The sequence below is a fragment of the Dehalogenimonas formicexedens genome (genome assembly GCF_001953175.1).
Taxonomy (GTDB): Bacteria; Chloroflexota; Dehalococcoidia; order Dehalococcoidales; family Dehalococcoidaceae; genus Dehalogenimonas; species Dehalogenimonas formicexedens.
In genome coordinates this window covers 1,479,399-1,537,069 of the sequence record NZ_CP018258.1, presented here as the reverse complement: position 1 = coordinate 1,537,069, position 57,671 = coordinate 1,479,399, and the positions used below count along the sequence as shown (strand labels likewise).

Below are 57,671 nucleotides of genomic sequence, written 5' to 3'. Positions count from 1 at the left end.
CCGACCCGGTCGTTCTTTGGCCGGACTTTGGAGAAATTGAAGCCCGTGCCTCCACCGGCTTTATGGATGAGGGCGGTGTATTTGACAGTTTCGAAGGTGGCTTCCAGCGAGTCTTCAGTGGGCAGCACAAAACATGAGGCCAGTTGCCCGTTTGGCTCTCCGGCATTCAGCAGTGTCAGCGAGTTAGGCAGGAATTCCAGGTTGGCCATGGCCTGGTAGAAATCATCACTGATTTGACCGATTGCGGCAGCTTTATCGTAAGATGCCTCGATCGCGGCGACAGCGTTGGCTACCCTCCGAAACATTTCATCCGGCGTTTCGATAATCTCGCCCGATTCATCGCGCCGGAGATAACGTTTCTCCAGAACCCTTAACGCGTTGGAGGTGAGTTTTGCCCCTGATCGCACTTTGACCACCACCCTACGATTTGCCTCCGGTGTGGGTCTCCGCCAGTTTCTTGGTGCGGATATCCTCGACCTTGATCTCCGGGGAACTTGAGTTCTTGTTGAACATCACCGGCAGGGTGTTCTTGATCAGTTCCTTGACCGCGCCGAAGAACTGCGGGGGATTTTTTATCAGGGACAGGAAAAAGCCCTTATTGTATCGCCACATGAAACGTACCCGCCGGGGCCCGTAGGTCCTAGCATACTCGGCGAATGACTCGGTGACTACCTCGGTGGGCACCTGTGATAGATTACCCTTGGTGGCCATGTTGAACGAAAAATGGGGCCAGTCCGCCAGCGAAAGGGGTTCCTCGATCAATCCCTGTTCGATACAGTAGTAATAGATCGGGGTCCCGGGGTAGGGTACAAAACGCATGTAGAAATAGGGCGTATCGCCCATGGTGTGCAACAGGTCCTTGGTGGCTTTGAAGTCCTCAAGGGTCTCTGTCGGTACCGCTTCCATAATGTAGATGCGGGGCAGGATGTGGTGCCTGACCAGGTTCCAGAAGCTTTTCAGCATATCACCCTGATTGTAGTCCTTCTTTAAGAACTCAAGGAGACGTTTCGAGCCGGTTTCGACTCCAATACCAACCGAGACGCAGCCCGCTTTAGCCATGAGGTCGATATCTTTTTCGGATAAATCGGTACGAGATTCGCAGTCCCATTTGAGTTTGATCTTTTTCTCAAGGACGAGTTCGCAGAAACGATGGAGCCGCTTGCGGTTGAAGGTGAAATTGTCCTCGAAGAAACGGATGAATTTCACTCCGTAGGTTTTTTGCAAATACTGAACCTGTGAGATGATACGCTCCGCCGAAAAATCACCCCGATAGCCTGTATGGAAGGCGGCGTTATAGCAGAAGGTGCAGCGGAAGGGGCAGCCCCGGGAGGTGTTCAGCGAGACCTGCCAGTACTTAGGCACGTCGATCAGGTGCCAGGCTGGGTCAGGCAGTTCGTCGAGGTTTTTGAGCTCAGAGGCCCGCTCGTTGATCTTGATGTGACCGTTGTCGCGATACGCCAGGCCGGCAATTTTGTCCGGCGTCGGGCTACCCTTCTCAAGGAATGCGATAAGTTCCAGAATGGCGGTTTCCCCAGCGCCGATGATGACATAATCTATGAAATCCTCGGCCATGGTCTGCTCCGGGGTGCAGGAGGGATGGACATTGCCCCAGACGATCTTGGCTTTGGGATATAACGTTTTGAATTCTTTTGACTGGATTATGGCCTGGGTAATGTCCGGGCCGGTGAGCACCGAATAACCGATGAGCTCCGGATTGAAATCGGCAAAATCGGCAGGGTTTCTGCTGTCGACGACGTTATCGTAGACCCTGACCTGATGTCCGGCACGCTCCAGAACCGCCGCCAGAAATAGAATCCCGTTGGGAAAAACGGCATAGGTCTTGAAGCGGGGATTGACCTCGGAGCGGGGATTGACCAGTAATACTCTCATCGCTTTTCCTAAAACAATCTTATTGGAGGTTCACCTACCCGCGGCATCTCGCCAGAAAGGTAATTCACTTTCTTCAGGTGTTTCTTGGCCAAGGCGGCTGCGGCTTCGACCTCGGCGCCGCTGGGCGCCCTGAATTTCATGCCGGAAAGCTGGATAAAACCGGTGATGCGCAGCGGGATATCGGGATCGACGGAAGCGATAAATTCGGCTACTTTTTCGATCTCGTCCGCATCTATGACTCCGGGGATGAGCGTTATCTCTGCCTGGAGTTTCTTTCCCATCTGGTAGATTTTCCGGAAGTTGGCTAAAGACTTCCGGTTATCACCGGCGGTGTATTCGTGGTAGCGTTCGGGGCTAACCGCCTTGATACTGAAGATGATCTCGTCGATGCTAGAAATATCGGTCAGAAAAACACCGTTGGTAAACAGGATATTGTAAGTCTTGTGCCGCTGTTTCATTTCCCTGGCCAGTACCGGCATGCCCGGATCAAGGCTGGGTTCGACGCCAATAAATATTGCCCGTTCGATATCAAGAGCATCGGTCATTGCCAGCGCTTCGTCGAGAGAGAGTAATTTCTCCGGCGGTTTTTCCGGCGGGTTGGTGGCGACCCGGGCTTGCCAGTCCGGCAGCAGCGAAAAATCAAGCTTTTCGACTTTGCAGTAGCAGCCAAGGCATTTCAGGTTGCACTCTGTCCAGTGATGAAAGATGATTGATTTGAAGGTGGGTTCATAAACGACGTGATAGACGCGGAGCGACTTATCGCTAGCGTGTGATTCATTATCGATGCGTGTCGATTGCTGGTTCATCGTGATTCGAAATAGAAGCGGAACTGCCGCGTGTCGACCGCGGCAATCATAGAAGAAAATGAAGGTTTTGTCGAGTTGAGGGAGGGCATGCCCTCCCTCAACTCGTTGGGTCAGGATTTTACCACTTGTACTGGCCGGTGCCGTGGATGACATCGCCCTTCCAGGAGGAAAGGTCGCGGGTCCACCAGCCTTCCAGCTCGGCGTCGGTCTTGGGAGTGGCGTAACCGAAATAGCGGTCGGCTTCGCCGAAGAACTTGTTGAACACTCCGGTGTTAGCCGCCGTCATGCGGATGACCGGGTGAATGATACCTTCCGATGGATTGTTGAACGGGCACAGGGTGTGGCAGACACCGCAGCGTGAAGGCGCGCCCATTTCCTGGCATTTGATCCAGTCCATGCGCCAGCCTTTATAGCCGGGGCGGTTGCCCGGGCCGTAGTCCCAGGTGGTCTCGCTTTCCATCGACATGGCGTTGGAGGGGCAGCGTTCGGCGCAGATCTTGCACTGCGGGCAGAATTTGGAGGCGCCGAAGTCGATGGGTGGAGTAGCCGCAAGCGGCAGGTCGGTGATGACATAATTGGTGATGCGGTTCATCAAACCGTTCCTGGGGGACATCATGTAGGTGGAGCGTCCCTGTTCGCCGAGGCCAGAAAAGATGCCCAGGGCGACGTTGGCGGTTACACCAGCTTTGTAGGCTCCATATCCAAGGTTCTTTACGAAGCGCAGTGCCATCCAGTCAGAATAGCGGCCGTCGCCATAGGCGCGGTGTACGGTAGGCCGTCCCAGAGGCATCGGCTGTCCCAGCTTGCCTTCGCCGTATGTTTCCTCATCCCAGCGCAGCTGGTATTTAGCCTGGGTGTAGTTCTGCTGGATTGAGTAGGTCAGCATGTACTTGCATTTGTCGGGGATATGATAAACCTTCTTGGAGTCCAGAGTGCCCTTATCGATTCCGGCTTCCCAGGAGATGGCGCCCTTATCGAAAATGCGCAGCATATGTTCGTTGAGCGCCAGCGCGCCGGCGTTGTTGGAACCAATGAGATGCACCGCAGCTCGAACCATTTGCAGGTTGTTCTCCGGCGTGTCCTGCCAGGCGGTATAACCCTTGCTTTGAGGTGAGGTGATTTCCGGACCGTCCCAGGGTGGGGCTGTCTGCAGGCCGGTAACCATATCGGCCAGAGCCACAGCCCTGAGGTTGCGTCCTGGCAGGTTCTGGACTATACCGTCGTTGTCAAACTTCTTGTCACGTTCTGCGCGCATGGCCACGTTTTCAGCGCTGACGACAGGGAAGGGATTGGCCGTCTTGTCGTAGGCTTTAAATGTGTCCCAATCTATTTCGTTGGTGATGTCTTCATGTTCCCGGGTTTTGACCCACCATGGCATGGTCGGGTGGCTGTCAGCTGACGAAGCCAGTTCATCCAGATCATGGAAATTGGGGGCCACCAGGGCCGCCGCGCCAAGTCCCGCGCCGGTGAGACCGAGACCTTTCATGAATTCGCGGCGGGAAAGAGTGCTGTGGAAAGTTGCCATTTTTTCTCCTTCGTTATTTTGTGCGATTTATTTGGCTGGTGCCTGGAGCTCTCAGATACAAATAGAAACCTTACGATACTAATTTTATAACCGTCAACGTTGAATGTAAATACGCATTTATGCGTATTTTAAGTAATGATAAGGTTATTATATCCAAAATTAATGACCTGCCGGGAGCGGTTGAATGCCTGAAATGGAACAGGAGGCCTGGAAAGGCCTCCTGTTCGAAAACGGATGATGATTTACCCTAGAGTTACCACATGGACTTGCCGGCGCCCAGCGTGGTGTCGGCTTTCCAGTTATCGAGATCGCGACTCCACCACGCTTCAAGCTCATCCGGAGTCTTGGCTTTGGCATAGTCGAAAACGCGGTCCATACTGGCGAAGAAGGGATCGAACAATGCCGTCGTTGCCGCGGTAGACCGGACAATGGGATGGATAACGCCGTCAGACGGGTGGTTGAACGGGCAGGTGGCCTGGCAGTTGCCGCAGGCGCCGGGCGAGCCGAAGTCAATACAGGTCTGCCAGTTCATGAACCAGCCTTTGAAGCCACCGCGGTTGCCGGGTGAGATGGTATCCCATGAGCGATCACCCTCGAGGGAAATGGATTCTGACGGGCAGCGCTCGGCGCAGCGCTTGCAGGTGTTGCAGAAGGCATGAGCGCCGAAATCGATCGGCGGGGTCGCTGCCAGCGGCAGGTCGGTGAAGAAATAGTTGGTATAGCGTACCATGAGCCCGTAACGCGGGGTCATAAGATGGGTCGAACGAGCCTGTTCGCCGAATCCCGAGAATACGCCTAAAGGTACGTTGGCCCGAACGCCCGCTTTATAGGCACCGTAGCCCAGCGTCTTGACCATGCGCATGGCCATGTAGCCGACCTGGGATGAGTTGGAATAGGCATGGCCGATGGCCTGGTTGCCGAGTTGGAGCTTGGTGCCGTAGCCACCGCGGTAGGACGAATCTTCACGCAGCAGATGAAGAGACTGAATGTAGTTCTGCTTGACCGCGAAGGTGAGCATGTATTTCGCTTTTTTGGGTATGTGGTAAACCTTGCTCGAGTCCTGAGTTCCGATCGCGCTATCGTCGAATACGAAACCGCTGGCGTCGAAGATCCGGCTGGTTTTGTCGGATACTTCCAGGGCTCCGGTGAGCACGGCGCCGTAGGTGTGCAGCGCGGCTCTCATCATCTGCAGATTGTTCTCAGGGGTATCGCTCCAGGCTACCCCTTTGGCGTTGGCCGGCAAGGCAGCTCCGGCAGGACCGTCCCAGGGGGCATCGGGACCGATGAAGCTTGAACCGGTACCGAAGGCGTAATCCCTGAGCGAATCGCCGGGGGTTTTATTGGCGAAAGCTGGGATCTGGAGATCATCGTCGCGCACCTTGTTGGCGGCCTGGGCCGAGGGGGTGATCGAGGGCATTGGATTTTTCTTGTTGTCGAAAGGCTTGAAAGTGTCCCAATCAATTTCGACAGCCGGATTTTCGTGTTCCAGGTCTTTTACCCACCACGGATGCGATTGATTGACCGAGGAACTGAGTTCGTCGAGATCATGAAATACCGGGGCCGCGGCGGCAGCGGCGCCTACGCCGACACCCGCCAGCCCGAGGCCTTTCATGAAATCACGCCGGGAAACGCTGGAATGGAACCTTGACATTACTCCTATGCTCCTTTGCAGTAATTATGGGTCACTACCCACGTGTTATATCGTAACGTGTCACATGCGATATGTAAATACGCATTTATGCCTAAATTTCATTAGGAAATAGTTATAGTAAGTATGATACCGGGGAGTAAACAAATTAATATGAAAAGAAAATTAATAAAACGGAAAGCCCTTAAAGCTCTATTAATGAATTCAGGTCAGGCAATCCGAAGGTTTTTTCACACAGGTGACAGTTGTAGCACTGGCTACGGCAGGTCATCAATTGTTTTTCCAGTTTTCGACCCTGAGGAGTCAGCCACAGACTACCGGCCAGGTCCTGGCGTATCTTACTGGGGTTCTGTTCAAAAGGCGAGAGTTTGAAAGCGCCAATCGCCCACGCATTGAACGGCTCCAGGTTATGCTCCAATATTTCACCGAACGAAGCTAAGGCGTTATTTTTTGCGCTCCAACCATATTGCAGGTCTCCGGCGCCATCCAGAGATACGAAACTGGTCATCCGGCCGCTGAATTTGAAAATGTCTACAAGCTCCGCGTAAGTTTCAAATGTCTCGCGGCTTACCCAGCAGCAATTGGTGCCTGATCGCGGGAACAGGCTTTTCCCGGTGGCATCTCTCCAGCGATTACAGGTGTAGGACCCGGGGCCGCTAAGGTAATAATTTACGCATTTATGGTATATCTGCAGATCGTCATGCTCCCGTTTGAAGGGACAACTCGGCAGGCAGTCTTCCCATACCAGCATACAAGTCCGAACATTTTTCTTGGGGTGTTCGGCTCTGAACTGGTCCACCGCCCCTTTTATTCTTTTCAACTCTCCCAGGTTACGATTGAGCGATCGGTCGAGTTGGATGATGTCATAACCAAGATAAAGGTAGTCCGTGACCTGTTGCGCCGTCATGACTTGCTGGTTGACAGTGTTCTTCCATTTCATTTCCGGGAACAATCGTTGCAGGATGCCGGTGCGCATCAGGTGGTTGTTAGCCAGGGTGCAACTCCTGAGCCCTTTTTGATAAAAACCGTCTAACCAGTCAGCGAAAGCCTTGACCACCCGGTCATTGCGGCTGTAAAAAAGTTCCACCGGGATATTCAATTGATTGATTGTCAGAGAAACCGGAATGCCGAATTCGGATTGTATGCGAAAGAGACTCTCGACCTGGGCATCAGACGCTTCCACGCCCATGACATTGCCATAAACCACGTCGTGAGCTTTTTGACGGTCATCCCAAGGTTCCCGGTCGGTATAGTTATAACGGAAAACCTTTCCGAAATAGATATCGAAAATTTCGCTGCGGAAGCGCGAAGAGGAGTTCTTTATTACCTCGTAATAAGTTGAATCGCCCGGCCAGCTATCGAAATGGGCTATCGATAATCTTCTTTCCAAAACCATTTGCTTTCCTCTGGCTTATAAATCGTTCAAAGCGGTTTGGACGCGGTAACGATACCGCTGCCGACAATCGGATCGGTTGCCAATAGACGGGCACCTGTGAAACCCGCGGAACTGATCAAATCGATAAGCTCCGATTCGGAAAAGGCTCCGACCATGATATTGAATACCGCGGCCGGGATCGGACCGGTTTTTTGGCTGTTCAATAAAAACTCCTGAACGATCAACAACCCACCCGGCCGTAGAGCGCGGAAAGCCTTGGCTAATATAGTGGGAGCGTTGCTTCGAGGTCCGTGGATCACGTTTGATAACAGGATGACGTCGCCGCCGTGTGTGAATTCATCGTTTTCCCAATCACCCGGCTGGAGCCTGATCCTGTCATTCAGCTCGTAATGTTTGACCACCTGTCGCGCTACTTCCAGCGGTTGAGGCTGATCCCAGACGACCGCCTTGAGCTGCGGGAAACGCTGGCAAAAGGCAACTGAATAGGTGCCAGGTCCGCCGCCGATGTCTACGAGAAGATGCCGGCCACACAAATCTACGTGTTCAACCATGAATTGGGCGCCGCCATTGACGGCCTTGCCGTGCATTGCCAGGGTGAAATACTCGGGCCCGCTGACATAAGAGGCTCCGCTTTGAAGCTGTTTCATCAGCCGGTGACGCTCCGTGTACTTTTTGCCGCCTCTAAGCATGTCAGGAAGCACCGACCATTCCCACCACATGTACTCGCTAAAATCCAGCGCGCCACCGATATAACGCACACTTTCGGGCAACATGATATCGCGGGCCAGGTCGGTCAGAGAGTAGGTATCGTCACGGCGATCCAATAATCCTAGCGCGCACATTGCGATCAGGACTTTTTCCGTCACTTCCGCATCCGTGGACTGGGCTAAGGAAAGTTGAACGGCAGTCTTCGGTGACCTGAGCGCCTCGAAGAAGCCCGCCTGATGCGCAGCCAAAAGGGAGCGGGAAACTCGGAATTGCCAACCCAATTCAGCGATCAGCTTGGCTGTATCGATTCCGTCGGTTGTCGAGAGGTTCATCGTTTCAATGCTGTTCGAAGGCTTCATAAGGAAATTTGCCCTTCAACCGGTTGAAGTATAACAACCAGAGAGGTTTTCAGCCAATTATCGGTCATCGACCGTTCGATTTTCGAAGTACCATACCATTAACACGAAAGGGCAGGTCTGCACCTGCCCTTTCGGAATTCTCGGGAACGAGCGACTACCAGATATACTTGCCGGCGCCAAGAATCGTGTCACCCTTGTAAGTCGCCAGGTCGCGGGTCCACCAAGCTTCGATCTCATCCATGGTCCGTGGTTTGCCGTAGCCGAATTTCCGGTCCATGCTGGCAAAGAAGCCGTTAAAAATACCAGTGTTTGCCGCGGTTGCCCGGACGATCGGGTGGATAACCGCCTCTGTCGGATGATTAAAGGGGCAGGTCGGCTGGCAGATGCCGCAGTTACCCGGGGCACCGAATCCGGAACAGGTATCCCAGTTCATCCAAAAGGCTTTGATGCCTGGATTGTTTTTGGGGACGACCGTGTCCCACGATGGTTCGTCCCGCATGTCGATCGATTGGCTGGGGCAGACTTCGCCGCACCGCTTGCATTTTTGACAGAATCGGTGGCCGCCGAAGTCGATCGGCTTGGTCGGCGCCAAGGGCATGTCGGTGATGGCTATTTCCGCTTGCCGGCTGCACAGGCCGTATCCGGGGCTCATGCGGTAGTTGGGGCGAGCCTGTTCCGACAGCCCGGCGAAAATTCCGTAGGCTGAATTTTGGAGGAAGAAGCCGGTGCCGGGTTTGACCGCGACATAACCCAGGCCCTTGAGGAAAGACGTCGCCTGAGAAGCAACCAGGCGTCCGTAGTTATAGCCCTGGGCGTCCATACGGCCGATCGGAACCGATGACCCGTAGCCGCTCGGATTGTTCGGGTCAGGTTTGTAGTTGAGCGTCGCCTGGGTCTGCGGCATCTGGGTTTCCCAGACTAACATGTATTTATATTTGTTGGGGAAGCGGTAGACTTTTCCGTCGAGGACCGGATCGCTCCGGTCTTCCCAGGAGATAAGGTCTTTGTTGAATAATTTCTTCATGTTCGGGGTCAGTTCAACGACGCCCACGGCTGGGGTCCCATAGGTGTGCAGGGCGGCTCGAACAACCTGGAGGTTATATTCCGGTGATTCATTATAAGGCGAAACGACATCAGTGGACGCGGGTTTCCACCAGTTATCAGCTCCATCCCAGAGTGGGCCTGTGCCCCCTCGGCCGTAAGCAGATTGCAATGCGAATGCTCTGCGGTCAGCTCCGGGAACCAGACCGGCCAGCCCGTCAGCTTTGTCTTTAGCCAATCTTGCCGTGGTGGCAGCTTTAACTTCATCGGAAACGGGCACCGAAGGGTGAGCGGCGGCATCGTAGTTTTTGTAGGTCTGCCAGTCAACTTCAGTGGTAATATCTTCATAATCGCGCTCTTTTATCCACCAGGGTTTAGACTGTTTGCCGGCTGACGCAAGCTCGTCAAGGTCCCTGAAAACGGGGCTTGCGGCGGCAGCGGCGCCAACCCCAATACCGGCCAGACCGAGGCCTTTCATGAAATCACGCCGGGAAACACTGGAATGGAACTTGGACATGCTTTTTACCCCTTCCTTGTTATGCTATATAACATTCTGGATGGGTATTGTAAGACATCACATGCGATATGTAAATAAGCATTTATGCGTATTTATTGTTAAGAATTAGTTAAGGTTATTAGTGGTAATAATTGACACCTGATGGTACACTGGGGGAATCCTGAGAGGACCGCTCATGATTGAAGATAATCAGTTCCCAAGGGTAGCAGAAACAGATCTCATATTCTTGCTGTTCCGCGCACGCCAGAGCATATACAGAGTCAGTGAACATGAGGCTAGCCGCTGCGGCGTCACCCTGGAGCAGGCAACGGTGATGAGGCTTATCGAGGCGAATGCCGAAATTTCGATTGAGAATATTTGCCGGATAATGATCCGGGAACATCATACAATCACCAGCCTGATAGCACGTATGGTGAAAAATGGTCTGGTGACGGTGACCAAAGGGGCCAGGGGCAAGATCAGCCTGGCTTTAACTCCTAAAGGCGACGAGATTCTCGGGAAGATGAATTCAACCAAAAACAGGGGCGGGGGGGTTTCTATTCTCAGCGATCTGGAGAGGCGCCGTTTGGCTCATTATCTTCAGAAAATCACCAAACACGCTTTGCAGGAAGCCGGGAGACTTGAAGATTACGATATCCCGGGCGGGCCCGGCGACAAGATTCCGGAAGATTAAATTCAATCGTCAAAAAGAGGCGGCAGGCTTTGGGCCTGCCGCCTCTTTTTGTGTTTTACCAGGCAGATTTTCCGGCCCCCAGAGTAGTGTCGAACTCGCAATTCTTTAAGTCTCGATCCCACCAGTCCTGCATTTCCGACTCACTCCTGGGCCTGGAATAGCCAAAGGCGCGGTCAGCCTGGCCGAAGAACCTGTCGAACATGGGCGTAGTCGCGGCAACCGCTCTGACGATAGGGTGGATCACTCCTTCTGCCGGATGGTTGAATGGGCACATTACGAGGCAATTCATGCATGCGCCGGGGGAGCCAAAGTCAATACAGGTCTGCCAGTTGATGTACCAGCCCTTGAAGCCAGGACGGTTCCAGGTGCCGGCAGCGTCCCAGGTTGTATCCGCCTCTTTAGATATCGATTGAGACGGGCAGCCATCACCGCACCTGATGCAGGTTTTACAGAAATTTAGAATACCTGCGTCGATTGGGGGAGTCGGAGCAAGCGGCATGTCGGTAAGGAAATAATTAGTATATCTGATCATCAGGCCGTAGTCCGGGGTACAAACATAGGCCGGACGGCCTTGCTCACCGATACCGCTGAACACGCCCAAGCCAACATTGGTAGACAGATATGAGCCGTTATAAATTGTCTGGTAACCCATGGACTTTACCATGCGCATGGCCGCGTAACCGACCTGGGCATTGCCGGAGTACGCATGTCCAATAGCCTGGTTACCAAGTGCCATCTTTGTCCCGTATCCTCCGGGATATTCATCCGCGGCGCGCAATCCGTAGGTACTCTGTATGTAGTTCTGTTTAACCGTAAAAGTGAGAATGTATTTGCATTTATTAGGGACCTGGAAGGTCGATTTGTCCTGCTGGGCTTTATCGATATTGGAGAAAACAAACATGTCTTTTGGGAATATTCTCAAAGTCTTGTCATTGACTTCCAACGCCCCGGTAAGCACGCCTCCGTAGGCATGGATAGCGGCACGCATCATCCTGGTATTGTTTTCCGCGGAATCCTGCCAGGCAACGCCACCCGCTGCCGCGGGGAGAGATGCCGTAGGGCCATCCCATGGTGCCTGAGGGCCGATGAAACTGGAACCCTGGCTGAATCCGTAATCACGTAGTGAATCCCCGGGCACTTTTTTGGAAAATGCCTCTTTTTGGATCTCCAGGTCTCTAGCATTCACTTTATCTGTAACTGATTGAGGGCGGCTGTAAAAGGGGTTCTTTGTTTTATCGTATTGCTTGAATAAGTTCCAGTCTATTTCGTTTACTGGGTTATAGTGCTCTCTCTCTTTAACCCACCAACTTCTTTGAGCACTGGATGAATTGGACGCCAGTTCGTCCAAATCGTGAAATTGTGGCGCCAATGAAGCGACACCTGTTCCTACTCCCGCCAATCCCAAACCCTTCATGAATTGACGCCTGCTCATTGTTGAATAGAAAAGATTCATCGTTGGTCTCCTTTCAAAATACATAGAAAATTGTAGTAACCAATATAAAAGATATAACTATATATCAGAATTGTCATCGTACTAAAGTATTAAGCATATTGTACTTTGCGCTGATTTTTGGAAAAAATAGAAAGCGGCGGGCCATGGCCCGCCGCTTTCATGTGGCGCGTTTGTGGTCTAAGCAGCCATTTGCATCTGTTCCTGTATCAGATGTCTCACTTCGCTCACTATATTATCGACTGGAATTAGCATAAACGCCTTTTCAGACCTTTTTTTCAATTCCACCCCACCCTTGTCGAGGGTTCGCGGGCTAACTGTAATACGTATCGGCATACCGAGCAGGTCGGCGTCATTGAATTTGACGCCGGGAGACTCGATCCGGTCGTCGAACAAAGCCTTGATCCCCGCGGCGCATAGATCGGCGTAGATTTTCTCCGCCGCTTGTTTGACCTTGTCATTATCCATGGAAAGACCGCAGATGTGGACCGGGTAGGGGGCGATGGGCATCGGCCAGATGATGCCTTTGTCATCGTGGTTCTGCTCGATAGCCGCGGCGAGGAGCCGGCCTACCCCAATGCCGTAGCAGCCCATGACGCAGGGTTTCTGGTTGCCTTCGGGATCGGTGAAGTTGGCGCCAAAGGTTTCGGCCAGGAAGGTGCCCAGCTTGAAGACGTGACCGACCTCGATGCCCCGGGTGGACTCAAGTATCCCGCCGCACCTGGCGCACTTTGATCCGACTCTGGCGGAGGCGATATCGGCTGTTTTGTAGGCGTTAAAATCACGGCCGAGGATGATATTTTTGGCATGCCAGCCGGCGATGTTGGCCCCGCCGACATAGTTGATGGAGGAGACGATCGAATCGTCGGCGATAACTTTGGCATCGTGCCCCACCGGGGAGGCCGAGCCGGCGATGATCCCCTTCTCCGCGACTTCTTCGGCGGTCGCCAAACGAAGTTCCGCCGCCTTGAGCAGGTTCTTCAGCTTGACCTCGTTGACATCGAGATCGCCTCTGATCACGGCGATGATGAACTCCTTGCCGGCTACGTAGAAGACGCACTTGAGCATCTGGGACGGCGCCAGATTGAGGAAACCGGCGATGTCCTCGATGGATTCCTTGCCCGGTGTGGCCACATTTTCGATCGGCAATGGAACCTGCTCAGCGACTTCGCCTTTGTTGAACCTGGCTTTTTCGACATTGGCGGCATACCCGCACCCGGAGCAAAAGATGATTTCATCTTCGCCGGTTTCGGCAGTCACCATAAACTCGTGCGAGGCCTTGCCGCCGATAGCTCCTGAGTCAGCTTCGATGACCATGGCTTTCAAGCCGCAGCGCCGGTAAATGTTCTTGTAGGCCTGGACCATTTTCTGGTACGACACTTCGAGACCGGCATCGTCGGCGTCAAAGGTGTACATATCCTTCATGATGAACTCGCGGACACGTACCAGACCGCCCCGGGGGCGGGGTTCATCGCGGAGCTTGGTCTGGATCTGGTATAGGCGCTGAGGCAGGTCGCGATATGACTGAATGTAGTGGGCAGCCAGGTCGGTGACAACTTCTTCGTGTGTCGGACCGAGCGCCAATACGCGATCTTTCCGGTCGGTCAACCTGAACAGGTTAGCCCCGAAGGCGGCGCCGCGCCCGGATTTTTCCCACAGCTCGACCGGCTGCAAAACCGGCATGGTGATTTCTTGCCCGCCGGCGGCGTCCATCTCATCGCGGATAATATCCATGATCTTTTTAGCGCTGCGCCAGGCCAGTGGCATATAGGAATAGATGCCGGCAGTCAGTTGGTTGATCATGCCGGCTCTGAGCAACAACTGATGGCTTATGGTTTCCGCCTCGCCGGGGATTTCACGCTGGGTCTTGCCGAATAGTTGGGAAAGCCTCATCAAATACCTCGCCTTAAATGCCGATATGAAAGCATAGCTAAAACCTAAAAGTTAAGCAACGGGGGTAAATTCCTTGCCCGCTGACGGCGGAGGATGGTAGAGCCCGTACTGAGCGGAGCGAAGGTGGTATGGGCGTCTTCGATCACTTGCAGCGGCTCAAGCCGTTCGTGGGGAGCCTGTCGAACCAAGACACGTGAGGTCTTATTTTATCGCCCGCCGCACCGCCGCCTCCGCATGCAGTTTAACCGTATCAAACACCGGTACCTTAACATCGGACGGCTTTATCAACATCGGCAGTTCGGTGCAGGCCAGGACGATGCCCTCGGCGCCGCGAGCCACCAGGTTGTCGATAACCAGCTGGCAAGCCCAATTTGAGGCGTCTTGGACGCAGCCTCGGCAAAGCTCATCATAGATGATGGAGTTCACCACCTGCTGTTGATCTTTTTCCGGCACCAGGACCTCGATTCCGAATTTTTCTTCGAGTCTTCTCCGGTAAAAATCTTCGCTCATGGTGAACCGGGTACCCAGGAGGCCCACTGATTTCAGGCCGGCTTTTTTGATCGCTTCCCCAGCGGCATCGGCGATATGAAGGACTTCGAGACCGGAGGTTGCTTCGACCTGATCTACGACTTTATGCATCGTATTGGCGCAGATGACCAGGAAATCGGCTCCCGCACCCTTGAGAGCTTTGCCCCGTTCCCCGAGCATTTCCCCAAGTTCGGGCCAGTCGCCGCTGCTCTGTCGCTTTTCGATTTCCTCGAAGTCGAATGAGTAGATCAATACCTTGGCTGAATGGAGTCCGCCGAGAGCTTTGGCCACGCCCTCGTTGATCAGCTTGTAATATAGCGCCGTTGAATTCCAGCTTATCCCGCCGATTAGCCCGATGGTTTTCATTTCAATACCTTTCAATTTGGTGTGGCAATAACCAAGATACAAGGTACAATAACCAAACAAGCTCCAATAACCAAATTCAAATTACCAAACCCGTTTGGTTATTGGTGATTGAGATTTGGAATTTGTTTGGTGTTTGTTTCTTGGTTATTGGTTATTCCGGCATGGGTTGACACCTGGAACACAAATACGTACCCCGCCCTCTGACGACAATCCTCTCCAGCGCCGCCCCACATCTGGGACAGTTCTCTCCCCGGCGGTGCGCCACTTTGAAAGCGAAGTGGGCGTGTCCCAACTCGCCGCCCGGCCTGACGTAATTGGAGATGGATGCTCCTTTGCTTTCGATGGCGGCTGTCAGCACCTGCTGGATGGCCTTGTGCAATCGCCGGTATTCGGCGGGAGTCAAGCTGTCCGCCGGTCTCAAGGGGTGGATTTTCGCTTCGAAAAGCGCTTCATCGGCGTACATATTGCCGATTCCGGCGATAAGCGACTGGTCGAGCAAGGTTGGCTTGATCGGGCTTTTACGCTTTCTGAGGATCGAGGTGAACGTCTCAACAGTAAACTCGGGTTCGAGCGGTTCCGGTCCGAGTTCTTCGATCGTTGAATCTCGATCGACGACCCGCATCCGGCCGAATTTCCTGGGATCGCGGAAGTAGACCTTGAATCCATCGTCGAGCGTTATTTCGACGCGGTTGTAAGGCGGAGGAAGGGCGGAGGCCTCCTGGGCGATGAGTGCGCCGGTCATTTTGAGGTGGGTCAGGAGCTTTTTTCCGCTCGAGAGTTCCCAGATGATGAACTTACCGCGCCGCCGGACTTTTGCGACCGTTTGCCCCTTGAGCCCGTTCACAAATTCAGCGATCGTATTGCCCTTGACCGTTCCCGGCCAAAATACCTCGACGTTTTCAATGCAACGCCCGAGGACATAAGGCCTGATTTCATTGGTCACCGTCTCAACTTCCGGTAGTTCAGGCATCATGCTCCTCTGTCGTCCTGAGCGGAGCGAAGGACCTCAATTTCACGCTCGGGCATACCACCGTCCGATTATGCAGCAATTCGTTGCCGGCTATCAACCGCCCAACTTACCGGGATAAGCACAATCAATCCCCACAAAAAGCCCCCCAGTACGTCCGTGGGCCAATGCACCCCGAGATATATTCGTGAAAAGGCGATAATGGCTACGATGGTGATGATTACCGCACGTCCTAGAGTCAACAACGATATTTGGTGAACAAGTTTCTGAAAATTGACCACCAGATACCCGCCGAAAACCGTGAAATAAGAGGTATGACCAGAAATGAAGCTGAATTCCTCGCCGTTCGGGCGTGTCCTATCGGCGATATTTTTTATCAGGGAAGTGGTAGATGAAACAGCAAGAAGCGCGATCACGAACCAAACCGCCTCACGACGCAACCCTTTCACCCACAACCAGACGGTTACCGATGCAGCCAACAGGATGGACGGCCAGGTCTCGCCCAGGAAAGAAGCGCCGCTCATAACGGCATTGAGGAAGGGCACGTTTAAATTTTGAAAATAGTTGCTGATGGCGGTATCGAGGCTCGACGGCGGGTTTTTGGCGATGATAAAGAGGATGATGAAACCGAGGCAGATAAGGAGATACAGCGCCAACGGAAAAGCCCTTGTCGACGTGTGTGGCAAGGCTATTCCATCGCTCCCCAGTTGGCTCCGTATTTCATATCTACCTTGAGCGGGACGGCCAGTTCCACCGCCGCCGCCATCAGGCGGGGCGCCATTTCCGACATGAAGATGAGCTCGTGTTGCGGCACTTCGAAAATCAGCTCATCGTGAACCTGGAGCAGCAGGCGGCTCTTGAGTTTCCGCTCTTTCATCTCGCGGATTACGTGCAACATGGCCACCTTGATGATATCCGCCGAAGTCCCCTGGACCGGCATGTTGATCGCCATCCGCTCCGCGGCTTCCCGCACCTGCCGGTTGGAGGCGTTGATCTCCGGTATGTAGCGGCGCCGGCCAAGGATAGTCTCGACATAGCCGCGCGACCTGGCCTGTTCCTTGGTGGCCTCGAGATAGGTCTTTACGCCGGGATAACGTTCGAAATACCTGGTGATGAACTCGGAAGACTGGGTACGGGTCAGCTCCGTTGCCTGTTCCAGCCCGTAATCGCTCATGCCGTAAATAACGCCGAAATTCACCGTCTTGGCAAAACGGCGCATGTCCTTGGTCACGGCTTCCTTCGGTACCTCGTAGAGCCTCATCGCCGTGGCGGTATGGATGTCCTCATCGTGGTTGAACGCGGCTATCAGGTCGGGGTCGCCGGAAAGATGGGCCAGCGCCCGGAGATCGATCTGGGAATAATCTGCGGCCAGCAGCGCATACCCGGGCGGCGCCACGAAGGCTTTGCGGATCTCGCGTCCCAGCTCGCCGCGGACCGGTATGTTTTGCAGATTGGGATCGCTCGAAGAAAGCCTGCCCGTTGCGGTGCGGGCCTGGTTGAAGCTGGTGTGCAGGCGCCCGTCGCGGGGCGAGATCATCGCCGGCAGAACGTCGACATAGGTGGATTTGAGCTTTGTCAGGGTGCGGAATTCCAGGACTTTCCGGACTATGGCGTGCTCGTCTTTAAGTTCGTCGAGCACGGCGGCATCGGTGCAGTAACCGGTCTTCGTTTTTCTGCCTGAAGGCAGGTGAAGTTCCCCGAACAAGACGTCGCCAAGCTGCTTCGGAGACGCTATGTTGAACTCGTGCCCCGCCAGGGAATAAATCTCGTTTTCGATGTTCTTGAGCTGCCCGCCTAGGTCGATCGACATTTTCCCCAGCCGTTCGGTATCTAAAGCGATTCCGGCGCGTTCCATGTCCATAATGACCGGTACCAGCGGCATCTCGACCTCGGAAAAGAGCTTCCACTGGTTCTGGTTCTTCAACTCCGGTTCAAGGTTCCCGGCCAGCCGGAAAGTCATATCGGCGTCGGCGCAGGAATAATCCGACGTCTCCTTCAAACCGCAGCGAGAGATGCAGATCTGGCTTTTGCCTTCCCCGATGAGTTCGGTAATAGGCGTCATTTCAACATGAAGGCGGGTCGAAGCCAGGTTCTTGAGTCCGGGCGCCTTTTCCCCCAACAAGTGAGCGGCCAGCATGGTGTCGAAGTCCAGGCCGTTGACGGCGAAACCGGCTGTCTGCAACGCCTGGAGGTCGAACTTGGCGTTGTGGGCGATCTTGGTGATCTTTTTCTCCGCCAGGACTGGGCCTAAAGCCCTTTTGACCTCGAACAATTCAAGCTGGGTGCCTTCAACCCCCACATGGCCCACCGGCAGGTAAAAGCTTTCGCCGGGGGCTGTCGCGATTGAAAGTCCGACCAGGTCGGCGGTCAGAGTGTCGAGGCTTGTCGTCTCGGTATCCAGGGCAAATTTGCCGGTCCCGGCAAGCTTTTGTACCAGATGGTTCAATTTCTCTATGGTGTCGACAAGCGTGTATTGGCATTCGATGGACGGTGGTGTCGGGATCGCTTCCGGCGACTCCGGTTGCGCCGTACCCTTGCCCGCGCTGTCGGCCTTCGGCAAGCGGTTGATCAAGCTGGTGAATTCCAGTTCACGCAGCAGCGGAATGGCCTTTTCCCGGTTAAGGCGGCAGATCTGGCACTTGTCGATGTCGAACTCGATCGGCAGATCGGTGACAATGGTGGCCAGCTTCAGGCTGTCCCGGGCGGCTTTTTCCTCCCGCCGCAACAGCTCCCGCAGCTTTTCGGGTCTGATGAGTTCGATATTCTGGTAGATCTCGTCGATGCCGTCGAATTCGGTCAGAAGTTTCACTGCCGTCTTCTGGCCAACCCCGGGTACGCCGCCGATGTTATCCGAAGAATCGCCCACCAGGGCCTTGTAATCGGCGACCCGATTTGGCGGCACGCCGAACTTGCCTTTGACGGCTTCGGCGTTATAGAGGATGGTATCGGAGAAAGTGCCTCCCGGCTTGGGATAAAGCACCTTGACGTCGTCATCGACAAGCTGCATGGCATCGGCATCCCCAGTCACGATCACCACTTCCGCCCCGTCCGCCTCCGCCCTGCGGGCAACAGTCCCCAGGAGGTCGTCAGCCTCGTAACCCTGTTGTTCGAATATCGGCATGTCGAAGGCCTCCACCAACTGGTGCACCCGGCCCAACTGGGTTATGAGTTCACTCGGGGTCGGCGGGCGGTGAGCCTTATATTCTGCCGACATCTCGTGTCGGAAGGTCGGCCCCTTGCGGTCGAAGGCGATAGCATAGCAGTCGGGCTTAAGATCGGCCAGGACCTTCAGCAGGATATTGGTGAAACCGAAGACCGCTGAGGTGACTTCGCCGGTTCCGGAGATAGTGAGCTGCCGCCCGTGGGCGAAGGCGTGGAAAGCGCGGTGCACCAGGGCGCTGGCGTCGAAAAGGACGATTCGAGGTTTGCTGGGGGCCGGTTCGGCACGATGGGTCATATCCAAATTATACCAGAAAACGCGGGTCTTCGGCTGATTTCCCGGTGGCAAGCGGGGTTCAGGGAAGGGAAAACCGCAGTTGCTCGCGCCCGGAGAACATGTCTACCGGGCACGTCCGTCGGCAGAGGACGGAAGTTGAAATGCTTGGGATGCCCATTTCCTGTTCGCTGGTATATGAAATGACCAGGTTTCCGTAATGGCAGAAAAAATGGCCCGATGAAGCGTCAAAACTGATGTTGGCTTTTCCCCCGACCACCGCCGAGACCAGCGGCCCCAGCCTCAGGCTGGAGAAAATGAACGCCCCCGGTTTACCCAGCATCCCTTCAAAAAACAGCTGGGCGCGGAAGCTTTCGAGACGGCCGCCGTGGAACAAGACATCGAAGCTGCCGCCGCGGTTAGCGGATTCCTTGAACTGGAAAATGCGCTGGTCGCCGCCGTCGTAAAGCCGGATCGCCGCCTCGCCCAGCTCTGGGGCGTGGGTCACGTCGGTTAGACGGTCACGGCCTACCATCCGGATGATGTCTTCGGGGTGATGGAAATCCCCGAAGTTATGAATTACGGAGCCAACCAGTTTAAGGTATGATGCCGGTTTTTCAGGGTCGTACTGGCGTAGGCGCATACCTTCCTCCAACCTGCCTATGTTACCACCGGAGGTTAACGATATCAAGACCGGGTACGGATACTTAACCGAAAAGTTAAGCCGGAGGGCAGCCCTGGAAGGGTATAATTCTTTCGGCCTATTTAGTTTCCGCGGGCTTTTCGTCGGTCTTCTCGACCTCGATAGTCGTCTCGGTTACCAGCGCCGCGAATGCGCCGACCGCCGCCAGGAGAGGCGCCGCCAGGATACCGACGGCGGCCGCCGGAGCCCCCACCGAGAGGGGGATATCGATTATAGCCTTACCCTCATGGATCAAACGGACGCGCCGGATATTGCCCTGATGGATGATTTCCTTGACCTTGCCGACCACCTTGTCGCCGGAGACGGTGAATTTCTCGGTGGACATCGAAGCCCTCCTTTTAGGTTGGTACCTCAATACTATCATCGGGCCTGGCGACTTCCAACCTGTGAAGGGGCACCATTAAGGGGCTGTTAAAAGCGTCATGCGGCCGGGATCCCCTGTAAGCCGGGAATTCCGGTTAACCGGTAGAAAGTGGCGGACTGAGGTACCTGCGGCCCATCTGAGCCTCGCGGATGGCGGTGACCAGGTGCTCTACCCCGGATTCCTTGAGGATGTAGCCGAATGCCCCGGCATCGAAAGCTCCAGTAATATAAGGGCTGTCGCCGCACATTGAAAGGACTATCGATCGAGTCGGGATATTCCTTTTTTTCATCGCCTTGAGCAGCTCGATACCGCTCATGTTCGGCATGCTCAGGTTGGTCACCAGGATATGCGGCTTGACCGCTTCCAGCTGTTCTAAAGCCTGAAGACCGTCGCTGGCTTCCGCCACCACGATGAAGTCCGGTTCGTATTCCAGAAGGGCTTTGATACCGCGCCTTACTATGGCGTGGTCATCAGCCAGCAGAATGGTTGTCTTGCCTTTATCCAATGTCCTGCCGAGTTAAAATATTAAGTTTAACTTGTTAATTTCACTATACACTACAAAATTCCAATTACAAAATCAACTTGTAGTTGGCTCATTGCGCTACTTCACATAAGCCTGTTAAGATTTGTGCCGGTAAAAATACTTTATATAAGGCAGGGATGCCCCATGTCTATCGGCGACAGGATCAAGGCCAAGCGCCTCGATCTGAAACTCACCCAGCAGGACCTGTCCAACGGACTTCACATTACTCCCCAGCATATCTCTGCCATCGAGCAAAACAAAAGGCTGCCGTCACTCTCAATGCTGGAGAAACTCGCCGAAGAACTGGGCGTTACCATAGACTACCTGGTCACCGGCAGGGAGTCTATTCTGTCAGGGCTGATTCCGGCCATCAAAGCCGACCCTCGGTTGTCCCTGAAAGCCCGGAAGGCGCTGGCCAGTATTATCGAGGAACTGCACGACGGCGCATCCGCCGCGGAAAAAGTAGTCATCCGGAAGATTGCCTCGGACTTGCCCGCTCGCGCCGGCCACAGCCCGGCCTGATCAAGGCGCCGGGTGACCGGTGCGCTGCCTAGTGCTAGCCGGCTTTGGCGCCGCGCCGCGCCATGACTTCCTCGATCTTCCCGGAGAGGTCTCCCGGTTTGAAGGGCTTGCCCAGGTAGTCGTCAGCCCCGGCTTCTTTGGCAAATTCGCCGACGTCGTCCCGGGCGGTGAAGACAATCACCGGCAGGTCTGAAAATTCTCTGAGCTTGGTCAACACGTCGAAACCGGTTACCGGGGCCATGAAAATGTCCAGGAGCATGATGTCGGCGTTTCCTGATCTGACAATATTGAGAGCTTCATCGCAGTCGGTGGTGGATACCGGCAGGTAACCCGCCAGCTCCAGGCCCGCGCTGACGAACCGCAGAATCGCGGTCTCGTCATCCACTACCAGTACCCGGGTTTTCGGTTTTATTTCCTGCATAACCTCAGTCCAAAACCTGTGGGGTAATTCTAGCACTTCCCAGGCGCGTTTCAATACCATTCGCGCTAAAAATCCAGTTGGTGGCCATGGTCCTTCAACCAGCGCCGGGCATTTTTGTGTCCCGGGAAGTATGCGCCGACAAAGCGCCAGAACTCCGGGCCGTGGTGCTTGTACCGGATATGGGCCAGTTCATGCACCACCACGTAGTCGATGATCTCCGGCGGCGCCATAACCAGCCGCCAGTTGAAGTTAAGCGAATCGGCCGGGCCGCAGGAGCCCCATCGCCGCCTCGGGCTGGTGATTCTAAGCGACGAAGGACAGCAAGCCATGATACGGGCGTAGTGCCTGACCCGGTCGGTGATATAGCTGCGGGCATACTCGCGGTACCATTTCGTCAGGGACTCACGGGCGGTGGGCAGAAGTTGTATCGGAAAGACCAACCGGTTGCCGGAAAGGTTGACGCAGGAGGACGCCGATTCCACCAGCTTCAACCGGCAGGATTGGCCTTGTACCGGGAATTCCTCACCTTCAAGGAACTGTTTCTTGGCCGGTTCAGGCCTGGAGGCAAGCTCCGCCTTTTTCCGCGTGATCCAGCTTTCATGGCCCAGGATGAAGCGGTGGATTTCTTTCAGGCTCAGGCGCCGCGGCGCCCGGACTAAAAGAGTCGAATCGGGTCTTAATTCGATCGCCAGCGTCCGCCGGCAAGAGCGGATAAGCGTAATTTCCGTCTTGAGGTTCAAAGCGGGACTATTATCCGCTCAATTCCGCCGGAGAATCAACGGGCAATTTACGTCGAGCGCGTTACCACGAACAGTGTCCCCGGGCCGGCGTGGGCCCCCAACGCAGCGCCTAACCGCGATATGATGATCTGGTTTTTGGGGAAATATACCCCCAGGCGGTCGGCCAGCGCCATGGCTTCATCGGGGGTAGTGGTATGCACCACCGCCAGATCGGCGATTTTCCCCACCGTCCGGGTCCACTCCACCAACCGGTCGATGCCTTTGGACCGGCTCCTGACCTGGCCGGCCGGGTGCATTTCGCCTTCTTTCACTGTCAGGACGGGTTTTACCGAAAGAATGGATCCCAGCAAGGCCTTGGCTTTCCCGATCCGGCCGCCCGCCGCCAGGTACTTTAAGGTGTCGAAAATGCCCAGCAGCCGGACTTGCGGGATGGCGTCGTTGACCGCGCTGGCGATTTCAGCCAGGGAAGCGCCCTGCTTGGCCATTCTCGCCGCCATGATGGCAAAAAGCCCCAGGCCCATGGAAACCGACTGGGTATCTATCACTTCGATGTTGGCTTCTTTGGTCATCATTTGCTTGGCCTGGAGCGCCGAATCGTAGGTGCCGCTGAGCTTCTTGGATAGGTGGAGGGAGATAATGCCGTCTTTGGCCGGCAGGATGGATTTGTATACGTCGACAAAATCCTTAGGGGAGGGTTGAGACGTGCTCGGGTGGACGGAATCGCTCTGCAGGCGCCGGTAAAATTCATCGTGAGAAATCTCGACCAGGTCCCGGTAAACCTTTTCGCCGAATCTGACGTACTGGGGTACTACTTTAATACCAAGTTCTGCCACGATAGAAGCGGGTAAATCTGCGGTGGTGTCGGTGACTATTTTAACGGTCATCCTGGCTGCCCTCCGGTCTCAAATTCGCTGGGAAGGGTTACTCCGGGTATCGACACGAAAGAATTGGACGCTTGAGTGGGGGTTGCGGATGGTTATTATAATAACTTGAACCATCGTTCAATGTAAAGACTTTTTTTGGACTATCAAAATCAACATCGGCGGATTTATAATGTGAACGTTTTAGCCTTATTCAATGCTTCTGGAGGGAACCATAGTCTCAAACATCGCGGTCCTGGTCGCGGCGTACTTTATCGGCGCCTTCCCCCAGCTTCTTCTGATGGCGAAGTACCACCATATCGAACCCGTGGGTGACCTGCACCACGCCATCTGGAAGAAAGCCGGCCCGGTTTGGGGGCTGTCGGCCAGCGCTATCGACGTTTTGAAAGGAATCGGCACCGTTTGGCTGGCCCGTTCCCTGGATTTTGAAATCCCGATCGTTGTCCTGGCGGCTCTGGCGGCTACCTGCGGTCAGATGTGGCCGGTGTTCAAGAAATTCGACGGTGAAAAGGGCAATACCACCGGTTTCGGAGCCGCGGCAAACCTGGCTTTCTGGCCGGCGATGATCTGTCTCACTCCGGTTTTTCTGGCGATCATCTCCAAGGTCATCAAGGCATTCCGGTTGAAGGGCGTCCCGCGGGAGCAGCGCTTACGGACCGGCGCCGGCCAAAGCAACGCCTTGCCCCTGGGAGTGGGCGTCGCCTTCCTGGTCTTGCCGCTGGCGGCTTACCTTTTGAATGAATCAACGGCCGTGGTAGCCGGGTTTGCGGCTCTTTTCGTTCTCGTGATGGTAAGACGGTTGACCGCGGGGCTTTCAGCGGACCTGGCGACCAGTTTTCCTCGAGGCCAAATTTTCTGGTCTCGCCTGCTGCTTGACCGCCCGATAGCGGCGGAAGCCTGAGGAAAGGGCGATCAAATACGACTCAAAAGGCCGTTGTAAAGCAGCAAAAGGCTTCTTGTGTTATTATTTGACGATTGGTTTTAACACCCCTAACCGGGAAATCTTATCGTTTTGCGTTCAAGGGGCTAACGGTAACGATCTCCGGTCGTTATGTTTATTAGCGGCCTTAATTAATGACAAAGATAAAAACCGCGCTTAAACGCTTTGCCGGTTGGAAGCATGCATGGCTTCTGGCCATTCTCATCGCATCGATGATCCTGCACCTGGGGCTCCTGTGGTTTCCCAAGGACCTGGTGCTGGATGAGCAATACTATATCGTGTCGGCGCGCGACTATTTGGTACAGGGAGTTTTACACCAGCCGGAACACCCTCCACTCGGGAAGGTCATCATCACTTTCGGAATGCAGGTCTTCGGCGACAACCAGTTCGGCTGGCGTTTCATGCCGGCGCTTTTTGGCGTCGGTTCTGTATTCTTCTTTTACCTCATCCTGAGAAGGTTCAATTTTTCCAACCTCGCTACCAATTTAGCCGTTACCTTGTTCGCTTTCGAGAACTCGGTTTTCACCATGGCCTCGGTGGCGATGCTGGACATCTTCAATGTCTTTTTCATGCTGGCCGGCCTATGGGCTTATCTCGCCCGGAGATACCCCCTGGCGGTCGTGTTCCTGGTCATGTCTACACTTGTCAAACTCACCGGGCTGCTGGGGATCGTCATCATCGGCATCCACTGGCTGGTGTTCCGCCGGGATAAGGCGCTCCAGCTGGCGGTCTCCGGTCTCGTGGCTTACGTTGTCGCCATCCTGGCGGTGCCGGTGATGGAATTCGCCCTGGCCGGGGAATGGAGCAACCCGCTAACCCGGGCCGCCCAGTTGTTCACCATCCCCGCCACCATCACCTTTGCCAATTCGACCCATCCCTCCGCCCTCCACCCCTGGCAATGGGTACTCGGGTATCACGTCATGCCGTTCTGGTGGACGCCCCAGTATATGTCGGCGGTGACCCCCACTGTCTGGGCTGCGACTATCCCAGTATTCGGATGGACAACCTGGCTTTCATGGTGGCGACGCAACGAGGCGGCGGTCTTCGCCGCCGCCTGGATTTTTGCCACCCTGATCCTTTGGATCATCATCGGCGGCATCACCAATCGCATTACATATATCTTTTACTTCGTGCCCATCGTCGGAGGCATAATACTTGGGCTTGCCCTGTTCATAGACAAAGCCATGGCCTGGGCAAAACGCCCCCGTCAGCTACTGCTTTCCATCGACAACAAGCCCCGGTTTAAAGATCGGCTGGTTGCCTGGAGCAGGCGCCGCAACTGGAAGAAGATTACCGGCGTGACCCTCGCGGTGTTCATGACCGTCCATGTGATCCTGTTCTGGGTCTTTTCGCCTTTCAACTGGCTCTGGCCGGTCATTCACCCTTGACGTTTGGTTCCCTCGCCCGCATTCTTGCGGGAGAGGGTAGGGTGAGGGTTTGTATGAGGCCCGATCGTTAGCTCAACGGATTTTCGGTCATTTGTCATTCCGGCTGAAGCCGGAATCCGTTGACGTAGCCGGTTGCTGAATGCTGTTGGATCACTTCCTGAGCAAAACCTCGTTGAACTTCTTCAGGAAAGTGGCGCGGTCAAACGGCTTGGTTATCCAGTTCGCACGGTGATTGGCGATGAATTCCCTGACGTTGGCATCCGCGGTATCTCCGGTGATAAAGATGACCTTTTCTTTCAATTCGGGATGAATCAGGATGATATCGCCGTATAACTCTATTCCGCTGATACCCGGCAACCTGATGTCCAGCAGGATGACGTCAAAGGCAGTCTCTTTAAGAATTTCAAGTACGTCGTTCGGGTTCTCAATGTTTTGGACGGAATGGCCTTCCCTCACCAGGATTTTTTCGATAAGCGACCTGACCGCAGGTTCGTCATCGATAACCATTACCCGCGCTTTTGTGTTGGAAGTCGGAATGCCTGAATCTTCCGGGGCTGTCTCCTCGATTACCTCGGGTTCAGCGTTGATTGGAAGTTCCACGGTGAACGTGCTGCCTGATCCGGGCTTGCTTTCAACCTGTATCTCGCCGCCGTGTTCCAGGATGATCGAACGCGACACGCTCAACCCCAGCCCGGTGCCCTCTCCCGGGTTTTTAGTGGTGAAGAAGGGCTGAAACAGCTTGCCTACGGTTTCCTTCGACATCCCGCAGCCGTTATCGCTGAAGGATAGGACCATTTTGTCGGCTTTTTTTCGGGTGCTGACGGTCAAAATTCCCTTTATACCCTGGTTTTGTTTCATGGCGTACTCGGCGTTGACTATCAGGTTGAGAAACACCTGCTGCAACTGGCCCGGGTCGACGGTGATCCACGGCAGGTCCTGCCCGTAGTCCCTCGCCACTTCAATATTGGCGGTCTTAAGGACGTAGCCGCGGATTTCCAGCGTGTTTTCGATAAGTTCATGGATATCGATCCGGCTTTTCATCGGCTTGGACTGGCGGGCGAACGTCAGCATCCGCTTGACGATGTCTTTTACCCTTTTACTGCCGTCGTTGATTATCTGGAGTTGTTCCTTGATTTCCGGAGTAACATCCTGGTCCATCAGCATCTCCGAGAATCCGATTACGCCCGTCAACGGGTTGTTGATTTCATGGGCGATTCCCGCGGCCATCTCACCCACCGTCGCTAGGCGGCTGGCGATCTCAGCCTTGTCTCTGAGCAGTTGCTTTTCCTCTTCAGCGCGTTTTCGTGCCGAGATATCCTTGATGATATGGACGGAACCGACCAGAGCGCCGTCGTCGTCGAAAATCGGCGAAGAACTGGCTTCGACCCACTTTTTCAGTTTTTTATCGAAATATTCGCTGGATTCGGCCTTTCGCGAAATCAGGGTTCTGGCATGGGGGCATGATGGGTGAGGCTGGTTCATGCAGTGGATGACCTTATAACAATGTTGTCCCAGCAAATCCCCAGGAGCAGCGTTTAACATGTCCGAAAAAGCCCTGTTCACACGTCTGATGATGTGATCCTGGTCAACGATGGCGACCATGTCTTTGATAGAATCGAAGGTCGTCATCCATTCGTCTGCGGCGGCTTGAATTCTGAATTCCGCGGCGATCCTAAGACGTTCTCTTTCGATGTTTTGAAGGGCGAAACCGATATCGCCGGCGGCCTCCTCGAGCAGTTTGACCTCTTTATCACCGAAGTAGCCGACGGTTGAAGAATACACTCCCAGTGCGCCCCATATATCTCCGTTGACGAAAATCGGGAAAGCGCCGACACCCCCGAAATGGAAAGCACGGGCGCGGTTGTTCCAGTAAGCAGCTCGCTTATCAGTCATGAAGTTTTCGATGATATAAGGAGCTTTATGCCGGATACTCATACCCACTGGGCCTCTTCCCTTAGGCGAATCATCGGCAATAACGTCGATACCATCGAGGTAATCCCTTGCCTTGCCCGCCGCAGAGATCGGAATTATGGATTTTGAATCCGGTTTGAGTTGTCCGATCCAAGCCAGATCGAAACCCCCGCGGTCCGCCATGATATCGCAGGTGGTATCCAGGAAAGACGCACTGTCGTTTGCCCGGACAACTGCCTGGTTGACCTGGCTCAGAACATCGTAAAGGCGATTGAAGCGGACAAGCTCGGCTTCAGCTTTTTTTCTTTCGGTGATGACATCGAACACGGCCACGAAATAGCCTTTGGCCGGGCTGTACACCGCGATCTCGAACCACATTTTCAACGCTTCGACGTAAGTCTCGAAACGTTCGGGAATTCCGGTTAAAGCCACCCGGCCGTATCTTTCAAAGAGTATTGGGTCGGACTCTCGGATGCCCGGAATAACTTCCGAGACCTTTTTGCCGGTGACATTGTCAAGTCCGGTGAGAACGGGGAATGCCTCGTTGACTTGAATGTAGATGAAGTCGACCGGATTATCTCCCTCGAATATCATCTGGCAGTAGGTGAAGCCGTTGATCATGTGCTCGAACAAGGAGCGGAAGCGGCTTTCACTTTCGGCCAGCGCCTTCTCAGACTTCCTTCTCTTGGTGATATCCTCGCCGTAAAAATTGACATATCTGGATTCGCTGATCGGCGCCAGCACGAAACGGTAGATCTTGTCCTGCCATTTGATTTCCAGTCGGTCCGGAGTTTGGCCGCCAAGAACCGCCTTGACCATGGTGCCAAGGTCATCCCTGACTTTTTCACCGGTTGAAGCGCCAAAAAATTCAATAACCGGTGAACTCGCCGGGTTAGCGTACAGGAGGGTACCGTCTTCGGCTACTCTCACCACGGGATTGGGGTTTTCTTCCGGGAATTTGGACAAGTTCTTGAGCTCGGCTTCCGTCTTTTTACGTTCGGTCAGGTCCCTGGCGATGGTCATATAGAGCGAAACCCCGCCGAGGGTCAAGGGTCCGGTGCTCAGTTCGACAGGTATGCGCCTCCCGTCTTTGGCGACATGGACCATTTCAAAGACGCCTTTTCCGTCTTTGAGCAGGCTCTCCGGATTCTCGGGCATTCGACTGAAATAATCCGGGTCATTGATGTCATTCGGGCACATCTCCAGCAATTCTTCGCGGCTGTAGCCCAGTAATTGGCAGGCTCGGTCGTTTACATCGATGAATCGCCCGGTGATTCCCTCGATGTGGACGTATATGGCGTCGTTGCTGTTATTGAACAGGGAGTGATACCGGATCTCGGACTCTGCCAAAGCTTTTTCGGTTCTGATCCTGGCTTCTTCGTTTTCGATGTCGCTTAAGGCGAAGGCGATATCTCCGGCCATCTCGTCGAAAAGACTCAATTCCTCTTCGCCGATAAAAGCGCCCGAGGCTATGTCGACGGCGATAACGCCCCAGAGCTTGTTATCGTGAACTAACGGGGCGACGAGCTTGGTGATCTCGCTCCTCGCGAGGGGACAATGGGTGCAGTAATCCGAAATCGCGCTGACCACTACGGTCTTGCCTTTTTCTATGGCGTCTTTTGCGCATGGAGGGATATTATCTTTCTTGAATTCCTGGTTCAATTTGTCCCAATACTCGGAAGGACTGGATGAAGTGACGGCTGTCGCCTGATGGTCCCGGTTCAGAAGGACCATCCAGACGTGTGAGTAGTTGCAGCTCTGGACCAGCGTCCGGGTGATCTCGTCGATCAAACGCTGGGGGTCTCGTTTCACATGGGTGATCAACTGGTTGACGTTTCGCAGGGCCAGCAGGAACTGGTTCAACTGCTCGGTGCGGTTCGCTGCTTTCTTGAGTTCCGTAATGTCATTGAATATGGTTGCGAAGACTCCATGGTGCATGGAAACAACCGAAATCGAAAAATACTTTTCCATGGGCGGAAAATATGTTTCGAAGGATTCTGGTTTGCCTGAAGATGAGGCCCGTGAGTAGATTTCCAAGAAGGGAGCGGTTCCGGTGCCATAAATCTCGGAAGCCCTGGCGCCGGCCGCCTTGCTTTTTGGGATGCTAGTTAAGGTTTCGAAACTTGGATTCACATCCAGAATGCGGTAATCGACCGGCTTTCCTGCGCTGTCAAAGATGAGTTCATGGATGGCAACCCCTTCACTCATCTTCGAGAACAAGAGGTTAAAGTCTTTACCGGTATAGCCTGTCATGATGTTCTCCGGTTTTCGGTGACGTTTACCGAGCCTGTGATAAATTAACACCTGAATCCTTGGGTGTCAATATGTTAATTAATGATCGTAATTGTTTGCGTGGGCATAAAGCGCGGCCTATCCGGTATTGGATCATCAGTAGGTGCGACCCATTGGGTCGCCCACCTGGTTCCATAACCCCGTCATTGCGCGCAAAAATGGGGAATCCAGTGGGCCTCTTTTGTCTGGAGGAACTGTGTCGGCCTTGCGCCTATTCAACCGTGTGGCGGTTCTCGAGCCCAGACGCTGGTGATATCGGCAAAATTGCCTCGATCTTCGTTCCCTTCCCCGGTTCAGATTCTATCGCAAGTCTTCCACCCACCAGGGCAGCGCGTTCTTTCATGGCTGAGAGGCCTGTCGACCTGTTGATTTGAAGGGAAGATTGTTCAAAACCTATCCCCTGGTCTTCGATTTTGAGTGCGATCTGGCCGTCGTTAGCTTTAATAGAGACCGAAGCCTCCTTAACGCCCGCGTGGCGCATGATATTGGTTAGTGCCTCCTGAATAATCCGATATACGACAAGGGAAACGTCTTGATGTAACCCTTCGATCTCGTCATGCTCAAAGTGTATCGAAAGCCCGGCAAGAGTGTTGATTTGCTTGAAAAGAGATTCTAACCCGGGCACAAGCCCCAGATCGTCCAGGACACTAGGTCTCAATGACATTGATAACGTCCGGATTTCTTTGATAAGTTCGGTTACCGTCCCCGATGCGCTTTTTAAAAGAGTTTTTGCTTCATTGGGGACTCCTTGAATGGCCCTACCCAGAAGCATCTTGAGTACAGTCAGGTTCTGACCGACCTCGTCATGCAATTCCTTGGCGATCAAACGCCTCTCTTCTTCCTGGATGTTGAGAAGCCGGGATGACAGGGACCTTAAGGACTCTTCGGCCTTGGCGCGAAGCGCCAATTGCTCTAACAGCGCGTCACGGGCTTCGATCAGTTCGAGTGTCCGCTCATCGACCCGGCGCTCGAGTTCCTGGTTGAATGACTCCAGTGACTGTTCCGCCTTTTTCCGGTTGGTCGTTTCGGTCAGGCTGAACACAAGCCCCTGTACTTCGCTATCATTTTTAATGGGAACGAGAGTCCAGTCCCAATAGGTGGTACCGCGTTCCGGTTGATCGGGAAACTCAAATGGCTTGTCACGGTAGGAAACGGAGATGCCCGTGTCCCGAACTTTGGTGAAAATGGCTTGATTTTCTTCGTGAGGATACAGGGCGAAATGGTTTTTGCCGATCATTTCTTCTGGTTTATAGCCGCACGATTTGGCGTATGTTTCGTTAACCAGCACAAAATTGAAATCTTTGTCGAGAAATACCAGGTGGGAATCCCCGGCGCTGTTCATCACCGTTGTTAACAGCGATCTTTCGTGTCCGACATTTTCCAATGCTTCTTGTAACTCGTTGGTTCTGGCTTCAACCTGAAATTCTAGATTTTCCTTTAGTTTTTTAAGTTCCGTTTCTTTTTCTTTGCGGATCTCTATTTCTTTGTTCGCTTTGATGTTTTCCTGGCGCAGATTCGATGTAAGATAACTGAATAAAATACCAACGAATAAAAATATAGCTAAGATCGGAAGATTCTCGGTGTGTGAAAGATCTAATAGCGTATGCAGTGGTGAAACAAAAAAATAGTCAAAGGCAAAAAGACTCAGTATGCAAGCTGCAATTGCTGGTCCCATGCCAAGAAAAATTGCGGCTGGGACTATTGCTAAGAAATAAGTTATGGGCACATTTTGCGGGATGACGTTGGGTTCGGCGAGGACTTTTAACCAGGTTGCAAATGCGACGAAACCAAAAGCAAGAGAATAGCTCAGCCACGCAGGAACGTTTAGCCGCATAAGTTTCAAAAGCATATCGTCTAACCTATTAAGATACCTGTGCCTGCTTTATTTTACAGGTTTTTTAATTAAGGGAACACTTAATGCCCCGAACATCCAACATTTTCGTCCAAATCCCCTTGCTATGAAAACCGAAACCCTGTTCCGGAGAGGATGGCGACGAGAATTCGTGATTGGTCGCGATGTTGACATAACAAAATATTCGTGGGAAAACGACACGAGACGCTTGACATCAGATTAAGAACACTGGTACTATAAACGGTCAGTACATATATTCTATAAAAGGCGATTGTTGAAAAATCAAAGGGGATTTCCGGGTGACAAGCCGATACTCTCTACAAAAGAACACGAAAGCTTTGAAACCATTTGTTATCGGGAACAAATCCCACGTTCAACCTGAACGTAAAAACCCGGCATTCGTTTCGCAAAAAACGTTTTTGGAGATAGCCGGTAGGGCGGGTGAAACGCAGCGGCAGGGAATAGCCCATGTAATTCCCCCCGAGAGCCCGGGAATATTGGCGGGGCGAGGATTGGTAGTTTTGGAGAATTGGTATTATTCGGTTCTTGCTTCAGGGAATTGTTTCCTTTGTTTTCTCGACAACGCTTCAAAGAGTCGTTTCAGTCATTTTTGTATCTGAAGGAAGGCCGAAGTCACGCACTGACCGCCGAATGCTGACAGTATATGTACCTTACGCTATAATGCATTTGACATGAGAATCGATATCACCGTCGACAAAGAATTTAAAAAGTCCCTGTCTGTTCCCTGGCTGCGGGCTATTGCCCGGCGCATCCTCATCGCGCAGTGCGCCGAGGCGTCATCCGAGGTCGGCATCTATATCACCGGCCAGGATAAAATCCGGGAGTTGAACCGCGTTTACCGGAAGAAGGACTGTCCGACCGATGTGCTTTCCTTCTCCTTCTTCGTCAAAGAAGCCTCCGCCGACGCTACCACCCACCCGGATTTTCCCCCGGCGCTCAACGGCGGTATCAACCTCGGTGAAGTTGTCATCTCGCTCCCCCAGGCGGAGATCCAGGCCGCGGAGTACGGGCATTCACTTAAGCGGGAACTGGCGCGGCTGCTGATCCACGGCATCATGCATCTCCTCGGTTTCGACCACGAGATTGAAGCCGACGCCGTCATCATGGAAGACCGCGAATTGCAGATTTTGAAAACCCTGGAGTCCGAGCTTTCGTGAACGTCCTCGGCCTGTCCGGAAGCCCCCGGATGGGCGGCAACACGGAGCAGCTCCTCTACGAATTTCTGCGAGGCGCCAGGGATGCCGGAGCCGAAACCCGCGTTATCGAAGTCGCCGAGCTGAACATTTCGGGCTGTCTGCACTGTGACTACTGCTCCCGCACCGGCGAGTGCAAGATTAATGACGACATGACCCTGATCTACGACGCTTTGTCCGCCGCCGATGTCATCGTCGTCGCTTCCCCATTGCACTTCATGTCGATAACTGCCCAACTTAAGGCTGCCATAGACCGGTGCCAATGCATATGGGCTCGCAAATACCTTTTGAAACAGCCGCCCGTCGAACCGGTCAAGCCCCGGAAAGGCTTTTTCATTTCCGTCGGCGGGCGTAAGGGGCAAACCCTTTTCGAACCCGCCAGGGCAACCATTAAAGCTCTCTTCATCGTCCTCGATGTCCAATACGCCGGCGAGCTGCTGTTTTCCGATGTCGATGAAGCCGGGGCCATCAGGAACGTTCCCGGGGCACTGGAACGGGCTTTCGAGGCGGGGAGCAAGCTGGTACAATAACCCGGGAATTTCCAAGGAGTGATATGGCCAAACTTAAACTGGGGCCCCAGGCGCTGATTTATCCTATGCCCACCCTGCTGATCGGCAGCATGGTCGCGGGCAAACCCAACTTTATGACAGCAGTGTGGGGCGGCGTCGCTTGCGGGGAACCCGCCATGGTTTCCGTAGCCATCAGACCCACGCGGCACACCCTGAAGGGAATCAACGAAAACAAGAGCTTTTCAGTCAATATTCCGAACACCCGGCTTGTCAGGGAAGCCGACTACTGCGGTATAGTCTCCGGCTCAAAAGCCGACAAGACGGCCAGATGCGGGTTCAAAATCTTTTTCGGGCAGTTGAACGGCGCGCCCCTGATAGAGTCCTGTCCGGTTAACCTGGAGTGCGTGGTGCACCAGACGGTGGAACTTGGCAGCCACATATTGGTCATCGGCCGGATCACCGAGTGCCATATCTCTGAAGAATGCCTGACCAACGGCAAGGCCGATGTGTCCAAGATAGACCCGATTGCCTACACCACCGGCCAATCACAGTATCAAGGCCTCGGTGAGGTCATCGCCAAGGCCTTCAGCGTTGGCAACGAGATCAAAGGCTGACAACCTGGGGCAAGAACTAGGCTTCATCCCGGGCTGAAATTCAATCCATATTTTTTCCAAACCGAGAAGAATTCCGGCACGGCTTACGATTGAGAATGGCTTTTTCCCCCAATTTGCGATAGAATGATACGTTAGTCTAATCATTCAACGAGGGAAACCATGGCTACAGCAAAACGCGACTATTACGAAGTGCTCGGTGTAGTGCGCACCTGCACCGACGATGATTTGAAAAAAGCCTTCCGCAAACTTGCTTTCCAATATCACCCCGACCGCAATAAAGAAGCCGACGCAGAGGCCAAATTCAAGGAGATTAACGAGGCTTACTCGGTGCTTTCCGATGCCAACAAACGCGCTGCTTATGACCGCTTCGGCCATGCCGGGGCAGCGGGCGGACCGTTCAGCGGAGGTACTGGGGGTTTCGAGGACTTCGCGGGGTTCGGCGGACTGGGCGAGATTTTCGAGACCTTTTTCGGCGGCATGGGGGGCCAGGGCGGCCAGGGGCCGCGCCGCGGTTCCGACCTTAACTACAAGCTCAACATCACACTTGAAGAAGCCTCGACGGGCATCGAAAAAGAGGTCAACGTCCAGCGCATCGAGGCTTGCGAGACATGCAAGGGTACCGGCGCCAAGGAAGGGACCACGCCAACCAAGTGTTCCGAGTGTGGAGGACAGGGTAAAGTTTACCAGGTGCAGCGCAGCGTTTTCGGGCGTTTCACCAATGTCGTGACCTGTCCACGCTGCCGCGGCGAGGGTCAGATCATCAACGACCCATGTCCTACCTGCAAGGGTTCCGGCCGAAACCGGGCATCGAGGACCATCAAGGTCAAGATACCCCCGGGCATCGATAACGGCAACCAGATCAGGATCTCCGGGGCTGGCAACATGGGCGACCGGAACGGAGGCGCGGGTGATCTATACATCACTCCTGTGGTCGCCGCCCACAAGATCTTCCGGCGTGACGGCGATAACGTAGTTTACGAGCTGCCATTGAATTTCGCTCAGGCCGCCCTCGGTGTCGAGCTGGACGTGCCGACGTTGTACGGACCGTCGAAGTTGAAAGTACCGGCCGGTACTCAGAGTGGAAAGGTGCTGCGGGTCAAGGGCAAAGGCATGCCCCAGGTTAACCGGCCATCGGTTTTTGGCGATGAATGGGTTGAAGTCAAAGTAGTCACCCCCGAGAAGCTCAACAAGAAACAGAAGCAGCTCCTGGAAGAACTGGGAAAGAGTCTCGGCACGCCTACTGACTCAACCGGCGAAGAATAGCAAGCGTTTTTCGAAGCTAAAGACGCGTTTCAGGGGTTTTGCGCCTGCGGAAAAGGCTGAACAGGCCCCATTTGCGTCCCGCCAACTCGTGCGAGGCGGTGACCACCATCAGCTCTTTAACGGCTACACGAACATCTTCACCCTGGTATAGTACCCGGTACAGCCGGTCGGTAATGGGCATCTCGATGCCCAATTTCTGGGCCAGGTTCCAGGCGACGAGGGTGGTCGATACACCCTCGGCGATGCCGTTCATTTTGGCCTGAATGTCTTTAAGCGATTCCCCCCGGGTCAGCCGCTCACCGACCTGGTGGTTGCGGGAAAGCTTGCTGGAACAGGTAGCGATCAGGTCGCCCTGCCCGGCCAGACCGGCGAGGGTCAAAGGGTTGGCGCCCAACGCCGTTGCCAGCGCGGTGATCTCGGTCAGGCCCCGGGTCAACAAAGCAGCCTTGGTATTATCACCGTAGCCCAATCCGTCGACGATGCCGGCTCCCAGGGCGATGATGTTTTTGAGAGCACCGCCAAGTTCCACGCCGACGACATCGGTGTTGGTAAAGGCGCAGAAATTGGGCACCGTCACCAGCCTGACGCCACGGCGGGCGCGGGTCTCTTTTTCAGCGGCGATCACAGTGACCGCGGGTCTGCCGGCCAGGATTTCCCAGGCCAGGTTCGGTCCGGAGAGGACGCAGATGTTGGCGTGGTGCTCCTTGCGCGTCTCGTCGGAGATAACTTCGGACATGCGCTTGCCGGTCTCAATCTCGAGGCCTTTACCCGCGCTGATGATGAGCGTCCGTTTACCGATATAAGGCGCGACCTGCCTGGTGTTGAGTCTCATTGCCTGAGACGGAACGGCCATAATAACCGCGTCGGCGTCTTTCATGGCTAAGGATGTATCCGCGGTGACGGTAATCCCCGGCGGCAGAATAAAGCCGTCAGGCAGGCGAGGCGTCCTGAAAACGCTATCGCGGGTCAGGCTGGCTTCTTCCTCGGTCCGGGTGAGTATTCTCAGGTCCCCATCCTTGCGGGCAAGGACGGCGGCTAAGGTTATTCCCCAGGTGGTGGCGCCGACAATTACGACCTTGGGCATATTACCACTTCCAACATTGGGAACCCGGCCTCGAACGGCTCATTCAACTGGCTTTTTCGGTGAAAGAGCGCTCTTTGCCGGCAATCAGCCGCTGGATGTTGTCGCGGTGCATGATCACGATGATCGTGGAGCCGATGAGCGAGTAGAAGAGATATTCGATGGGAAGGCCGGAATGGAGTGAAAGAGGAATCATCACGGCGTATGCTCCGGCGACCCCGGCGATGCTGCCGAGCGAGGCGAAACCGGTCAGTCCGGCTCCGATGATAAAGACCTCGCCGCCGAAAATCGCAGCGAGGGGATACAATGCGATGAACCCGCCGAAGAAAGTCGCCACCCCCCGGCCGCCTTTGAAATGGTTAAAGATGGGGAAAATGTGGCCGATAACCGCAGCCAGGGCGGCAATTACCTGGGCGGTCAGGATACTCACGTGGTAATCACCGACTAAAATGTAATTGTGGCCGATGACGACACCGGCCAGCAACACGGCCGTGATGCCCTTGAGCAGATCCAGTCCGGCGACCAGGATGGCCATCTTGCGCCCGAGGGTGCGTAATACGTTGGTAGCGCCGATTCGACCGCTGCCGATGGAGGTGATATCGACGTTGGCTTTACGCCGGGCGATGAGATAGCCGAATGGGATGCTGCCGATGAGGTAAGCGGTTATGGCTACAAGCAAAAGCTCGATGACTAGCATAATTTATTCACCTCGGGATTTGAACGTGAACTTGATCGGCGTTCCGGCAAAACCGAAGACCTCGCGGAGCCGGTTTTCCAGAAAACGCTCGAAAGAGAAATGGACGAGCTTCGGGTCGTTGACGAAGAACACGATCTCCGGCGGACAGACGCCCACCTGAGTGGCGTAAAGGACTTTCAAGAGCTTGCCCCCGGCACTCGGCGGGGCATGGCGGGCCAGCGCCTGACGCACCAGGCTGTTCAGATCCGGGGTAGGGATGCGCTTGGCGCGTTCCGATTGGATTTCGAAGGAGGTGGGGATGACCCGGTCTACGCCGTCGCCGGTGCGAGCTGAGACGTAAAGGCGTTCCGCGTAGGGAATGAACTTGAACCGGGCGGCCATGTTACGGTCGTATTCAGTCATGTCCACATTTTCTAGGAGATCGGTCTTGTTGACGACAAGGATTAACCCCCGGCCCTGATCCCGAGCGTATCCGGCGATGTGGGTGTCCTGGGCGGTCGCCGGTTCGCTGGCATCTAAAACAATTAAAACAATGTCGGCGCGGTCAATGGCGTTCAGGGAGCGGATGACGCTGTATTCCTCAACGCCACGTTCTATCTTGCCCCGGCGCCTTATGCCAGCGGTGTCTATAAGTACCACAGAACCGCTGGCGGTGTCAATAGGTGTATCAATAGAGTCCCTGGTTGTCCCGGGAATGGGCGAGACTATCATTCGTTCCGCGCCGACTAAAGCGTTCAAGAGGGAAGATTTCCCGACATTAGCGCGGCCGGCGATGGCGATGCGCAGGCCCGGCGCGGCCTTGGCGACGGCTTCGGGTTCCGGCAGGAGTTCGACGACGCGGTCGAGCAGGTCCTCGACGCCGCGGCCGTGGAAAGCCGACACCGGCATGGGTTCGCCGAAGCCCAGAGAGTGAAATTCGGCGGCATGGAGGGATAATCTGGCGTTATCGGCTTTGTTTACGGCGAGGACGACCGGCTTACCGCTCTTCCTGACCTCGTCGGCGATTTCATGGTCCTGGGGGGTGAGTCCGGCCTTCGCATCCACCAGGAAGACGACGACACTGGCGGCTTTCATGGCGGAACGCACCTGGTCGTTGACGGAACGGGCGATGGTATCCTGCGGCAGGGGCTCCATGCCGCCGGTATCGACCAGTTCGAAGTCCCGTCCGGCATGGTTCATGGGGATGTACAGCCGGTCGCGGGTGGTGCCGGGCAAATCCTCGGTGATGGCCTGGCGGCGGCCCGTCAACCGGTTTAGCAGGGTGGACTTGCCGACGTTCTGGCGGCCGACGATGGCAACGGAAGGTTGGCTGGTCATCGACTGTCGCCGATCCCCCTCTCCTTTAATTCTTTACTCAAGCCCTCACCCCCGACCCTCTCCCGTAAAGAAAGAGGGGATAAAACAGGATGGGTGTTTGATAGGAACCGGGAACAAACGAAAACTGGCGACTGACGCGCCGCCGCAACACCGATCAACCCCATGACCTCAATTACCGTCTCCATAAATCAGCCGGGCCAGGGGAAACACAGGCCGCCGAGCATATCGGCGAGGAGCGCCTTCTGGACGTGGAGCCGGTTCTCCGCCTGGTCGAAGACGACCGATTGAGGGCTGTTGAGGAGGCCCTCGGCGACCTCTTCACCGTAATGGGCGGGAAGGCAGTGCATGATGATGGCGTCGGGCTTGGCCAGCGAAACCATTTGATCGTCGATTTGGAAGCCTTTGAAGGCCTTGCGGCGAATCTCGGCCTCAGCCTCCTGACCCATCGAAGTCCAGTTGTCGGTGTAGATGATATCGGCGTCCCGGACGGCCGCAATGGGATCGTAGGTGGCATCGATGATACATTCGTTGACGGCGGCGCGGTCGAGGGCTTTCTGCATCACCCGGCCGGGCAATTCATAACCCTTGGGCGTGGCGATGGTGAAATTCAGGCCGACCGACGCGGCGGCCAGCGCCAGGCTGGAGGCCACGTTGTTGCCGTCGCCGACGAAGGCCAATTTCAAGCCGGGGAATTCGCCCTTGTGCTCGTAGATGGTCAAGAGATCGGCCAGCGCCTGGCAGGGGTGCTCGGAGTCCGACAGGGCATTGATCACCGGTACGCCGGCCCACTCCGCCAGTTCCTCCAAAGTGCCCTGGGCGAAGGTCCGGACGGCGATGGCGTCGGCGAAGCGGGAAAGGACACGGGCGACGTCGGCGACGGACTCGCGTTTGCCCAGGCCGACCTCGGCGGGGGAGAGGTAGATGGCCTCGCCGCCAAGTTGTTTCATCGCCAGTTCGAAGCTGACGCGGGTGCGCAGGGAGGGTTTTTCGAAGACTAAAGCCAGCGTCTTGCCGGAGAGTGTCGTCTGCCACCCTTGAGCTTTCAGACTGGCGGCGTCGGACAGGAGCATCCGGATCTCATGTCCGGCAAGATCAGTTACCGATAGAAAGTCTTTGGACTTCATTGATCACCATCAAAAAGAATAATGCTCCATTATACCACAGAGGGCAAAAGCAGCGGGCGGCGGACGCCGGGCGAGACTACCGATACTACCAATATTCAATATCCGGCGCCCCGAGATCCCTCGAATTGTTTTGGCGATATTTCCAAAACCTTTTTTTGTGAAACGAATGCCGCGTTTTTACGTTCGGTTTGAACGTGGGATTCGATTTCGAAATCAAAGGGTTTCATGGCTTTCGTTTTTCTCATGAGCAGGCTATTAACGTTGGTGCGACATCGAAATTCCAGATCCCAATCCCCGATCCAGTCGGGGACAGATCCCAAATAAGTTCCAATCCCCCAAACCGATTTGTGTTTTGTTTTTTCGGGAAAAAGCGTTTTTTCTGAAACGAATCCCTAAGTCCCCCGATTGGGTAATTGTGAGAAAACGAATACCGATATTCCGCCGGCAAGAAAAACAAATGCCGGCAGGTGAAGTTTAAGTTATCGGTTTCCGGCTCACAGCGGGCAATCCAAGTAGCGTACATAGAATACGATTGAAACCCCTGGAAAATAATACCAATACTACCAATTTCAAGTAATACCAATAATTCAATGCCCATTCCCTTCGGTGAGGGCGGGTTAAAAAACCCGCCCCTACGCCACCTGGGTGAAATCCGAAACGTTGGGATAAGATTGAGCATCCGAATTGCGTGAATTGTCCGGGCGCACGGTTCAAGATTTCCCGAAACGACACGATTGGAATCTGCCTTTATCACGATTGCGTCGCTTGGCGCGGACAATTCATTCAATACGTTCATTTCGAACGAGTGGACAGTTATCAGTTTACAGTTTTCAGTTCCCAGTTCCCAGCCCCGTTTTTTGGTGGGATGGCGGGGGGGGGCGGAATTGTTTGACCTTTCTGCAAAATCTTTTATTCTGAAACAAATCATCCGAAATCAGCTTTGCGTCAATCGTATAAATTGATTTCGAAGTCAAATGGTCGTTAAACGTGATCGGTTCACTTACTCTCCATCGGTTCCGCGAAACAATAGGGAGCGAACAGTCGCAATAATACAAACGTTCTAATTCATCCATGCCGGTATTATAGCACGGGAGTTCCTTTGGGCTGTCAAGCGTTTCGTGTCGTTTTTGGGGTCTCTTTGAAAAAATATTATTAGGGCGGAAGGTCAGGTGGCAGGTGGCGTTTTACAGAGTTCATTCTCTCGGGAAGCATTGAGATTCTTCACCTCGATTTCATCGAGGGCTCAGAAAGACAAATTCCGATAGGGCTGTCAAACGTTTCGTGTCGTTTTTGGGGTCTCTTTGAAAATATATTATTAGGGCGGAAGGTCAGGTGGCAGGTGAAGGTTTGCAGGGTGCATTCTCTCAAGAAGCATTGAGATTCTTCGCCTCGATTTCATCGAGGGCTCAGAAAGACAAATCCCGAAAGGGCTGTCAAGCGTTTCGTGTCGTTTTTGGGGTCGTTTGGAAATATATTTTACGGCGGAAGGTCAGGTGGCAGATCGCGTTTTACAGATGTCACTCTCTCAGAAAGCATTGAGATTCTTCGCCTCGATTTCATCGAGGGCTCAGAAAGACAAATTCCGATAGATTCCGTCCGTGAATCGAGTCAGGGGCAAGCTCATGGATCACGTCCAAGGATTCGCCGTATGACACTAGCTCAAGGCCGATATACCCCGACCGGGCGGGTGACCGGCCGGAATGGTTACCCCTCACCCTCTAATCCCTCTCCCTCAAGGGGCGAGGGAGGTTGGAGGGGGAGAAAGGTCCGGCTTTCGCGGAGGCCACGAGCCGGGGAAGATACCGACCAGGCGGGCGACCGGCAGGTCGGCCCTACAAGAGACGATCTAAAAACTGGCGGGCAGGACCATCAAAAGATAACCACCGGCGAAGAGGCTGAAGAGGTTGGCGGTGAAAGCATAGGCGGCGGCGCGGAGCCTGCCGTGTTCCCTTAACAGCACGACAAACGCAACGATCTCGATGATAAACACAAAGAATTCGCCGATCACGTAGGTAAAGAGTATGTAGTTGTCGAAAAAATTCGAGTTCTGGCTCAGCCAATAATACAGTCCTAACTGGGTCAGAACGTTGATGACGACAAAAATCAGCCATGACCTGGCGACGCGGTAACGGAAGAGGAAAAAGACAAGCCCCTCCAGAGCCAGGGTGAGAAGGATGGTGACGGGCAGCCAGATGAACCTCGAGGCAGGCGGACCGCTGGTAAGCTGGCGGTTGGAAAGGTCGAGGGTGTAGACATTGTTGTAGGTGTATTTGACACCCACGAGGGGCAACTCGAATGTATCGGCGCCATTGGTCACGGTCAGCCGGAATTCAGCTGATTTTTCGAAGTAAGGATTAATGACGAAATAGGCGGTGGTCAGGCGGTTGTCACGGTGCGCTTTGGTCTGGCCGATAGAGAGTTCCAGGTTGGGTGGGGCATTGTCGACGACGATCACGATGCGGGGCGGCGGCGCCGAATTGGCATAGCAAATGCTGAAAACCCCAATAGACAAAAGGAGGCCGAGTAGAACCGATGCGATGACCACTGTCTTTTTGGCGAACATAGGGGCCTCCTGTTGCCGAATCAGTTAATTGTATACCACAAGGCAAGGATTTTCGGGAAAAGGATAAACTAACACAGGCAAGGCTCCAAGGAAACGATTTAGAAGACGCACGAGAACATCGGGGCGGGCACGGCATGCCGTGCCCCTACAAGATCGGAGAACCCCGGAAGCTGAGGTCGGGAATCATCAGTTCATTTATCATGGGTTAACGCCTGATCCCGACCTGCAGCCCGTCGGGCTCCCAATCGATGGTGTCGTCAGTCTCCTCCAATCCAGTCCTGACCGGATGAGGTTATTTTTTAACTAGCCAAAAGTACAGGAAAAATCCCGTATTGAGGCCATTGAGCGAGAAGCGCTCTGGTTCTATGATTTTCGTCGAAAAGAAAACCCATAAGGAGGTCACGACATGGGATGGTGGATCGGCGCAGCGTTGGCGTTCGTTTTTCAGCTGGTCTGAATAGTCATGGTAATGGCGGGCGTGTTCCGCCGGAAAGAAAAACCCTGGAGCAAAAATTCCATGACCGGTTACGCCATCCACGGCTTTTTTGCGCTGCTTGCGCTGTGGATGTTTGTCAACGCGGTGCAGCAGTAAAGGAGCGATGAGATGAGCGCATTTTACAAAACACTCGGATACGTCTTTTTCGGCCTCGGCATTGTCTGAGTCATCACCATTATCGCGGCGGTCGCCGCGAAAGACGCGACAACCTTCACATCCCAGATACCGGCGGTTCTGTTTCATGTCGTTTCGATGCTGGGCGGGTTCTATTTCATCGGCTTGAGCTACAAAGTGAAGAAGAAGGCCTCTCATCCTATTTAAGTTCCAGATGTGAAGGGGAGACATTGAGATCCTTCGCTATGCTCAGGATGACACACAGGGGGTGTTCAGGATGCCACACCGGGGGTGTTCAGGATGCCAAAGGAAAAATTCAGGATGACAAGACCTAAAATTCAGAATGAGATAATCGGAGTGAGGCGTAACGAGAACCATGCTCGACTTCGGTGATCTCTAACCTATCGCCTGGCTTTAAATCCGGGTAAGCCGCAAAGAACTTGCGGAGTTTGTTGATTCAGATATAGCCCTTGCTATTGAACTGGAGTTCTGCGGTGAAAGACCCGCCGGGCTCTTCAATAGTTATGGACCGGACCGAAAAAGGCTTTCCCGACGGGAAGAATGACCCCGAGGCCGCAGGGATGTAAATGTAGCCGTTCTTCAGGTAAACGGGCTGGAGGGTTATCTCAATTTTCGGGGGCATCAGGCACCCCGCGCGGCTATTGAACCCGATACCCTCGCCATGGGAGCAAAAATGGGCACCGCCCGATCCAAAATAGCGTCGGCGACTTCCCGTTTGCTCATGAGCGGCAGGTCTTCCATGTGGCCGTCCCGGAAGATAAGGGTCACCTTGTTGGTGTCCGACCCGAAACCGCAGCCGGGAGCGGTGACGTCATTGGCAACGATGATGTCCAGATTTTTGGCGTCGAGCTTTCGCTCGGCGTTGTCGATCAGTTCGGAGGTCTCGGCGGCGAAGCCGATACGGACGAACTTGCCTTTGACCTCTCCAAGGATGTCCGTTGTCGGCTCAAGTTTAAGGTCCAGGCTGGCTGAAGCCTTTTTGATCTTCTCGCTGGCGACCTTTGAAGGCTTGAAGTCCGCCACGGCGGCGGCCATGATGAGCGCATCGGCGCCTTTGACTGAATTCTTGACCGCACCCAGCATTTCCGCGGCGGTCTGGACGCGGGTCACCTCCATGCCGGCGCTTTCCGGCAGGTCCACGGTGGAGATCAGCCTGACCATGGCGCCCCGGTCGCGCGCGGCGGCGGCCATGGCGTAGCCCATCTTGCCCGAGGAGCGGTTGCCGATAAAGCGGACCGGGTCGAGCGGTTCCCGTGTGCCGCCGGTGGTAATAACAATGGTTTTACCCGCCAAATCCTTCTTTTTGTTGAGCACGGAGCCGACCAGGGCCAGGATCTGGTCGACCGGGGCGAGGCGCCCGCGCCCTTCGTAACCACAAGCCAGGTGGCCGGTTTCCGGACCGACGAAAATGAAGCCGCGGGACTGGAGCGTCCTGATGTTTTCCTGGGTGGCGGCATTATCCCACATGTTGCAATTCATGGCCGGGGCGATGATCACCCCTGCCCTGGCAGCGAGAATGGTGCAGGACAAAATATCGTCAGCCAGGCCGTGGGCCAGTTTGGCAATGGTGTTGGCGGTGGCGGGGGCGACCAGAATAACATCGGCGGCGTTGGCGAGCGAAACATGCTTCACGGTTACTTCACCCGCGGGTTCCCACAGGGAAGTCACGGGCTGGCGGCCGGTCAGGGAGCGGAAGGTGAGGGGGGTCAGGAACTGAAGGGCGGAATCCGTCAGGACGACTTCAACATTGGCCCCTGCCTGAACCAGCTTCGAGGTAATATCGGCGGCCTTGTAGGCGGCGATGGATCCGGTGACGCCGAGGACGATGGTTTTATCTTTGAACATTAAGCTTGTCCGTCACTTTAGTGAAAAACGCTGCCGACCAGGAAAGTAAAAACGCCGATCATGATCGCGGCGAGATCGATGGTGTTCGCCCCTCCTTCGGGACGCCGGATGGCGCTGATACACAGGATGGCAAGGACGAGCATCACCGCGGCGGCCAACAGCGCAACCAGGGTCATGACGCCGGCATCGGACCTGGTGAAGTTGGCCGAGATGGCGACCACGGCGCCGACAAGGATACCGGCGAGGCCGAGATTCTGCTGCATCTCGGTCGACTTTTTACCGTTCATTACCCGCCACAAACCCCAGACCATGGTAACTATGGCGCCGGAGAGGATGATGATCATGCCTGGCTCCTTAAGCGGCTATTACCGGATTCCTCCGGAATTCCATTCGCTGGCGAACGACTCTCAAACAGAGCACAAACTTGTATATAATTATACGCCTTTGCTACGAATTAATAATACTCCCGATAAAAAATAATAAACCGGCCGCGCCATCGACAAAAACGCAGGCTTTTATGGGGAAGATGGAGGTTCTAAAACCGGTGAATATGTTTACGCCCGCAAGAGCGAACATGGCGGCGGCGGCTGACCAGGTGACTATCCGGGTGGCGTCGTTTTCGGTTCCGGCGATGGCGACAGTCAGGGAAACGACGGCGCCGATGAAGATCAGAGCTACCCCTTCGGCGATCCAGGACATGGCGAGGATGCGCTTGTTTTCTCCGGAGATGGGGCCGAACATTTTGATTATTGCCCCGGTGGGGACGAGGTGGGCGATGCCCCAAACCACCCCAATGAAACCGCCGATGAGGAACAGATAGTCGTCGACGATAAGGATCATTCCGAAATCCTAAATTCTAATATCGAAATCCGAAACAAATCCAAATATCAAAACCCAAAATTACAAACGGGGAATCACGCCCGGTTCATGTAATAGATCAGGCGCAGACCAAACAGGGTCAGGTCCGGGCTGACGGCATCGAAAACCTTCGTTTCCGAAGCCAGGAGTTCGGCGTAGCCGCCGGTGGCGATGACCGTGGGCGGGGATGGCAGTTCCTTACGGATGCGCCCGACGATGCCTTCGATAAGACCGACGTAACCGAAGACCATGCCGGACTGCATGGCTTTGACCGTGGAGGTGCCGATAGCCTTTTCGGGGGCGTGGAGTTCGATGCGGGGCAGCATCGAGGTGCGGGAAGTGAGAGCCTCGGCGGCGATGTTGATGCCGGGTGCGATGGCGCCTCCGATGAACTCACCGGAGGCGGACACCGTGTCGAAGGTTGTGCCGGTACCCAGGTCGACGACGATGCAGGCAGTGTGGTAAAGGTGGAAGGCGGCGGCGGCATTGACGATGCGGTCGGCGCCGACTTCGCGGGGGTTGTCCATGCGGATCTTGACCCCGGTTTTGGTGCCCGCCCCGATCGTCAACGGGTCGGCGTTGAAATACTTGCGGCAAAGATCCTCGAAGGTGCTGGTCAATGGCGGCACCACGGAACAGAGGGCCACTTTATCTATCGATTTCCGGTCGATTCCGTTGATCTCAAGCAGGTGAAGCATCAATGAGGCATACTCATCCGGCATCCGGTGCAAAACGGTGGCGACACGCAGGCTGATTTTTAGTTTGTCGCCGTCGTAGATACCCAGCGAGATGGATGTATTACCGATATCAATGACAAGTAGCATCGTACGATCTTTCAACGATCCGGAATCGTTCTTACTCGGCTAGATCCCCCTTAGTCCCTCCCACGCTTTCGCGGGGACAGGCTCTTTGAGTAAGGGGGAACCGTTCGGTGTCAATGACAAGAAGCATGGTCATGCTCCTTGATCGATTTTACGGCACGCGGGATCTGGATCAGGAGGTCGGAGGCGATCATACCGGTATCACCGATGTTGTTGCGGACCGATTCTCCGGCCATGGCGTGGATGTAAACCCCGGCGCGGGCGGCATCGAATTCATCCAGGCCTTGCGCCAGAAGCCCGGTGATGATGCCGGTCAGGACGTCGCCGGTACCGCCGCTGGCAAGCCCCGGGTTGGCTGAAGGAGAAACGGCAATCCGGCCGTCAGGTGAAGCGACGACGGTGTGAGCGCCTTTAAGGATGACGACCTTGCCCCATAAAGCGGCGTTCTTGCGGCAGATCTCCATACGGTTGGCCAGGATTTCCCCGATCGACAGGCCGCTGAGGCGGGCAAACTCGCCGGTGTGTGGGGTGAGCACGGCGGGGTGATTGAAAATATCCCACCAGTCCGGGGTTAAAGATAAGGCGTTCAAGGCGTCGGCGTCGAGCACCAGCCCGGTGTTTTCCGAAATGCCCGACAGCAGTTGATGGACAAACTCGACGGTGTCAGGCGACTGGCCCAGGCCGGGCCCGATAGCGGCGGCGTCATATTTCACCAGCCTCGCCAGGGCGACCTCCGCGGCCTCGGAGGCGAATTCGCCGTGCGCCGTTTCCGGCAGCGGCAGGTGAGTGGTTTCTACCAGTTTGGCGGCGAATACCGGATGAAGGGATTGCCTGGCGGCGAGGGTGACGAGACCGGCGCCGGCGCGGGCGGCAGACTGGCAAACCAGCGAGGCGGCGCCGATAAATTCGGTGGAACCGGCAACGACCATGACCTTGCCGAACGAGCCTTTATGGGCGTCCGAGGGGCGGAGGGGCAGGATGGACAAAACATCATGTTCGTCGATTACCTCAGACAGGATGTCATCATCGAGACCGTCCGGGATGCCGATATCGGCCACCAGGATCTGGCCGGTGTAATCCGCTCCGGGGAAAAGGAAAAAGCCGCGCTTGGCGTACCCCAGGGTTATGGTGTAATCGACGGCGAGAGTTGAGTCGTCAATTTCTCCCGAATCCGCGTTAAGTCCGGATGGGAGATCGAGGGCGATGACGACCATATCGGGGCGTTGGTTACGGGCCTCCGCGACGAGAGTCAGTGCCGCGGCTGAAGCGCCGCCGATGGGACGGCCAAGGCCGGTGCCGAAAATGGCGTCGACGACGACATCGGCTTCACCGAGGAGTTCCCGCAGCTTTGAAAAGCCAGCGTCCGACTCCACTTCGATGGGCGAGATGCCGGCTTCCAGTGCCTCGTTGTAAACGAGGTCGCCCGGATCCCGGGGAGCCAGAAGATACACGTGAGTGATAGCCCCGGCATCATTCAGAAATCTCGCCGCCACCAATCCGTCCCCGCCGTTGTTGCCTGGACCGACCAGGACCAACGCTTTTTTTCCGGGAAAGGAATCGAACAGACCGCAGATTTCAGAAGCGACAGCCCGGCCGGCGTTGTGCATCAAATCTCCAAAGCTTGTTCCGGATTCCAAGGCGCGTTTTTCGAGCAGGCGCATTTCGGCAGCAGTTACAAGTTTCATGGCATTGAGTGTAGCAGCGGACACGAGTGCGGTCAATAACCCAAAATACGAAATTCGAATATATAAATCCCGAAAAAACACGAACCATCGAATGGCAAAATGGGTTATTGATGGCGAAACCGGGCGAGGCGGCGTTCAAGGGCTTGCCAATGGCTGCCGCGCCAGTAGACGCGGCAGCACACCGGGCACTCCATGAATTCATCCTGGGTCTTGAAAGTGTAAGCCGGTACCCGGTTTAGAGCGGCGGGTTTGTCGACCGGGCGCAACAGTGAATTGTCTTCCAGGCAGCGGGTGAAAGGGCGGCTGAAATCGACAAGTTGAAACCGCGAGAGGAGTTGGCGCATCTGGACTTCGGCATCTTCGGTCTCGAAAGTCACGACCTTGAGGCGGCCGGAAGTGGCCACCCGACGGTACTGAATGGCGGTGTCGCGGGTGAGGATGATCCGGTTTTCGGCAAGCGCCTGCTTAACCATCCGGCTATCGTCCTCGCCGGTGAAGAACGCAGCGTCGTATCCCAGGAGCCTCAGCCAGCGCGCCAGTTTGCCGACGTTTTGGTCCACCAGGAAGCAGGGTTCATCCACAGTTCGATTGTACAAGGGAGGGGTATACATCCCAAAGTCGGCCCGGGCAACAGGCAAGGATACCTGTGGTACCGGAACCCGAGATGTTCACAGGCAAGATGCCTGAGCTACCGGAACCCGAAATGTTCACAGGCAAGATGCCTGAGCTACCGGAACCTAGAAACTCACAGGCAAGGATGCCTGTGGTACCGGAGTCTCAGATACCGACAGGCAGGAATGCCTGTGGTACCGGAGGATTGAACACTGAGGGGACTGGAGTATGCTCAGGCAAGGATGCCTGAGCTACCGGTTACTGAGATAACGTTGCCTGAGGTACGATTTAAAGGAGCATGCTGTGCTACGGGAGGGAGTTCGAAATGCCGACACAGAACAGCCAGCAGTAGTCCTCCGGGTTTTCAACGAGGCCGGCTTTGACCGGGTTATTGACCACGTAACCGAGCTTTTCTTTGAGTTCGCTGTCATCTCTGATGATCCGATCATACGTCTCGGCCAGCCAGACACTTCCTTTCTGCCCGAAGAGTTTATTTATCTCATTAGCGGAATAGCTCTTGATGCTGTGCATAATTTGGGACAGGCTATAAAAAGACCCGGTGGTTTGTTCTCTAAGAGGTTGGATCACGGCGTGGGCGTGGGTAGCCATTACGACACAGGCATACAAAGTATACTTTGTACCGGAATGGAAGCGCAGAGTATCGAAAACGACATTTTTGGCTGGGGTATCCAGAGTTCTATTATTCGCAATGGTGAACGTGACAAAGTAGACACTGCCGGGTTCCTCGATGTGGGGCAGGTTCCGGCGGCGTGCTTCCGGCTGCGATAATGGTCTCAACCTGTTTCCCGGTTTGAGATTTTCTGAATTTGTCATCACGTTTCAGCCAAATTGGCAGCGGGCGGCTTCCTGTATGTGCCCGTCGGAGGTTCGCGGATATAGGATATCCGATTTACGCCAAGGATGAAACTTTTTTGTTGGACAGGCAGGGGTGCCGGTTATAACGAATGATTGAATACCGAATGGCCGGAGTACGTTCAGGCAAAGATGCCTGAGCTACCGGAACCTAGAAACTCACAGGCAAGATGCCTGTGCTACCGAAACTACAGGAACCCCGGAGATTCACAGGCGGGATGCCTGAGATACCGGAACTAAGGAATACACACAGGCAGGATGCCTGTGCTACCGAAATTAAAGATGCCTGAGGTACCGGCGGCTAGAGATCGACGATCAGGCCTTCGCGGGCCAGGTAAACCGGGCTGCAAAGCTCCGCTGAAAGCGCGTCGATCTCGGCGGCGATCTCCGGTTCGCCGAAGGGGCTCATGTGGACACAGGCGACGGGAGGCAGATAACCTTTAAGCTGGCGGAAAGATTTCAATTCACCGCCGAGCGTTTCCGAAGTCAGGTGCTGGTTGCGCACCGAGAAAAACTCAGTGTATTTAGACGAAGCGGTGACATCAACCGCCATGAAATCAGGAGAAATCTGTTCAACGCAACGCGACAGACCCGTCCCCGTGTCACCGGTGTAAAAGAAATTTTTACCCCAGGCGTCGGTTAACTGGTAGCCCAAGACGGGGACCGGGTGGGGCAGGGTGACCGGCATCACATCGTAGCCGTCTATCTTGAATGGGACGCCGGCTTTGACCGTATTGAATCGAAGGGTGGGGTTGTTTTCCGGGCTGTCAAAAAACTTCGAGTAGATAGCGCCGTTAAGAATGTGTTCCGAGATGGCGGCGCGGGTTTTCTCGCTGCCGAAGACGTCAATGGTCCGGCCGTTCAGGAACAGGTTCATGCCCAGTGTGGCGACATCGCGGAAATGGTCGAGATGGCCGTGGGTTAAAAGAAGAGCCTTGATTTTGAACATTTCATCAAGCGTCATGTTGCGGGTGAGGGAACCGGCGTCGATGACGACCCGGTCATCGACCAGGATGCACATCATCCCGGTGGTGGCGGTCTCGCAGTTATGGGCGCCGAGGAATTTGATCTTCATCTACTTGGCATCAACCAATTTGAACGGATTAAAACTGACTTCACGGTCGAAAGTATCGATCCCCTCGACCTTTTTCAGATAATTGACTACGGCATAGGTAACCGGCGTCGCTACGGCTTCAATGAGGGTCTTGGCAACCCAGTGGTATACGATCAGCATCAGGGCGAAGGCGGGAGTGCCGATGAAGGCAACGGTGATAAAAGCGGCTGAATCCAGACCCTCGCCGACGATGGTGGAGCCGATGGTCCGCGTCCAGAGGTATTTACCCCCGGTCCAGAGTTTCATCCTGGACATCACCGCCGCGTTGGCGAAGCTGCCCACAAGATATCCGCTGAAGGAAGCCAAAAGAAGGCGGGGGGTGTAGCCCAGGATTGTTTCATAGGCGGATTGGCCCTGCCAGAAGGAAGCGCCGGGCAGTAAACCGCCGATCCAGGCGAAGAAAACGAAAATCAGGTTACATAAAAAACCGAGCCAGATAACGCGCCGCGCCCAGGCGAAGCCGTAAACCTCGGTCAGGATGTCGCCGATGATGTAGCTCAAGGGAAAGATGATGATGGCCGCCGGCAATACGATGTTCGACCCGACGGAGATGAGCTTGACGGCGATGATATTGGCGGTGATAAGACAGGTGACAAACAGAGCCGCGATGACCATTAAACGGGGAGAAATACGCAAAAACGGGTCCTTTCCGGGCGGTTACAGAATTTTAAGGCGTTTGAGAACCAGGGCGGTAAATATCGTTGCGCCGAGGGTAATCAGCAGGACGATGATGATAGGGTGGGCTGAGTTCTGTCCTGGCAGGGGGATGTTCATGCCGTAGACGCTGGCGACCAGCAGCAGCGGGAGGGTAATGGTGGCGAAGATGGTAAGGGTGCGGATACCGGCGTTGTAGTTGTTGTAGGACATCGAATCGAACGTCGCGGACAAGGCCTCGATGACTTCCTTGCACTCGTCTAGACTGTCCCAGATCTTGTCGGTATGATCGATCAGATCGCCGAAATAGACATTGAGATCGGTATCGATATAGCGTTTCAGCTTGGGTTCCAGGCAGGCGATCACGGCACGCATGGGCCAGATCGTCCGGCGGAAGGTGATGATGTCTCTCCGGAGAACCGATATTTCCTTGACGGTGCCGGCGCGGTGCTTGGCAAAGATCTCGTCTTCTATCCGGTCCATGTTCTCAAGGATCTTGTTGACGATGGGTTGGCAATAGTCCACCAGCCTGTCGACGATCCTGTAAAGCAGGTAGCCGGGGCCGTGGGTGAGAAACTCCTTCCGGCACTCGTCATCCAACTCGCATTCGCGGAAAAGCCGGGTGAGCGGCCGCAATGCCCCGGCGTGAAGGGTAATCACGTAATTTGAACCGATGAATACCGAGAGTTGCGACGGCGTCAGCAGTTTCTCCACTTTGTTGTAAACGGGGAAGTGGAAAACCATGAACAGATAGTCTTTGTACTCGTCTATCTTGGGGCGCTGGCGCTTTGACAGGACGTCGTCAAGGTCCAGGGGATGGAACGGGAAATTCTGGGCCAAATACGCCGTCTCGGCTTCGGACGGCCTTTCGATGTCGTACCAGGTAAGGCCTCCGAAATCAACACTCTCGATCTTGAGCTTTGAGGGCAGCTTTGATGTTTGTGCCATGACCATAGGATTATCCTCGTCGAACTCTGGCGCTAACTAATTTTAACATAACTGCACTACCCTAGCACTAGTCTCAGCCCGGTTATCGCCAGAGCCACCGCCAGCAGGCGGATGATAACCTTTCCATGGATGCGTTTTGAGAGCCGGGCACCTAGTTGCGAACCGGCGACCACACCGACTGCCAGCCAGACAATGACAAGCCAATTGGATCCGAAACTTCCCTGGCTGAGGTGGGTGAGAGTTCCGGTCGCGCCGGTAAAGATCAGGATGAAATGAGAAGTCGCGGTGGCTATATGGGTGGGGAAGCACATAATGTAGACCATCACCGGAACGTGGATGATACCGCCGCCAATGCCCAGAAGCCCCGCTAGGTATCCCGCCCCAAGACTCAAGGTAAATCCGAGCGGACGATTGCAGTCATAGTTGCCGTTTACCAAACCGGCAGTCCTGGATGGTTCAGAACGGACAACCAGAAACGCCGAGATGACGATCATGACCAAACCGAAAATGAGGGCGAAAAGGTTTCGCGATACGTAATTGAGCGTCCAGATACCGAGAAGGACTCCGGGCACCGTACCCAGGGCGAAAATGATGCCGGTGCGGTAATCGATACGTTTCTGGCGGGCGTAAGCTATCGACCCGCCGATGGAGTTAACGAGGACGATCAGCAGTGAAACGGCGGTAATGGCCTGGGGGGTAGCCTGGGGATACAGGACAAGCAGCAGAGGCACCAGCACAAGGGCGCCGCCGACACCTATGAGGGTGCCATAGGTGCCGACAAGCAAACCTACCATCACCAGGAGTACCGGAAGGATCCAGCCGCTATTGATCAGTGATTCGCCCATTTACGGCCACAAGTATAAAACCTTTTGGCGTTTCAGGGATAATTCGTTTGCGCGGCCGGTAACACGCGCGTAAGATAAATCCCGGATAATTCCCCGCAGGGGGCGAGGTGGCCTTCGATGAACCACGGCGAGATTGATTTCAGCAAGGTCAGCGGACTCATCGCCCTCATCAGGAACGGGGACGGACCGTCGCTGGGCAAACTCAGGGAGATGACAGGCCAGCCAAGACGCGATGTCGCCGTGAACCTCGGGGTTTCTGAAGAGGAACTGGCCAACTGGGAGCATGGGCTGGTAGCGCCGAATTCACGGCAAATGACCCAGTGGCGCCTCCGTCTGAGCCAGGATATCGATTCAGAGGTCAGGCGGTTGTTGGGCACCGAGAACCCCGACGTGCTGCACCAGTTCTGGGAACTGGCGTGGCGGCTCGGCTAGTGCCGGGCAATTGACTAAAAAACCGCAACAAGCACAGGACAAATCCCAAAACTCAATTCACCCTGCCAAAAGTTCGCGCTTTTGATGGGATAAGTCTTTTTTCGGGTATTACCGGTATTCATAGAAGCCTTTGCCGGACTTGCGGCCCAGCCAGCCGGCGGTGACCATCTTCTTTAAAAGAGGCGGCGCGGCGTACTGCGGCTCCTTTGACTCTTCATACATGATATTGGCAATAAACAGCAGGGCATCCAGCCCGATATAATCCGCGACCTGCAGCGGGCCCATCGGGTAGTTCAATCCGGCTTTAATGGCAGTATCGATGTCTTCGCGGGCGGCCTGGCCGCGATCAAGCATGCGGATGGCGTTCAGGAGATAAGGAATAAGCAGGGTGTTGACGATATAGCCCGGCGCGTCGCGGGCGACGATTATGGTTTTGTTCAAGGACTCGCCGAAGGCTTTGCCTATGGCCAGCGTCTCGTCGGATGTGGCGATGGTCCTGACGACCTCAAGGAGCGGCATCAGGGGCGCCGGGTTGAAGAAATGCAGGCCGAGGACCTGGTTGGGGCGATGGGTGGCCATGGCCAGATCGATGATCGACAGGGAAGAGGTGTTGGTAGCCAGGATAGCATCCGGGCGGCAGACGGAATCCAGTTCGGCGAAGACCCCTTTCTTGAGTTCCATGTTCTCTACGGCGCTCTCGATGACGAGGTCGCAATCGGCAAGGGCAGACATCGAATCGGACGTCGAGATGCGCGCCAGGGCGGCGGCTTTATCGGCGGGGGAGATTTTTTCTTTTTCAACCAGGCGGGAGAGATGTTTTTCGATAGTCGCCAGCGCCTTCTTGGTGCGCTCCTGGTTGCGGGAAAAGCCGACCACCTGATAACCGGACTGGGCGCAAAGCTGAACGATACCCGCGCCCATGACGCCGGTGAAACCGACTACGCCGACTTTTTTGATGGGCATTGTGAAAACCCCCTTTTTGGTGCAGGCAAGGATGCCTGAACTAACGATCTTTGTGCCCGCACTTTTTGGTGCAGGCAAGGATGCCTGAACTAACGATCTTTGTGCCCGCACTTTTTGGTGCAGGCAAGGATGCCTGAACTAACGATCTTTGTGCCCACACTTTTTGGTGCAGGCAAGGATGCCTGAACTACCGATCTTTGTGCCCGCACTTTCTGAGTGCAGGCAAGGATGCCTGAACTACCGACCTTTGTGCGCCCGCCGCTTTTCGCGGTAAGCCCGCATACCTTCTTCAAAACCGGGAGTGTGGAGAACGGCATCTTCGAGCCCCGCCTCGAAGTCAAGCGCCTGGTTCAAAGGCAGATCGAGACCTTTATGAATAGCCTCCTTCGCCAATCCAACCGCTGCCGCGGATTTTTCGGCGATGGCGCGGGCCATTTCAAGAGCCGCGGGCAAAAGTTCATTATCGTTGACGACCTTGTTGACCAGGCCGATGCGGACGGCTTCATCCGCGGAGATCGCTCGCCCGGTGAGGATCATCTCGGCTGCCCGCCCTGCGCCCACCAGCCTTGGCAGCCGCTGGGTGCCGCCCCAGCCAGGGATGAGACCAAGGCCGATCTCGGGAAAACCAAACCTGGCCGAAACGGCGGCAATTCGGAGGTCGCAGGCTAGTGCCAGTTCGAAGCCGCCGCCCAGTGCAAGCCCATTGACGGCGGCAATTATGGGTTTTGTTACGGTCTGGCCGCGCATGATCGTGGGGGGCAGGCTTTTGGTGCCATGTTCCTTCATAAAGGGCAGGGTCTCATCGATATCGGCGCCGGCGCTGAAGGCCTTGCCGGTACCGGTGACAATAACGACCCGGAGATTTCCGTCAGACTCGAAACGAGCCACAGCATCGGAAAGGGCGCGGAGACTGGCGAGGTCGAGGGCGTTATAAGCCTCGGGGCGGTTCAGAGTAATAACGGCGAAGGCGCCGTCTGTGGTGAAATCTATCGTCATTTAATTACGTTGAACGATCGTTCAGACGGCGGCATTGTAACAGGGTGGGAGTGAGGGGTCAAGAGAGTCCTCTCCCGCACGCCCTCACCCTCAAGCCCTGTCCCAAAATGGGAGAGGGAATAAAAAGGAAGGGCTGTTATAAGCGGGAGAGGAGATTTATTAACTAAAGACTAATCACTTTTGACGCCCGCATCATCGTGTCAGCGATGGTGAACATGTTGGAAACCTGACCTATCGCTATCTTGTTAGCCAGGCCGAGGCGGGACAGGCAGGTGCCGCAGGCGAGGAGCTCGATGCCTGAATCAGCAAGCTGCCTGAGCTCACCGAGGACGTGGGAGCCTTCGGCCACCAGTTTGACCCCGTTGTTCATGAAGAGGAGGGTCTCCGGGCGGTTGGGCAGGGATTGGAGAGTGTTCAGGAAGCTCTGCATCAACAGGCTGCCGAGTTCAGTATTCTCGCCGCGGCCGATGATGTCCGAGCCGATGAAGATGACGATCCCGAAGGCAGTGGGGGCTTGGGGTTTGGCGGCGACAGCCGACCTGGTCAGACGGATGTAGATGCCGTCAGGTTTGACCTCGGCGGAGGACTCACAGCCCTGGGTCTTGCCGAACTTGGCTACGTTCTGCTGTGAGCCAGGGTTATCGACGATGATGGTTATGTCGTTGGATGACTTGAGGGCTTCGGCGGCCAGAAGGACGGGTTGGGGGCAGGGCTTGCCGCGGGCATCGATGATATCAGGCATTATATTCTCCTAGTTGTCAGTTGGCAGTATTCAGTTATCAGTTCCCGGGCAGTGGCACAACCACACCCCGGGCGGGCGAGCGGCCGCTCGCCCCTGCACAAACGCGGCGGGCGGGTTAAAAACCCCGGCCCTACGACGCCCGTCACACCTCTCCCCTTCACCCTCTCCTTTAATTTTTCTCCCATCGAGGGAGAGGAAAACTCAACGGGAGGCGATGATGGCGGCGCCGAGGGCGGCGGTTATTTGAGGCTCGTCAGGCACGGATATTCTAAGGTTTAGTTTTTCTCCGAGCAATTTTACCAGGCAGGGGTTTTTAGCGCCGCCGCCGGAGAAGACCAGACGGTCGGCCATGCCGACCCTTTTTGCCATCGAACCGACGCGGGCGGCGACGGCCTGGTGCAGGCCGAGGGCGATGGCGTGGGCGTCCTCGCCCTTGTTGATGAGGGAAACGACCTCGGACTCGGCGAAGACGGTGCAGAGGGAGTTCAAAGTTACGGATCTTTCGGCATCGGCGGCGGTTTGGGCGAAGTCGTCGATGGAAAGCTCAAGGGCGCGGGCCATGATCTCCAGGAATTTGCCAGTACCGGCGGCGCACCGGTCGTTCATCTCAAACTTGGCGACTCCTGCCGCCGAAAGCCGGATGACCTTTGAGTCCTGCCCGCCGATGTCGATGACGCTGCCGGCGTCCGGGAAGAGCCAACGGGCGGCGGCGGCCTGGGCGGAGATCTCGGAGATGGTGGCGCCGGACAATTCGGGCGCCACCAGGTCACGTCCGTATCCGGTCACCATTAGTTTGTCGAACGAGCGGCCTTCGAGAATCTTACGGCAGCGGTCCACGGGCTTCAGACCGCTGTCGGCGACGGCGGAATGGATAACTTTACCTTCGGCGAACAGCACCAGTTTGATGGTACGGGAACCGACGTCGAGGCCGGCGGCGATCATCGGTCCTGGCTCAATTTTCGGTCGTTGGACACGCTGGAAATCCCCCTTAGTCCCCCTTTACGAAAGGGGGAAAGCAAACACTCAAGGCTGGCGGCGATCATCGACAAACTCTCATATGGATTTTGGGCAGCATTTCACCCTCACCCTCTCATCCCTCTCCCGTCGAGGGAGAGGGATGTTGAAAAGGATTTGATATATTCCTCTCCCATCGAGGGAGAGGAAAGTTGGAAGTTATTATAAAGTCTCCAGGAAGGCATCGATGCGGGTCTTGAGTTGCCCGGCGTCCTCGTCGGAATAGTCGGTCTCAATCCGCAGGAGCGGGACGCCGGCTTTTTCCAGCGCCTTGTCTACCTGGATGGCCTCGTTGGCGTAGGTGTGGCAGAACTGCAGGTTGTAGTGAATGACGCCGTCGGCATTCAAGGCCTTCGCCATGCCGATGATGTCGTCCAGCCGTTCGCAGTTGGGGGTGAAGCAGGCGCAGTTGGTTTTCAAGTATCGATCAGCCAGTGCGGTCAACATCTCGTCGAGGTCGGTGATACCCTCGGGAACGAGCTCATCGAAGAAGCGGCTGCCGGTGCAGGACTCCTCGCC

The 57,671-nt window shown here is 55.0% G+C and carries 55 protein-coding genes (2 of these 55 cut by a window edge); 9 read left to right on the top strand and 46 right to left on the bottom strand.

The features are described from left to right. The 8 genes from Dform_RS07975 to Dform_RS07940 all read right to left on the bottom strand — a co-directional run. On the bottom strand, positions 1 to 416 hold the 5' end (the start) of the coding sequence (locus Dform_RS07975; RefSeq protein WP_225973664.1) for an adenosylcobalamin-dependent ribonucleoside-diphosphate reductase. The gene continues 1,360 nt to the left of window position 1, outside the view; 416 of the gene's 1,776 nt are visible here — the first part of the coding sequence; it begins with the start codon at positions 414 to 416; its stop codon lies off the left edge, out of view. Between the two features lie 4 nt (positions 417 to 420). Beyond that, entirely contained in the window at positions 421 to 1,890 is a 1,470-nt protein-coding gene (locus Dform_RS07970) for a B12-binding domain-containing radical SAM protein (protein ID WP_076004535.1), read from the bottom strand. An 8-nt stretch (positions 1,891 to 1,898) separates the two neighbouring features. Then, positions 1,899 to 2,696 carry a radical SAM protein gene (locus Dform_RS07965; protein WP_076004534.1) on the bottom strand — a complete coding sequence of 266 codons (798 nt, stop codon included), beginning with the start codon at positions 2,694 to 2,696 and terminating at the stop codon, positions 1,899 to 1,901. Positions 2,697 to 2,814: 118 nt separating this feature from the next. Further along, entirely contained in the window at positions 2,815 to 4,221 is a 1,407-nt protein-coding gene (locus Dform_RS07960) for a reductive dehalogenase (RefSeq protein ID WP_076004533.1), read from the bottom strand. Positions 4,222 to 4,474: 253 nt separating this feature from the next. Then, positions 4,475 to 5,872 carry a reductive dehalogenase gene (locus tag Dform_RS07955; RefSeq protein WP_076004532.1) on the bottom strand — a complete coding sequence of 466 codons (1,398 nt, stop codon included), beginning with the start codon at positions 5,870 to 5,872 and terminating at the stop codon, positions 4,475 to 4,477. A gap of 181 nt (positions 5,873 to 6,053) precedes the next feature. After that, positions 6,054 to 7,265: a hypothetical protein gene (locus Dform_RS07950; protein WP_076004531.1), complete on the bottom strand. Its 1,212-nt coding sequence runs from the start codon at positions 7,263 to 7,265 to the stop codon at positions 6,054 to 6,056. Between the two features lie 26 nt (positions 7,266 to 7,291). Next, positions 7,292 to 8,332, bottom strand: a complete 1,041-nt coding sequence (locus tag Dform_RS07945) for a methyltransferase (RefSeq protein WP_076004530.1) — start codon at positions 8,330 to 8,332, stop codon at positions 7,292 to 7,294. Positions 8,333 to 8,486: 154 nt separating this feature from the next. Next, positions 8,487 to 9,890: a reductive dehalogenase gene (locus tag Dform_RS07940; protein ID WP_076004529.1), complete on the bottom strand. Its 1,404-nt coding sequence runs from the start codon at positions 9,888 to 9,890 to the stop codon at positions 8,487 to 8,489. 175 nt (positions 9,891 to 10,065) lie between these two features. Between Dform_RS07940 and Dform_RS07935 the strand changes: the two genes are divergently transcribed. Beyond that, on the top strand, positions 10,066 to 10,563 hold the full coding sequence (locus Dform_RS07935; RefSeq protein WP_076004528.1) for a MarR family winged helix-turn-helix transcriptional regulator: 498 nt from the start codon (positions 10,066 to 10,068) through the stop codon (positions 10,561 to 10,563). 55 nt (positions 10,564 to 10,618) lie between these two features. Here the strand turns inward: Dform_RS07935 and Dform_RS07930 are convergent, their stop codons facing one another. The 9 genes from Dform_RS07930 to Dform_RS07890 all read right to left on the bottom strand — a co-directional run bounded on the left by Dform_RS07930 (position 10,619) and on the right by Dform_RS07890 (position 20,772). Beyond that, positions 10,619 to 12,016, bottom strand: a complete 1,398-nt coding sequence (locus Dform_RS07930) for a reductive dehalogenase (RefSeq protein ID WP_076004527.1) — start codon at positions 12,014 to 12,016, stop codon at positions 10,619 to 10,621. Between the two features lie 177 nt (positions 12,017 to 12,193). Beyond that, the gene (locus Dform_RS07925; protein WP_076004526.1) at positions 12,194 to 13,906 is read right to left on the bottom strand and encodes a proline--tRNA ligase; all 1,713 of its coding nucleotides are present in this window, start codon (positions 13,904 to 13,906) and stop codon (positions 12,194 to 12,196) included. Positions 13,907 to 14,107: 201 nt separating this feature from the next. Next, on the bottom strand, positions 14,108 to 14,800 hold the full coding sequence (locus Dform_RS07920; protein ID WP_076005122.1) for an aspartate/glutamate racemase family protein: 693 nt from the start codon (positions 14,798 to 14,800) through the stop codon (positions 14,108 to 14,110). 151 nt (positions 14,801 to 14,951) lie between these two features. After that, complete coding sequence (mutM, locus tag Dform_RS07915; protein WP_225973663.1) at positions 14,952 to 15,773, bottom strand: DNA-formamidopyrimidine glycosylase; 822 nt, start codon at positions 15,771 to 15,773, stop codon at positions 14,952 to 14,954. Positions 15,774 to 15,838: 65 nt separating this feature from the next. After that, positions 15,839 to 16,453 carry a phosphatase PAP2 family protein gene (locus Dform_RS07910; protein WP_145925554.1) on the bottom strand — a complete coding sequence of 205 codons (615 nt, stop codon included), beginning with the start codon at positions 16,451 to 16,453 and terminating at the stop codon, positions 15,839 to 15,841. 2 nt (positions 16,454 to 16,455) lie between these two features. Next, a complete protein-coding gene (gene polA, locus Dform_RS07905; protein WP_076004524.1) occupies positions 16,456 to 19,224 on the bottom strand; it encodes a DNA polymerase I in 2,769 nt (922 codons plus the stop codon). Between the two features lie 58 nt (positions 19,225 to 19,282). Continuing rightward, positions 19,283 to 19,843 (bottom strand): hypothetical protein, encoded by a 561-nt coding sequence (locus Dform_RS07900; protein ID WP_076004523.1) that lies wholly within the window; start codon positions 19,841 to 19,843, stop codon positions 19,283 to 19,285. Positions 19,844 to 19,961: 118 nt separating this feature from the next. Beyond that, positions 19,962 to 20,228 carry a DUF4342 domain-containing protein gene (locus Dform_RS07895; RefSeq protein ID WP_076004522.1) on the bottom strand — a complete coding sequence of 89 codons (267 nt, stop codon included), beginning with the start codon at positions 20,226 to 20,228 and terminating at the stop codon, positions 19,962 to 19,964. A 133-nt stretch (positions 20,229 to 20,361) separates the two neighbouring features. Beyond that, entirely contained in the window at positions 20,362 to 20,772 is a 411-nt protein-coding gene (locus Dform_RS07890; RefSeq protein WP_076004521.1) for a response regulator, read from the bottom strand. A 162-nt stretch (positions 20,773 to 20,934) separates the two neighbouring features. Here Dform_RS07890 and Dform_RS07885 point away from each other — a divergent pair, with 162 nt between their 5' ends. Further along, the gene (locus tag Dform_RS07885) at positions 20,935 to 21,312 is read left to right on the top strand and encodes a helix-turn-helix domain-containing protein (protein WP_076004520.1); all 378 of its coding nucleotides are present in this window, start codon (positions 20,935 to 20,937) and stop codon (positions 21,310 to 21,312) included. 34 nt (positions 21,313 to 21,346) lie between these two features. Here Dform_RS07885 and Dform_RS07880 read toward each other — a convergent pair whose 3' ends face one another. The 3 genes from Dform_RS07880 to Dform_RS07870 form a co-directional block, all read right to left on the bottom strand. Then, on the bottom strand, positions 21,347 to 21,733 hold the full coding sequence (locus Dform_RS07880) for a response regulator transcription factor (RefSeq protein ID WP_076004519.1): 387 nt from the start codon (positions 21,731 to 21,733) through the stop codon (positions 21,347 to 21,349). A gap of 65 nt (positions 21,734 to 21,798) precedes the next feature. After that, positions 21,799 to 22,473, bottom strand: a complete 675-nt coding sequence (locus Dform_RS07875) for a M48 family metallopeptidase (RefSeq protein WP_076004518.1) — start codon at positions 22,471 to 22,473, stop codon at positions 21,799 to 21,801. Positions 22,474 to 22,520: 47 nt separating this feature from the next. Further along, positions 22,521 to 23,357, bottom strand: coding sequence for a DegV family protein (locus Dform_RS07870; protein WP_076004517.1), 837 nt, complete (start codon positions 23,355 to 23,357; stop codon positions 22,521 to 22,523). 193 nt (positions 23,358 to 23,550) lie between these two features. Here Dform_RS07870 and Dform_RS07865 point away from each other — a divergent pair, with 193 nt between their 5' ends. Both Dform_RS07865 and Dform_RS07860 read left to right on the top strand, forming a co-directional pair. After that, the gene (locus Dform_RS07865; protein WP_076004516.1) at positions 23,551 to 24,255 is read left to right on the top strand and encodes a glycerol-3-phosphate acyltransferase; all 705 of its coding nucleotides are present in this window, start codon (positions 23,551 to 23,553) and stop codon (positions 24,253 to 24,255) included. A gap of 173 nt (positions 24,256 to 24,428) precedes the next feature. Next, entirely contained in the window at positions 24,429 to 25,682 is a 1,254-nt protein-coding gene (locus tag Dform_RS07860; protein ID WP_076004515.1) for a phospholipid carrier-dependent glycosyltransferase, read from the top strand. A gap of 150 nt (positions 25,683 to 25,832) precedes the next feature. On the opposite strand, the gene Dform_RS07855 is transcribed toward Dform_RS07860, so the two are convergent. Then, positions 25,833 to 29,846, bottom strand: coding sequence for a PAS domain S-box protein (locus Dform_RS07855; protein ID WP_076004514.1), 4,014 nt, complete (start codon positions 29,844 to 29,846; stop codon positions 25,833 to 25,835). Between the two features lie 250 nt (positions 29,847 to 30,096). After that, on the bottom strand, positions 30,097 to 31,734 hold the full coding sequence (locus Dform_RS07850; RefSeq protein ID WP_076004513.1) for a DUF4118 domain-containing protein: 1,638 nt from the start codon (positions 31,732 to 31,734) through the stop codon (positions 30,097 to 30,099). Positions 31,735 to 32,429: 695 nt separating this feature from the next. Between Dform_RS07850 and ybeY the strand changes: the two genes are divergently transcribed. The 4 genes from ybeY to dnaJ all read left to right on the top strand — a co-directional run bounded on the left by ybeY (position 32,430) and on the right by dnaJ (position 35,337). Beyond that, a complete protein-coding gene (ybeY, locus tag Dform_RS07845) occupies positions 32,430 to 32,915 on the top strand; it encodes an rRNA maturation RNase YbeY (RefSeq protein ID WP_076004512.1) in 486 nt (161 codons plus the stop codon). Beyond that, positions 32,912 to 33,481, top strand: a complete 570-nt coding sequence (locus Dform_RS07840; protein WP_076004511.1) for a flavodoxin family protein — start codon at positions 32,912 to 32,914, stop codon at positions 33,479 to 33,481. Before ybeY ends, Dform_RS07840 begins: the two co-directional genes overlap by 4 nt. Before the next feature lie 23 nt (positions 33,482 to 33,504). Then, a complete protein-coding gene (locus Dform_RS07835) occupies positions 33,505 to 34,074 on the top strand; it encodes a flavin reductase family protein (protein ID WP_076004510.1) in 570 nt (189 codons plus the stop codon). A 159-nt stretch (positions 34,075 to 34,233) separates the two neighbouring features. Further along, positions 34,234 to 35,337 (top strand): molecular chaperone DnaJ, encoded by a 1,104-nt coding sequence (dnaJ, locus tag Dform_RS07830; protein ID WP_076004509.1) that lies wholly within the window; start codon positions 34,234 to 34,236, stop codon positions 35,335 to 35,337. Positions 35,338 to 35,353: 16 nt separating this feature from the next. Here dnaJ and Dform_RS07825 read toward each other — a convergent pair whose 3' ends face one another. The 19 genes from Dform_RS07825 to Dform_RS07735 form a co-directional block, all read right to left on the bottom strand. Next, entirely contained in the window at positions 35,354 to 36,421 is a 1,068-nt protein-coding gene (locus Dform_RS07825; RefSeq protein ID WP_076004508.1) for an NAD(P)H-dependent glycerol-3-phosphate dehydrogenase, read from the bottom strand. 43 nt (positions 36,422 to 36,464) lie between these two features. After that, complete coding sequence (gene plsY / locus Dform_RS07820) at positions 36,465 to 37,115, bottom strand: glycerol-3-phosphate 1-O-acyltransferase PlsY (protein WP_076004507.1); 651 nt, start codon at positions 37,113 to 37,115, stop codon at positions 36,465 to 36,467. Positions 37,116 to 37,118: 3 nt separating this feature from the next. Then, the gene (der, locus tag Dform_RS07815; protein WP_076004506.1) at positions 37,119 to 38,432 is read right to left on the bottom strand and encodes a ribosome biogenesis GTPase Der; all 1,314 of its coding nucleotides are present in this window, start codon (positions 38,430 to 38,432) and stop codon (positions 37,119 to 37,121) included. A 188-nt stretch (positions 38,433 to 38,620) separates the two neighbouring features. Then, entirely contained in the window at positions 38,621 to 39,556 is a 936-nt protein-coding gene (argF, locus tag Dform_RS07810) for an ornithine carbamoyltransferase (RefSeq protein ID WP_076004505.1), read from the bottom strand. Positions 39,557 to 39,797: 241 nt separating this feature from the next. Then, positions 39,798 to 40,154, bottom strand: a complete 357-nt coding sequence (locus tag Dform_RS11260; protein ID WP_145925553.1) for a hypothetical protein — start codon at positions 40,152 to 40,154, stop codon at positions 39,798 to 39,800. Between the two features lie 1,248 nt (positions 40,155 to 41,402). Then, the gene (locus tag Dform_RS07800; RefSeq protein WP_076004503.1) at positions 41,403 to 42,119 is read right to left on the bottom strand and encodes a hypothetical protein; all 717 of its coding nucleotides are present in this window, start codon (positions 42,117 to 42,119) and stop codon (positions 41,403 to 41,405) included. A 292-nt stretch (positions 42,120 to 42,411) separates the two neighbouring features. Next, a complete protein-coding gene (locus Dform_RS07795; RefSeq protein WP_076004502.1) occupies positions 42,412 to 42,858 on the bottom strand; it encodes a hypothetical protein in 447 nt (148 codons plus the stop codon). A 328-nt stretch (positions 42,859 to 43,186) separates the two neighbouring features. Further along, the gene (locus tag Dform_RS07790; protein ID WP_076004501.1) at positions 43,187 to 43,372 is read right to left on the bottom strand and encodes a hypothetical protein; all 186 of its coding nucleotides are present in this window, start codon (positions 43,370 to 43,372) and stop codon (positions 43,187 to 43,189) included. Then, entirely contained in the window at positions 43,372 to 44,595 is a 1,224-nt protein-coding gene (coaBC, locus tag Dform_RS07785) for a bifunctional phosphopantothenoylcysteine decarboxylase/phosphopantothenate--cysteine ligase CoaBC (RefSeq protein WP_076004500.1), read from the bottom strand. Before coaBC ends, Dform_RS07790 begins: the two co-directional genes overlap by 1 nt. Before the next feature lie 17 nt (positions 44,596 to 44,612). Further along, positions 44,613 to 44,939, bottom strand: coding sequence for a hypothetical protein (locus Dform_RS07780; RefSeq protein ID WP_076004499.1), 327 nt, complete (start codon positions 44,937 to 44,939; stop codon positions 44,613 to 44,615). A gap of 103 nt (positions 44,940 to 45,042) precedes the next feature. Beyond that, entirely contained in the window at positions 45,043 to 45,435 is a 393-nt protein-coding gene (locus Dform_RS07775; protein ID WP_076004498.1) for a hypothetical protein, read from the bottom strand. A gap of 74 nt (positions 45,436 to 45,509) precedes the next feature. Further along, positions 45,510 to 46,277, bottom strand: a complete 768-nt coding sequence (locus Dform_RS07770) for a type III pantothenate kinase (RefSeq protein WP_076004497.1) — start codon at positions 46,275 to 46,277, stop codon at positions 45,510 to 45,512. Positions 46,278 to 46,387: 110 nt separating this feature from the next. Then, the gene (locus tag Dform_RS07765; protein WP_145925552.1) at positions 46,388 to 47,983 is read right to left on the bottom strand and encodes an NAD(P)H-hydrate dehydratase; all 1,596 of its coding nucleotides are present in this window, start codon (positions 47,981 to 47,983) and stop codon (positions 46,388 to 46,390) included. Between the two features lie 80 nt (positions 47,984 to 48,063). Further along, the gene (locus Dform_RS07760) at positions 48,064 to 48,555 is read right to left on the bottom strand and encodes a Mut7-C RNAse domain-containing protein (RefSeq protein WP_225973662.1); all 492 of its coding nucleotides are present in this window, start codon (positions 48,553 to 48,555) and stop codon (positions 48,064 to 48,066) included. Positions 48,556 to 48,877: 322 nt separating this feature from the next. Continuing rightward, positions 48,878 to 49,405 carry an REP-associated tyrosine transposase gene (locus Dform_RS07755; RefSeq protein WP_076004494.1) on the bottom strand — a complete coding sequence of 176 codons (528 nt, stop codon included), beginning with the start codon at positions 49,403 to 49,405 and terminating at the stop codon, positions 48,878 to 48,880. A gap of 340 nt (positions 49,406 to 49,745) precedes the next feature. Further along, positions 49,746 to 50,519 carry an MBL fold metallo-hydrolase gene (locus Dform_RS07750; RefSeq protein WP_076004493.1) on the bottom strand — a complete coding sequence of 258 codons (774 nt, stop codon included), beginning with the start codon at positions 50,517 to 50,519 and terminating at the stop codon, positions 49,746 to 49,748. Then, the gene (locus Dform_RS07745; RefSeq protein WP_076004492.1) at positions 50,520 to 51,194 is read right to left on the bottom strand and encodes a queuosine precursor transporter; all 675 of its coding nucleotides are present in this window, start codon (positions 51,192 to 51,194) and stop codon (positions 50,520 to 50,522) included. Positions 51,195 to 51,215: 21 nt separating this feature from the next. Then, on the bottom strand, positions 51,216 to 52,160 hold the full coding sequence (locus Dform_RS07740) for a magnesium transporter CorA family protein (RefSeq protein ID WP_076005120.1): 945 nt from the start codon (positions 52,158 to 52,160) through the stop codon (positions 51,216 to 51,218). A 56-nt stretch (positions 52,161 to 52,216) separates the two neighbouring features. Further along, on the bottom strand, positions 52,217 to 53,005 hold the full coding sequence (locus Dform_RS07735; protein WP_225973661.1) for a sulfite exporter TauE/SafE family protein: 789 nt from the start codon (positions 53,003 to 53,005) through the stop codon (positions 52,217 to 52,219). A gap of 117 nt (positions 53,006 to 53,122) precedes the next feature. Between Dform_RS07735 and Dform_RS07730 the strand changes: the two genes are divergently transcribed. Then, positions 53,123 to 53,437, top strand: coding sequence for a hypothetical protein (locus Dform_RS07730; protein WP_076004491.1), 315 nt, complete (start codon positions 53,123 to 53,125; stop codon positions 53,435 to 53,437). 108 nt (positions 53,438 to 53,545) lie between these two features. Here Dform_RS07730 and Dform_RS07725 read toward each other — a convergent pair whose 3' ends face one another. From Dform_RS07725 to Dform_RS07705, 5 genes are all read right to left on the bottom strand, one after another. Continuing rightward, on the bottom strand, positions 53,546 to 54,394 hold the full coding sequence (locus Dform_RS07725; RefSeq protein ID WP_076005118.1) for a 3-hydroxyacyl-CoA dehydrogenase family protein: 849 nt from the start codon (positions 54,392 to 54,394) through the stop codon (positions 53,546 to 53,548). A gap of 243 nt (positions 54,395 to 54,637) precedes the next feature. Continuing rightward, positions 54,638 to 55,396 (bottom strand): enoyl-CoA hydratase/isomerase family protein, encoded by a 759-nt coding sequence (locus Dform_RS07720; protein ID WP_076004490.1) that lies wholly within the window; start codon positions 55,394 to 55,396, stop codon positions 54,638 to 54,640. Between the two features lie 163 nt (positions 55,397 to 55,559). Beyond that, positions 55,560 to 56,138, bottom strand: coding sequence for a sulfurtransferase-like selenium metabolism protein YedF (yedF, locus tag Dform_RS07715; RefSeq protein ID WP_076004489.1), 579 nt, complete (start codon positions 56,136 to 56,138; stop codon positions 55,560 to 55,562). Positions 56,139 to 56,339: 201 nt separating this feature from the next. After that, the gene (locus tag Dform_RS07710; RefSeq protein ID WP_076004488.1) at positions 56,340 to 57,080 is read right to left on the bottom strand and encodes an acyl-CoA dehydratase activase; all 741 of its coding nucleotides are present in this window, start codon (positions 57,078 to 57,080) and stop codon (positions 56,340 to 56,342) included. A 234-nt stretch (positions 57,081 to 57,314) separates the two neighbouring features. Then, positions 57,315 to 57,671, bottom strand: the 3' portion of a protein-coding gene (locus Dform_RS07705; RefSeq protein ID WP_076004487.1) for a double-cubane-cluster-containing anaerobic reductase. 918 nt of this gene lie beyond the right edge of the window; the window shows 357 of its 1,275 coding nt (coding positions 919–1,275); its start codon lies off the right edge, out of view; its stop codon occupies positions 57,315 to 57,317.

Coding starts and splice junctions, on each gene's coding strand:
- Dform_RS07970 (WP_076004535.1), bottom strand. CDS start 1,890: ATGAGAGTATTACTGGTCAATCCCCGCTCCGAGGTCAATCCCCGCTTC.
- Dform_RS07965 (WP_076004534.1), bottom strand. CDS start 2,696: ATGAACCAGCAATCGACACGCATCGATAATGAATCACACGCTAGCGAT.
- Dform_RS07960 (WP_076004533.1), bottom strand. CDS start 4,221: ATGGCAACTTTCCACAGCACTCTTTCCCGCCGCGAATTCATGAAAGGT.
- Dform_RS07955 (WP_076004532.1), bottom strand. CDS start 5,872: ATGTCAAGGTTCCATTCCAGCGTTTCCCGGCGTGATTTCATGAAAGGC.
- Dform_RS07950 (WP_076004531.1), bottom strand. CDS start 7,265: ATGGTTTTGGAAAGAAGATTATCGATAGCCCATTTCGATAGCTGGCCG.
- Dform_RS07945 (WP_076004530.1), bottom strand. CDS start 8,332: ATGAAGCCTTCGAACAGCATTGAAACGATGAACCTCTCGACAACCGAC.
- Dform_RS07940 (WP_076004529.1), bottom strand. CDS start 9,890: ATGTCCAAGTTCCATTCCAGTGTTTCCCGGCGTGATTTCATGAAAGGC.
- Dform_RS07935 (WP_076004528.1), top strand. CDS start 10,066: ATGATTGAAGATAATCAGTTCCCAAGGGTAGCAGAAACAGATCTCATA.
- Dform_RS07930 (WP_076004527.1), bottom strand. CDS start 12,016: ATGAATCTTTTCTATTCAACAATGAGCAGGCGTCAATTCATGAAGGGT.
- Dform_RS07925 (WP_076004526.1), bottom strand. CDS start 13,906: ATGAGGCTTTCCCAACTATTCGGCAAGACCCAGCGTGAAATCCCCGGC.
- Dform_RS07920 (WP_076005122.1), bottom strand. CDS start 14,800: ATGAAAACCATCGGGCTAATCGGCGGGATAAGCTGGAATTCAACGGCG.
- mutM (WP_225973663.1), bottom strand. CDS start 15,773: ATGATGCCTGAACTACCGGAAGTTGAGACGGTGACCAATGAAATCAGG.
- polA (WP_076004524.1), bottom strand. CDS start 19,224: ATGACCCATCGTGCCGAACCGGCCCCCAGCAAACCTCGAATCGTCCTT.
- Dform_RS07900 (WP_076004523.1), bottom strand. CDS start 19,843: ATGCGCCTACGCCAGTACGACCCTGAAAAACCGGCATCATACCTTAAA.
- Dform_RS07895 (WP_076004522.1), bottom strand. CDS start 20,228: ATGTCCACCGAGAAATTCACCGTCTCCGGCGACAAGGTGGTCGGCAAG.
- Dform_RS07885 (WP_076004520.1), top strand. CDS start 20,935: ATGTCTATCGGCGACAGGATCAAGGCCAAGCGCCTCGATCTGAAACTC.
- Dform_RS07880 (WP_076004519.1), bottom strand. CDS start 21,733: ATGCAGGAAATAAAACCGAAAACCCGGGTACTGGTAGTGGATGACGAG.
- Dform_RS07870 (WP_076004517.1), bottom strand. CDS start 23,357: ATGACCGTTAAAATAGTCACCGACACCACCGCAGATTTACCCGCTTCT.
- Dform_RS07865 (WP_076004516.1), top strand. CDS start 23,551: ATGCTTCTGGAGGGAACCATAGTCTCAAACATCGCGGTCCTGGTCGCG.
- Dform_RS07860 (WP_076004515.1), top strand. CDS start 24,429: ATGACAAAGATAAAAACCGCGCTTAAACGCTTTGCCGGTTGGAAGCAT.
- Dform_RS07855 (WP_076004514.1), bottom strand. CDS start 29,846: ATGACAGGCTATACCGGTAAAGACTTTAACCTCTTGTTCTCGAAGATG.
- Dform_RS07850 (WP_076004513.1), bottom strand. CDS start 31,734: ATGCTTTTGAAACTTATGCGGCTAAACGTTCCTGCGTGGCTGAGCTAT.
- ybeY (WP_076004512.1), top strand. CDS start 32,430: ATGAGAATCGATATCACCGTCGACAAAGAATTTAAAAAGTCCCTGTCT.
- Dform_RS07835 (WP_076004510.1), top strand. CDS start 33,505: ATGGCCAAACTTAAACTGGGGCCCCAGGCGCTGATTTATCCTATGCCC.
- dnaJ (WP_076004509.1), top strand. CDS start 34,234: ATGGCTACAGCAAAACGCGACTATTACGAAGTGCTCGGTGTAGTGCGC.
- Dform_RS07825 (WP_076004508.1), bottom strand. CDS start 36,421: ATGCCCAAGGTCGTAATTGTCGGCGCCACCACCTGGGGAATAACCTTA.
- plsY (WP_076004507.1), bottom strand. CDS start 37,115: ATGCTAGTCATCGAGCTTTTGCTTGTAGCCATAACCGCTTACCTCATC.
- der (WP_076004506.1), bottom strand. CDS start 38,432: ATGACCAGCCAACCTTCCGTTGCCATCGTCGGCCGCCAGAACGTCGGC.
- argF (WP_076004505.1), bottom strand. CDS start 39,556: ATGAAGTCCAAAGACTTTCTATCGGTAACTGATCTTGCCGGACATGAG.
- Dform_RS11260 (WP_145925553.1), bottom strand. CDS start 40,154: ATGGGCATTGAATTATTGGTATTACTTGAAATTGGTAGTATTGGTATT.
- Dform_RS07800 (WP_076004503.1), bottom strand. CDS start 42,119: ATGTTCGCCAAAAAGACAGTGGTCATCGCATCGGTTCTACTCGGCCTC.
- Dform_RS07795 (WP_076004502.1), bottom strand. CDS start 42,858: ATGAAACAGAACCGCCGGTATCTGGGATGTGAAGGTTGTCGCGTCTTT.
- Dform_RS07790 (WP_076004501.1), bottom strand. CDS start 43,372: ATGCCCCCGAAAATTGAGATAACCCTCCAGCCCGTTTACCTGAAGAAC.
- coaBC (WP_076004500.1), bottom strand. CDS start 44,595: ATGTTCAAAGATAAAACCATCGTCCTCGGCGTCACCGGATCCATCGCC.
- Dform_RS07780 (WP_076004499.1), bottom strand. CDS start 44,939: ATGATCATCATCCTCTCCGGCGCCATAGTTACCATGGTCTGGGGTTTG.
- Dform_RS07775 (WP_076004498.1), bottom strand. CDS start 45,435: ATGATCCTTATCGTCGACGACTATCTGTTCCTCATCGGCGGTTTCATT.
- Dform_RS07770 (WP_076004497.1), bottom strand. CDS start 46,277: ATGCTACTTGTCATTGATATCGGTAATACATCCATCTCGCTGGGTATC.
- Dform_RS07755 (WP_076004494.1), bottom strand. CDS start 49,405: ATGACAAATTCAGAAAATCTCAAACCGGGAAACAGGTTGAGACCATTA.
- Dform_RS07750 (WP_076004493.1), bottom strand. CDS start 50,519: ATGAAGATCAAATTCCTCGGCGCCCATAACTGCGAGACCGCCACCACC.
- Dform_RS07740 (WP_076005120.1), bottom strand. CDS start 52,160: ATGGCACAAACATCAAAGCTGCCCTCAAAGCTCAAGATCGAGAGTGTT.
- Dform_RS07735 (WP_225973661.1), bottom strand. CDS start 53,005: ATGGGCGAATCACTGATCAATAGCGGCTGGATCCTTCCGGTACTCCTG.
- Dform_RS07730 (WP_076004491.1), top strand. CDS start 53,123: ATGAACCACGGCGAGATTGATTTCAGCAAGGTCAGCGGACTCATCGCC.
- Dform_RS07720 (WP_076004490.1), bottom strand. CDS start 55,396: ATGACGATAGATTTCACCACAGACGGCGCCTTCGCCGTTATTACTCTG.
- yedF (WP_076004489.1), bottom strand. CDS start 56,138: ATGCCTGATATCATCGATGCCCGCGGCAAGCCCTGCCCCCAACCCGTC.
- Dform_RS07710 (WP_076004488.1), bottom strand. CDS start 57,080: ATGATCGCCGCCGGCCTCGACGTCGGTTCCCGTACCATCAAACTGGTG.